Origin of the sequence: Tomitella biformata AHU 1821, assembly GCF_000524475.1 — a bacterium.
Taxonomy (GTDB): domain Bacteria; phylum Actinomycetota; class Actinomycetes; order Mycobacteriales; family Mycobacteriaceae; genus Tomitella; species Tomitella biformata.
In genome coordinates this window covers 57,672-115,342 of record NZ_BAVQ01000027.1, presented here as the reverse complement: position 1 = coordinate 115,342, position 57,671 = coordinate 57,672, and the positions used below count along the sequence as shown (strand labels likewise).

42 protein-coding genes (2 of these 42 cut by a window edge) are annotated in these 57,671 nt (G+C 69.3%); 24 read left to right on the top strand and 18 right to left on the bottom strand.

The features are described from left to right. The 14 genes from TBIF_RS10940 to TBIF_RS10875 form a co-directional block, all read left to right on the top strand. Positions 1-2,751, top strand: partial view of a PD-(D/E)XK nuclease family protein gene (locus TBIF_RS10940; RefSeq protein ID WP_024794842.1) — the 3' portion only. It extends 72 nt beyond the left edge of the window; the window shows 2,751 of its 2,823 coding nt (coding positions 73-2,823); the start codon falls outside the window, past its left edge; its stop codon occupies positions 2,749-2,751. After that, on the top strand, positions 2,748-6,086 hold the full coding sequence (locus TBIF_RS10935) for a UvrD-helicase domain-containing protein (RefSeq protein WP_024794841.1): 3,339 nt from the start codon (positions 2,748-2,750) through the stop codon (positions 6,084-6,086). Before TBIF_RS10940 ends, TBIF_RS10935 begins: the two co-directional genes overlap by 4 nt. A 227-nt stretch (positions 6,087-6,313) precedes the next feature. Further along, complete coding sequence (locus TBIF_RS10930; protein ID WP_024794840.1) at positions 6,314-6,892, top strand: TerD family protein; 579 nt, start codon at positions 6,314-6,316, stop codon at positions 6,890-6,892. Between the two features lie 146 nt (positions 6,893-7,038). Then, on the top strand, positions 7,039-8,157 hold the full coding sequence (locus TBIF_RS10925; RefSeq protein ID WP_024794839.1) for a DUF475 domain-containing protein: 1,119 nt from the start codon (positions 7,039-7,041) through the stop codon (positions 8,155-8,157). 72 nt (positions 8,158-8,229) lie between these two features. Then, positions 8,230-8,805, top strand: a complete 576-nt coding sequence (locus TBIF_RS10920) for a TerD family protein (RefSeq protein WP_024794838.1) — start codon at positions 8,230-8,232, stop codon at positions 8,803-8,805. Positions 8,806-8,842: 37 nt separating this feature from the next. Continuing rightward, positions 8,843-10,078 carry a toxic anion resistance protein gene (locus tag TBIF_RS10915; protein ID WP_024794837.1) on the top strand — a complete coding sequence of 412 codons (1,236 nt, stop codon included), beginning with the start codon at positions 8,843-8,845 and terminating at the stop codon, positions 10,076-10,078. A 33-nt stretch (positions 10,079-10,111) separates the two neighbouring features. Next, positions 10,112-10,576 carry a hypothetical protein gene (locus TBIF_RS10910; protein WP_024794836.1) on the top strand — a complete coding sequence of 155 codons (465 nt, stop codon included), beginning with the start codon at positions 10,112-10,114 and terminating at the stop codon, positions 10,574-10,576. Then, the gene (locus TBIF_RS10905) at positions 10,573-11,139 is read left to right on the top strand and encodes a TerD family protein (protein WP_024794835.1); all 567 of its coding nucleotides are present in this window, start codon (positions 10,573-10,575) and stop codon (positions 11,137-11,139) included. The genes TBIF_RS10910 and TBIF_RS10905 overlap by 4 nt, the downstream gene beginning before the upstream one ends. 10 nt (positions 11,140-11,149) lie before the next feature. Beyond that, positions 11,150-12,307, top strand: coding sequence for a hypothetical protein (locus TBIF_RS10900; protein WP_024794834.1), 1,158 nt, complete (start codon positions 11,150-11,152; stop codon positions 12,305-12,307). Between the two features lie 36 nt (positions 12,308-12,343). Then, entirely contained in the window at positions 12,344-13,501 is a 1,158-nt protein-coding gene (locus TBIF_RS10895; RefSeq protein WP_024794833.1) for an HpcH/HpaI aldolase/citrate lyase family protein, read from the top strand. Continuing rightward, positions 13,498-16,044, top strand: a complete 2,547-nt coding sequence (locus tag TBIF_RS10890) for a phosphoribosyltransferase (RefSeq protein WP_038170726.1) — start codon at positions 13,498-13,500, stop codon at positions 16,042-16,044. Before TBIF_RS10895 ends, TBIF_RS10890 begins: the two co-directional genes overlap by 4 nt. Further along, positions 16,041-16,811, top strand: coding sequence for an HAD family hydrolase (locus TBIF_RS10885; RefSeq protein WP_024794831.1), 771 nt, complete (start codon positions 16,041-16,043; stop codon positions 16,809-16,811). Before TBIF_RS10890 ends, TBIF_RS10885 begins: the two co-directional genes overlap by 4 nt. A gap of 49 nt (positions 16,812-16,860) precedes the next feature. Next, positions 16,861-18,951 (top strand): FUSC family protein, encoded by a 2,091-nt coding sequence (locus TBIF_RS10880; protein ID WP_024794830.1) that lies wholly within the window; start codon positions 16,861-16,863, stop codon positions 18,949-18,951. A gap of 30 nt (positions 18,952-18,981) precedes the next feature. Then, positions 18,982-19,914, top strand: coding sequence for a phosphodiesterase (locus TBIF_RS10875; RefSeq protein WP_024794829.1), 933 nt, complete (start codon positions 18,982-18,984; stop codon positions 19,912-19,914). On the opposite strand, the gene TBIF_RS10870 is transcribed toward TBIF_RS10875, so the two are convergent. Then, on the bottom strand, positions 19,872-21,365 hold the full coding sequence (locus tag TBIF_RS10870) for a stealth family protein (protein WP_200182824.1): 1,494 nt from the start codon (positions 21,363-21,365) through the stop codon (positions 19,872-19,874). The two genes, TBIF_RS10875 and TBIF_RS10870, sit on opposite strands and share 43 nt — an antisense overlap. 186 nt (positions 21,366-21,551) lie before the next feature. After that, positions 21,552-23,303: a pyruvate dehydrogenase gene (locus TBIF_RS10865; RefSeq protein WP_024794827.1), complete on the bottom strand. Its 1,752-nt coding sequence runs from the start codon at positions 23,301-23,303 to the stop codon at positions 21,552-21,554. A gap of 135 nt (positions 23,304-23,438) precedes the next feature. Between TBIF_RS10865 and TBIF_RS10860 the strand changes: the two genes are divergently transcribed. Then, a complete protein-coding gene (locus tag TBIF_RS10860) occupies positions 23,439-25,556 on the top strand; it encodes an FUSC family protein (RefSeq protein WP_158506339.1) in 2,118 nt (705 codons plus the stop codon). A gap of 7 nt (positions 25,557-25,563) precedes the next feature. Here TBIF_RS10860 and TBIF_RS10855 read toward each other — a convergent pair whose 3' ends face one another. The 7 genes from TBIF_RS10855 to TBIF_RS24945 form a co-directional block, all read right to left on the bottom strand. Next, the gene (locus tag TBIF_RS10855) at positions 25,564-26,193 is read right to left on the bottom strand and encodes an MSMEG_1061 family FMN-dependent PPOX-type flavoprotein (protein ID WP_024794825.1); all 630 of its coding nucleotides are present in this window, start codon (positions 26,191-26,193) and stop codon (positions 25,564-25,566) included. Between the two features lie 75 nt (positions 26,194-26,268). Then, entirely contained in the window at positions 26,269-27,087 is an 819-nt protein-coding gene (locus tag TBIF_RS10850; protein WP_024794824.1) for an ABC transporter ATP-binding protein, read from the bottom strand. Beyond that, the gene (locus TBIF_RS10845) at positions 27,084-28,127 is read right to left on the bottom strand and encodes a FecCD family ABC transporter permease (RefSeq protein ID WP_207165692.1); all 1,044 of its coding nucleotides are present in this window, start codon (positions 28,125-28,127) and stop codon (positions 27,084-27,086) included. Before TBIF_RS10845 ends, TBIF_RS10850 begins: the two co-directional genes overlap by 4 nt. A 5-nt stretch (positions 28,128-28,132) precedes the next feature. Further along, positions 28,133-29,110 carry a FecCD family ABC transporter permease gene (locus TBIF_RS10840; RefSeq protein WP_084611661.1) on the bottom strand — a complete coding sequence of 326 codons (978 nt, stop codon included), beginning with the start codon at positions 29,108-29,110 and terminating at the stop codon, positions 28,133-28,135. Positions 29,111-29,175: 65 nt separating this feature from the next. After that, positions 29,176-30,210 carry an iron-siderophore ABC transporter substrate-binding protein gene (locus tag TBIF_RS10835; RefSeq protein ID WP_024794821.1) on the bottom strand — a complete coding sequence of 345 codons (1,035 nt, stop codon included), beginning with the start codon at positions 30,208-30,210 and terminating at the stop codon, positions 29,176-29,178. Between the two features lie 156 nt (positions 30,211-30,366). Next, positions 30,367-31,095, bottom strand: a complete 729-nt coding sequence (locus TBIF_RS10830; RefSeq protein ID WP_024794820.1) for a helix-turn-helix transcriptional regulator — start codon at positions 31,093-31,095, stop codon at positions 30,367-30,369. A gap of 98 nt (positions 31,096-31,193) precedes the next feature. Continuing rightward, positions 31,194-31,535 carry a hypothetical protein gene (locus tag TBIF_RS24945; protein WP_024794819.1) on the bottom strand — a complete coding sequence of 114 codons (342 nt, stop codon included), beginning with the start codon at positions 31,533-31,535 and terminating at the stop codon, positions 31,194-31,196. A 92-nt stretch (positions 31,536-31,627) separates the two neighbouring features. Here TBIF_RS24945 and TBIF_RS10820 point away from each other — a divergent pair, with 92 nt between their 5' ends. Beyond that, positions 31,628-33,808, top strand: a complete 2,181-nt coding sequence (locus tag TBIF_RS10820) for an FUSC family protein (protein WP_024794818.1) — start codon at positions 31,628-31,630, stop codon at positions 33,806-33,808. Here TBIF_RS10820 and TBIF_RS10815 read toward each other — a convergent pair. From TBIF_RS10815 to TBIF_RS10805, 3 genes are read right to left on the bottom strand one after another with little or no spacing between them, the layout of a single operon-like run. Beyond that, positions 33,805-34,572, bottom strand: coding sequence for a DNA-formamidopyrimidine glycosylase family protein (locus TBIF_RS10815; protein WP_024794817.1), 768 nt, complete (start codon positions 34,570-34,572; stop codon positions 33,805-33,807). The two genes, TBIF_RS10820 and TBIF_RS10815, sit on opposite strands and share 4 nt — an antisense overlap. 6 nt (positions 34,573-34,578) lie before the next feature. Continuing rightward, complete coding sequence (locus TBIF_RS10810; protein ID WP_024794816.1) at positions 34,579-39,120, bottom strand: ATP-dependent helicase; 4,542 nt, start codon at positions 39,118-39,120, stop codon at positions 34,579-34,581. Positions 39,121-39,167: 47 nt separating this feature from the next. After that, positions 39,168-39,677, bottom strand: a complete 510-nt coding sequence (locus TBIF_RS10805; RefSeq protein WP_024794815.1) for a hypothetical protein — start codon at positions 39,675-39,677, stop codon at positions 39,168-39,170. A gap of 185 nt (positions 39,678-39,862) precedes the next feature. Here TBIF_RS10805 and aztD point away from each other — a divergent pair, with 185 nt between their 5' ends. Continuing rightward, a complete protein-coding gene (gene aztD / locus TBIF_RS10800; RefSeq protein ID WP_024794814.1) occupies positions 39,863-41,116 on the top strand; it encodes a zinc metallochaperone AztD in 1,254 nt (417 codons plus the stop codon). Positions 41,117-41,135: 19 nt separating this feature from the next. Here aztD and TBIF_RS10795 read toward each other — a convergent pair whose 3' ends face one another. Further along, positions 41,136-41,951, bottom strand: a complete 816-nt coding sequence (locus TBIF_RS10795; protein WP_024794813.1) for an arylamine N-acetyltransferase family protein — start codon at positions 41,949-41,951, stop codon at positions 41,136-41,138. A 59-nt stretch (positions 41,952-42,010) separates the two neighbouring features. Further along, positions 42,011-43,228, bottom strand: coding sequence for an MFS transporter (locus TBIF_RS10790; protein WP_024794812.1), 1,218 nt, complete (start codon positions 43,226-43,228; stop codon positions 42,011-42,013). 226 nt (positions 43,229-43,454) lie between these two features. Between TBIF_RS10790 and TBIF_RS10785 the strand changes: the two genes are divergently transcribed. Continuing rightward, positions 43,455-43,622, top strand: coding sequence for an SDR family NAD(P)-dependent oxidoreductase (locus TBIF_RS10785; protein WP_024794811.1), 168 nt, complete (start codon positions 43,455-43,457; stop codon positions 43,620-43,622). A 14-nt stretch (positions 43,623-43,636) separates the two neighbouring features. Continuing rightward, the gene (locus TBIF_RS10780; RefSeq protein ID WP_038170720.1) at positions 43,637-44,491 is read left to right on the top strand and encodes an aldo/keto reductase; all 855 of its coding nucleotides are present in this window, start codon (positions 43,637-43,639) and stop codon (positions 44,489-44,491) included. Positions 44,492-44,884: 393 nt separating this feature from the next. On the opposite strand, the gene TBIF_RS10775 is transcribed toward TBIF_RS10780, so the two are convergent. Continuing rightward, complete coding sequence (locus TBIF_RS10775; protein WP_024794809.1) at positions 44,885-46,075, bottom strand: globin domain-containing protein; 1,191 nt, start codon at positions 46,073-46,075, stop codon at positions 44,885-44,887. A gap of 191 nt (positions 46,076-46,266) precedes the next feature. Between TBIF_RS10775 and TBIF_RS10770 the strand changes: the two genes are divergently transcribed. After that, positions 46,267-47,334: an ADP-ribosylglycohydrolase family protein gene (locus tag TBIF_RS10770; protein WP_051461480.1), complete on the top strand. Its 1,068-nt coding sequence runs from the start codon at positions 46,267-46,269 to the stop codon at positions 47,332-47,334. A 10-nt stretch (positions 47,335-47,344) separates the two neighbouring features. Here TBIF_RS10770 and TBIF_RS10765 read toward each other — a convergent pair whose 3' ends face one another. Next, positions 47,345-48,058 (bottom strand): hypothetical protein, encoded by a 714-nt coding sequence (locus TBIF_RS10765; protein ID WP_148302236.1) that lies wholly within the window; start codon positions 48,056-48,058, stop codon positions 47,345-47,347. A gap of 441 nt (positions 48,059-48,499) precedes the next feature. Here TBIF_RS10765 and TBIF_RS10755 point away from each other — a divergent pair, with 441 nt between their 5' ends. Both TBIF_RS10755 and TBIF_RS26480 read left to right on the top strand, forming a co-directional pair. Then, entirely contained in the window at positions 48,500-49,948 is a 1,449-nt protein-coding gene (locus tag TBIF_RS10755) for a plasmid pRiA4b ORF-3 family protein (protein WP_024794806.1), read from the top strand. A gap of 278 nt (positions 49,949-50,226) precedes the next feature. After that, positions 50,227-50,349 (top strand): hypothetical protein, encoded by a 123-nt coding sequence (locus tag TBIF_RS26480; RefSeq protein WP_268746910.1) that lies wholly within the window; start codon positions 50,227-50,229, stop codon positions 50,347-50,349. A gap of 147 nt (positions 50,350-50,496) precedes the next feature. Here TBIF_RS26480 and TBIF_RS25865 read toward each other — a convergent pair whose 3' ends face one another. After that, positions 50,497-51,657 (bottom strand): esterase-like activity of phytase family protein, encoded by a 1,161-nt coding sequence (locus TBIF_RS25865; protein WP_162472300.1) that lies wholly within the window; start codon positions 51,655-51,657, stop codon positions 50,497-50,499. Positions 51,658-51,685: 28 nt separating this feature from the next. After that, positions 51,686-52,498, bottom strand: a complete 813-nt coding sequence (locus TBIF_RS23440; protein WP_200182823.1) for a hypothetical protein — start codon at positions 52,496-52,498, stop codon at positions 51,686-51,688. Between the two features lie 405 nt (positions 52,499-52,903). Here TBIF_RS23440 and TBIF_RS10735 point away from each other — a divergent pair, with 405 nt between their 5' ends. Both TBIF_RS10735 and TBIF_RS10730 read left to right on the top strand, forming a co-directional pair. After that, positions 52,904-55,051, top strand: a complete 2,148-nt coding sequence (locus tag TBIF_RS10735; RefSeq protein WP_024794805.1) for a hypothetical protein — start codon at positions 52,904-52,906, stop codon at positions 55,049-55,051. Positions 55,052-55,690: 639 nt separating this feature from the next. Next, positions 55,691-57,671 carry the 5' portion of a DEAD/DEAH box helicase gene (locus TBIF_RS10730; protein ID WP_148302235.1) on the top strand. Its footprint extends 131 nt past the window's final position, so only the first 1,981 of its 2,112 coding nucleotides appear in the window; it begins with the start codon at positions 55,691-55,693; the stop codon falls past the right edge of the window.

The window sequence follows — 57,671 nt, the reverse complement described above, 5'->3', positions numbered from 1 at the left end:
AAGGGTGGGGATCCTCTGCGGTCGGTGACGGTGGTGACGTCGAGCTTCGCGGTATCGCGCGATGCGCTCCGCTATCTCGCGCGCCATGGTGGGGTCGCGAACACCTCGGTGCTGACGACCTCGCAATTGGTTGAGCAGCTCGCCCGGCCCCGGATGTTCCCCCGTGCCGCGCTGCCGTTCCCCATTCTGGTGGGCTCGGTCCGCAGGGTGCTGACGGAGCGGCCGGGGCGGTTCGAGGAGGTCGCGGACCAGCCGATCACGGCGCGTGCTGTGGCGAACGCGTCGCGCTGGCTCGGCTCGCACCCGCCGCGGACGGCCGAGGGCAGTGCGCCGGTGGTGACCGAGGTCCTGCGCATCCACGACGACGCCTCCGCCCGCCATGCCGCGGGGTACTTCCGTCCACACGAGCAGTTCGAGGCGGCCCGTGCGCGGCTGGACACGCTCGGCTCGACCATCGTGTTCCTGCCCTGTGAGCTCGATCCCGCCACCGCAGACTTCCTCGACGAGGTCCGGGCGCGGTCGGTGACTGTCGACCAAGATCCCGCGGACGCAGGCTCCGGCACGATGGTGCTCCATGCCTCCGATGCCGACGACGAGGTGCGCTCGGTGGTGCGACTGGCGCGGGACCGTATCGCGACGGGCGTCCCGGGACACCGGATCGGCGTGTTCTACGGGAGCGAGAGCCCGTACCTGGAGGCGCTGCACCGCCACTTCGCCGCCGCCGGGATCACGGTGAACGGGCCGGATGCGCGCGGCCTCGCAGACGGTGCCGCGGCACGCTCCCTGCTGCGGCTGCTGCGGATGGATCCCGATGCGATCGCGCGCCGCGAGCTACTCGCGATCCTGGCCGAGCGCGCGGTGCGCTGGACCAGCGTGGACGGTGTCCGGCTCTCGGCGCGGCAGGCTGAGATCCTCACCCGCACGCACATCGCGGTGGTGGGCGGGCCGGACTGGGCGCGATTGCGGACCGTGGAACCGGACGATCACCGTCACGAGACTGCCGTGCTGCTCCTGGACCTGGTCGAGAGCCTGCGAGCGGACCTCACGACAGTCGCGGCGGCCCGCACCTGGGGAGCCGCGTCCGCGGCCGTCGCCGACCTCATCGTCAAGTACTTTGTCGCGGAGGGCCGGGCGGCCCCTGACCACGCGGCACTCCTCTTCGTCGCGCAGGATCTTGAGAACCTGGTCGGAGTCGGACCCGAGCCGAGCATCGGCACCGTGCTCGAGGCTGTCGAGATCGGCGTGGAGGCTGGCGCGCGGCGGGTCGGAGAGCCCGGTGTGGGAGTGACTATCGGTCCGATCGCCGAGGGCAGCGGCCGTGACCTCGATATCAGTGTCGTGGTCGGCATGGCGGAGGGCATTGTCCCCGCGGTCCGGCGGGAGGATCCACTGCTGCCAGATTCGGTCACGGGCGTATCGCAGGCTGACCTCCTCGAGTTGCAGCGGAGATCGCTCGCGTTCGCCATCGGTGCGGGCCGTCGCGAGCGGATTCTGACGTTCCCCCGTGGAAGCCTGCGCGGCGGGGCGGAGAAGGTACCCTCTCGCTGGCTGCTCGGGACCCTCGAACGGCTCGCAGACCGGAAGGTCAGCGAGTCGAGATGGCGGGAGGACACCGAGAACAGCGAGGGGATCGTCGTAGTCGAGTCTTTCGACGCGGGCATGCACAATCCGAAGCGGGGGGTCGGTGCCGAGCCCGCCACCGAGGCGGAATGGCTTGTGAGGGCGGGTGCGGCCGCCCGCGGAGAATGTCCCATCATCGCCGGCGCGACCGAGCTGCGGGCAGACCGTCGGTTCGGGCGGTTTACCAGGTTCACCGGCAACGTCGCCTCCGCGGCGGAGTTGATCACCCTCCTGAGCCAGCCGATCGCGCCGACCCGCTTGGAAGAGTGGGTGGCGAGCCCCTACCTGTTCTTCATCCAGCGCGTCCTGGGCGTCTCGCCGCTCGATGACCCCGACGAGGACACCCGCATCGACCCGCTCAGCCGCGGAAACTTAGTCCACAAGATCCTCGAGGACTATGTGGCGGAGGTGATCGATGGCGCGCCGGGGAGCCTCGAGCGGCTCCTCGAGATCGCAGATCAGCAGCTGGCGGCCGCCGCGGAGGATGCGCCGGGCTGGTTGCCGCAGGTGTGGGAGCACGACGCGCGGATTATCCGCGCGGGTGTGGCCGGCTGGCACGCGCACGACGCGGTCGAGCGCGGGCAGGGCTGGAGCCCGATCGGCGTGGAGGCGGCGTTTGGGGCCGACGGCGAGGCGGCGGTGAGCCTTGGCCTGGACTTGGGAAGTATGGGCTTCCTGGGCAAGGTCGACCGTATCGACCGGCATACCGACGGCCGGGTGCGTGTGACCGACTACAAGACCGGCATCACCAAGGACTTCAAGGGCCTCATCGAGTCGCAGCCGACCGCCCAGACGACGAAGTTCCAGCTGCCCGTCTACGGGCTGTTCGGGCAGACCCTGGCAGACGGGAGCCAAGTGCTGGCGCGCTACTGGTTTGTCACCGAGAAGGGCGGGTTCGACTCCGTCGGCTATCCGATCACCGATCTCGTGATCGACACCCTGCGCCGAGACCTCTCCTTTTGCCAGAAGTCGATCGGGTCGGGGGCGTTCCCACCTCGCTCGGGCTCGTACAGCGTGGCCGCGCTCGCCGAGTTGCTCGGCAAGTCGGAGTTGGAGAACACCTGGCGGGCACTGCGAGCAGAGCCCGCGCTGCGTGAGCTCGTCGCGATACATGAGGGAGATGGACTGTGAGCGCTGTGGGGGAGATCCTGGTCGACGCGGTGGCCCGTCGGGTGATCGAGGAGAAGACCGACGCGACCTTGTTCGTCGAGGCGGGGGCGGGCAGCGGAAAGACGCACGCGCTGGTCTCGCGAATCTGCACTCTCGCGTTGCGTGACGGCGTCGAGCTGGACCGGGTCGCGGCGATCACCTTCACGGAGAAGGCGGCGGCGGAGCTGCGCGAGCGGGTCCGCGGACGGCTCGCCGAGCTAGAGCCAGAGGACGATCGGGAGAGCTCGCGTCGGGACTTAGCGCTCAGCCAGATCGACACCGCGGCCATCGGCACTCTGCATGCGTTCGCGGCGCGGATCGTGGGGGAGCATCCGCTAGAGGCCGGGGTGCCGCCGCGAATCTCGGTGGTGGACGCCATGGGCTCGGACCTCGCGTTCGAGCGGCGCTGGCAGGCAATGCGCGGCGCGCTGTTCCCGCGCGTGGACGCGGGCACGGGCACGCCCGGCACCACAGATGTCGGAGCGGTAGATGTCGGAGCGGCGATGACCGTCCTCCTCGACGCGGGAGCCTCCCTGGACCAGGTGCGCGAGGTCGCCCGCGAGCTGGACAAGCACTGGGACCGGCTGCCGGAACCTTCGGCGCTGGCGGCCCTGCAACGCCCCGACCCGCTGCCGCTGCTGATGCGGGTGGACCTGCTGCTGGACAACTTGGCCTCGTGCGGCGACCTGGAGGACAAATTCGCGGCGACCCTTGGCAAGGTCCGGGACTGGCGCGACAAGCTCGCCGCCGCAGACGACCGGGACTGGATGGCGATCGCCCACGGTTGTCCCACGCGTGGAGTCGGCGGCGCCGCGAAGAACTGGGCCGGCGGCAAGGACCAGGTCATGGCACTCAAAGATGAGGTCACCGACATTGGGGCCGCGGCGGCGGAGCTGTGTGATCAGTACGTGGGCCGCGCGCTGCAGATCGTCGTCGGCGCGATCAGCACGGTGGTGCTGGAGCAGGCCGCCCACCGTCGACGCAGCGGCGCCCTCGAGTTCCACGACCTGCTGGTCTACGCACGCAAGGTGCTCGATGTGCCCGGGGTCCAGGAGCAGCTGTACCAGCGCTACCAGCGGATCCTCCTCGACGAGTTCCAGGACACGGACCCACTGCAGCTGGAGATCGCGGCGATCATCACCGCTGGCGAACCGGGCAGGCTGTTCACCGTCGGGGATCCGAAGCAGTCGATCTATCGGTTCCGGCGGGCGGATATCGCCACCTACATGGCAGCGCGCGACAGCCAAGACGAGAACGCGATCATCACGCTGCAGACGAACTTCCGATCCAGCCGGCCGGTGCTGGCCTGGGCGAACGCGGTGTTCGGCAAGCTCATCACGGCGCAGGATCGCACTCAGCCCGAGTACGTTCCCCTTGCGCCCGCCCCGGGCCGGCCCGAGTGGTTGGCCGAGTGGGGGCCCACGCCGTTCGTGTTCGCGAACCCCCCCGCCGAGTACGGCGAGAGCCTCGAGGGCCTCTCCCCGGCTGACGCGGTGCGGGCGGCGGAGGCAGCCGACGTGGCCCGGGTGATCGGGACCGCCATCCAGGAGGGCTGGCGAAAGGAGGTCGGCGGGCACGGGAAGTTCTCCCACGAGCCGCTGCGCCTGAAGGACATGTGCCTGCTGCTCCCCACCCGCACGGCGCTGCCATACCTCGAGGCAGCGCTTGACGCGGCGGGCATCGAGTACCGGGCGGAAGCGTCCTCCCTGGTCTATTCGACACAGGAGATCCACGACCTGCTGCTGACCGCCCGCGCACTGGCGTACTCGGCGGACCGGGCCGCGCTGGTCGGCGCGCTGCGGACCGCCATGTTCGCCTGCGGGGACGACGACCTGCTGCGCTGGCAGTCGGCCGGCGGGCAGTGGCGGGTCTCCGCGGATATACCGGCCGGACTGGCGAACTCGCCGGTCGCGCGCGCGTTCGGCTACCTCAACACGATGGCGGGGCAACTCCCGGAGCTGTCGCCAGCGGCGGTGCTTTCCAGGCTGGTCACAGACCGCCGCGTATTCGAGGTCTCGATGGACACGCCGCGATATCGGGACTCGTGGCGGCGCCTCCGGTTCGTCATCGACCAGGCGCAGGCCTGGTACGAGGCCGGCGGTGGCGACCTGCGCGACTACCTGGACTGGGCCCAGACGCAGCAGGCGGAGGACGCCCGGGTCACCGAGGCGGTCCTGCCTGAGGACGGCGTCGACGCCGTGCGCATCATGACCATGCACGCCTCCAAGGGACTGCAGTTCCCGATGGTTGTGATCGCGGGCATGAGCGGCGGGTTCCGCCCGGCCTCGCGGCCAGTGCTGTGGGACGGGGCCGGGGTCGTCAAGATCAACCTGTCCAAGCACGCGCGGACCGAGGGCTACCGTGAGGCCAATGCGGTCGAGGACGCGCACACCGCGGCGGAGCGCATCCGCCTGCTGTATGTCGCCTGCACCCGGGCTGAGAGCTTTCTCGCGGTGTCGGGCCACCTGCCGACCAATGCCGGCTGGGGCAAAGTGCTCGCAGACGGGCTCGACGCCGTGCCGAACGATCCGCCGCCGCTCTGCTCGGGTCCTGCGCAGCCGCCCGAGCCGCGGGCCATTGCGGGCGCGCCCACGTCCCTCTCCCAATGGCGGGCGGAGTCCGCGCGAGTCGCGGCGCTGTCCGCCCAGCGCTCCACGCTGTCCGCGACGGAGATCGGCCACTCTGGTCCAGAAGCGCACCCAGACACCGCGCCCGGGATCGGTGCGACGGTTCGCCAGGCATATATGGACGGGGGGCTGGTGCCCGCGGCGGGGGGCACGGAAAAGGTCGCGGCCGCGATCGGCGCGACCGAGAGCGGGGCCGAATACGGCACCGCGCTGCACGCGTTCCTCGAGTCCGCGGACCTGACTGCGCCGTCTGACGGGGCCGGCGCGCACGCGGCCGCCATCGCCGCCGAGGTCGCGGACCCGGAGCGGTTCGTCGCGCTCGTCCGCTCTGCGCTGGAATCGGAGCCGGTCCAGGCCGCGGCGGCGCGCGAGCACTGGAAGGAGATGCAACTGGCGGGGATCGCGCGGGGAGCGGCGGGCGCCAGGGGCGCTGGCGACAGCACGGACACCGCCGATGTGCTCGTGGTCGAGGGCATCGCGGACCTGATCTACCGCGCGGACGATGGCAGCCTTGTGATCGTGGACTACAAGACTGACGTGGGGGTCTCGGCGGCGACGCTCGAGGCGTACTGGACCCAACTCGCCGTCTACGCGGACTTGCTGGATCAGACGGCGAGAGAGAACGTCAGCGCGCTGGTGCTGGTGTTCCTTCGCGAGGGCCGGGCGCAGGTGCTGGAGCGGCGATGGTGAGCGGGGACGGGGAAATGGTGCGCATGAACACGGCCTTCGCGGCGGGCATCGCACAGTGCGGCTAAAGTTGCTAAGAGTCTGATTTCGCACGGGCAGTGCCATTGTTGAATCAGCAGCGCGAGCAGTCGGAGTTGTCATGGGCATAATGCGCGGCAGCACAGCGCCATTGGCCGGTGCACAACGAGGTCGACCAAAAACGTCAATCAACATCAAGCTGGAGGAAATTAATGAGCGTCAGTCTCACCAAGGGCGGAAATGTATCGTTGACCAAGTCCACGCCGGGACTCACCGCGGTGGATCTGGGTCTGGGTTGGGATGCACGCACAACCAGCGGGGCAGACTTCGATCTCGATGCCAGCGCGCTGATGGTGAACGCGTCGGGCAAGGTCGTCAGCGACAGCCACTTCGTCTTCTTCAACAACCTCACCAGCCCGGACGGCTCCGTCCACCACACCGGTGACGAGCTGACGGGATCGGCAGAGGGCGATGACGAGACGATCCAGGTTGATCTGCGCTCGGTGCCGGCCGAGGTCGACAAGGTCGTCATCGTGGTGTCGATCTACGAGGCCGTCGAGCGCGGGCAGTCCTTCGGGCAGGTCCGCAACGCCTACATCCGGGTGGTCAACCAGGCCGACCACAAGGAGATCTCCCGCTTCGACCTGACCGAGGACTCGTCCAACGAGACGGCGATGATCTTCGGCGAGCTGTACCGCCACGGCGCAGACTGGAAGTTCCGCGCCGTGGCGCAGGGCTATGACAATGGGCTTGCGGGCATCGCGCGCGACTTCGGCGTCAACGTCGGCTAGCCGACACGGCAGATGGGGCCGGCTAGCCGACGTGGCGGCCGGCCCCGCTCCGACCGCGGACAGCGCAGCTCCCTTGCGGTAGCGCTTCACCACTGAGCACACAGCACCTCATTTCCGAGTGTGCAGTTCCAGAGAGGAACTCTCTTTTGTTATTCAGGGCCTTCGGCTGGTCGATCGGCATCACGATCCTCGGGCTGATCGCCGGCTTCGTTTACGGCGGCCCGTCGGCCCTCGCGATCGTCGCAATCCTGATCGTGCTCGAAGTGTCGTTGTCCTTCGACAACGCGGTCGTGAATGCGACGGTGCTCGAGCGGATGAGCCCGTTCTGGCAAAAGATCTTCCTCACCATCGGTATCGCGATCGCAGTGTTCGGCATGCGCCTGGTGTTCCCGCTTGTCATCGTCAGCGTCACCGCCCAGTTGAACCCGATCGAGGCCATCCAGCTGGCGATGGAGAAGGGCGACCCGACAGTGCCCGGCACCTATGGCTACCTGATCCACGACGCGCACCCCGCCATCGCGGCCTTCGGCGGCATGTTCCTGTTCATGCTGTTCCTCGACTTCATCTTCGAGCACCGTGAGATCACTTGGCTGAGCTGGATCGAGCGTCCGCTCGGGAGGATCGGCAAGCTCGACCGGCTCGCGATCATCGTGTCCTTGACACTGCTGTGCATCACCGCGTTCACCTTCGCGCCCGAGGGCAAGACCAGCACCGTGATGCTCTCCGGTGTCCTCGGCCTGATCACATATGCGGTGGTCAATGGACTTGGCGAGCTGTTCAACATCGACGATACGGTTGGTGACGACGGTGCCGTGGAGGGCAAGGACGGCAAGAGCGGTGCCGGCGCGGTGACCCTGGCCGTCGGCAAGGCCGGCTTCTTCCTGTTCGTCTACCTCGAGGTGCTGGACGCGTCCTTCAGCTTCGACGGCGTCGTCGGCGCGTTCGCGATCACCTCGGACCCGATTATCATCGCTATCGGCCTGGGCGTCGGCACCATGTTCATCCGCTCGGTCACCGTCTACCTCGTCCACAAGGGTGCCCTGAAGGATTACGCGTACCTCGAACACGGCGCGATGTGGGCTGTCGGCGCGCTGGCCGTGCTGATGCTGCTGACCATTAAGTTCGAGGTGTCCGAGGTAATCATCGGCCTGGTCGGCGTCACCTTGATCGTGGCGGCGTTCCTGACCTCCGTCGTGCGCAATCGGCGAGACGGCGGCGATGACGCGGACCTCGCCGAGCAGCCGGACGAGGCCATAGCGAAATGATCGCGGCGCGCTAGGCGCCCGCAATACACATCCAAGTAGAATTCGACACGTCTGACACAAAGGGGATTCGACATGAGCGTGAATTTGAGCAAGGGCCAGAAGGTTTCGCTGACCAAGAAGAGCGGCGGCACCCTGACGCAGGTGCGGATGGGCCTGGGCTGGGACGCGGTGAAGAGGAAGGGCCTGTTCGGCGGCCTGAAGTCGCAGTCGATCGACCTCGACGCATCTGCGCTGCTGTTTGACGCGCAGGGCAACCTGGTCGACCAGGTCTGGTGGAAGCAGCTGCAGAGCAAGGACGGCACCGTCCTGCACACCGGCGACAACCAGACCGGCGCGGGCGATGGCGATGACGAGTCCATCCGCGTGGACCTGGGCAGCGTGCACGCACAGGTCGACAACATTGTGTTCGTGGTCAACTCGTTCACCGGGCAGAACTTCACGCAGATCGAGAACGCCTACTGCCGCCTGATCGACGAGGCGACCGAGACTGAGATCGCCCGCTACACGCTGAGCGGCTCGGGCCAGCACACGGCCCAGATCATGGCGCGGGTGGTGCGCGACGGGGCCGGCTGGTCGATGGTCGCGCTCGGCAACCCCGCCTCCGGCCGCACCTTCCACGAACTGCTGCCCGCGATCCCGCGCGCATAGCGGATCCGGCACCCCCAGCGACTAGGAGCTCCACAGCATGTCCGATCTGAACCTCGACTCACCGACCCCAACTGGTCCCGCCGCGGGCGGAGCAGCCGGCGGCCTCGTCTTGACCCCGCCGGCCCCGGTCGTCGTGGTGAGCAAGGAGTCGGCGGCCGGCGCGATCCCACTCGATCAGGGAAAGCAGGGCGAGTTGGCGACGAAGGCCACCGCCTTCGCCAATGACCTGGTGGCGATGGACGTCCGCTCGCCGGAGTTCGCCACCAAGGTGAATTCGATCAACGCGATGGGCAACAAGGAGATGCGGGCCTCGGCGTCGGTCTCCAGCCGGATCCTGGAGCGCCCCGCCGCCAGCGTGCGCGCGGGCAAGGGCAGTGCGGGCGGCGACGCGCAGACGCGGGTGGCCAACACGCTGACCGACCTGCGGTTCACCGTCACGGAGCTCGATCCGGGCCGGGCGGACCTGTCCGGAGCCAAGCGGCTCCTCAGGTTCCTGCCCGGCGGGGACAAGCTGCAGCGCTACTTCGCGCGGTACCAGTCGGCGCAGACTCAGCTCAACGCGATCATCAAGGCGCTCGACTCCGGCCAGGACGAGCTGCGCAAGGACAATGCGGCCATCGAGATGGAGAAGGCGAACCTGTGGGACACCATGGGCAAGCTGACCGAGTACAACGAACTGGCCGGCGCGCTCGACACGGCGATCGAGAATAAGGTCGCCGAGCTCGCGGCCGTCGGGGACAGCGAGACCTCCGACGCCCTGCGCTCGGATGCCTTGTTCGCGGTGCGTCAGCGCCGCCAGGACCTGATGACGCAGATGGCGGTGTCGGTACAGGGCTACATGGCGCTGGACCTGGTGCGCAAGAACAACCTGGAGCTGATCCGGGGTGTGGACCGCGCGCAGACCACCACCGTGACGGCGCTGCGGACGGCCGTCATCGTCGCGCAGGCGTTGGCTCGGCAGAAGCTGGTCCTGGACCAGATCACGGCGCTGAACACCACGACGTCGAACCTGATCGAGTCGACCTCGGCGCAGCTGCGGATCCAGGGCGCGGAGATCAACCAGCAGGCCGCGTCGTCGACCATCGACATCCAGAAGCTGCAGACGGCGTTCGACAACGTCTTCGCCGCCATGGATGCCGTCGACACTTTCCGCGGCCAGGCCGTCGAGTCGATGGCGCAGACGGTGACCGCTCTGGAGGGGCAGATCGAGCGCGCCCAGCCGTATCTCGAGCGGACCCGCAGGGGAGAGGGCACTTCGCAGGGCAATGGGTAGTGGTCGATAGTGATCTCCTGGTTCAGGCGGAATATGGGCGAGGCGCAGGCCTCGGCCGAGCCACAGGTGGACGAGGACTCCCCGGAGGCGCTGATCCGCGCGCTCGGGGAGCTCGTCGATTTCATCAACCGCAGTTCCGGCGGACTGCCCGTCGAGACCACGGTGTTGGCACGTCAGGTGACTGATGTGCTGTGGACGATCATCCAGTCCTCGGAGGACCGGGCATTGGATGTGCATGCCGTGATCACGGTGCGTGCGATCACGGAGGACTATCTGCCGACGACACTGCGTGCATACCTGGCGCTCGACCCCGCGCTGACCGAGGTGGCGGGCCGGACAGGCAAGACACCGCGCGATTTAGCCGCCGACCAGGTGGCGGCGCTGTGGGAGTCGGCGGCCAGCGTGCTGCAAGCTACCGCCGAGCAAGATGTCTCGGCGCTGATGGTGCAAGGGAAATTTTTGGAGACGAAGTTCGCCCGCTCGGATTTGGAACTATGAGCAAGCGCATGCGGCGCGGCTCGAACGTCGCGGTCACGCAGGAGATTCCCGGTCTCACCGGGGTGGTCGCCGGGGTGCGTTGGGACGCCGGGGCTGGCTCCGCGCTCGGTGAGGACCTGGTTCTCGCCACGATCTTGTGCGACTCGGCCGGCCGGGTGCTCTCGCCGGAGCACTTTGTGTTCTTCAACCAGCTGGCCTCGCCGGAGCTCTCGGCCCGGCAATTGACGGAGGCGCTGGGCGGGGACCAGGAGCAGGTGGAGATCGATTTCGGGCGGGTGCCGCCAGAGGTTCAGCGCATCGTGTTGATGCTGTACCTCAACGAGCTGCCCAACCGCCGCCGCTCGCTGGGACAGTTGCGCGGCTGCGAGGTGCGGCTGCTGAACCTCGCCGACAACTCCGAACTGGTGCGCTCGGAGGACTTCGCGCCCCTGCTGGGCGAGGAGACCGGGCTCGCTCTCGGCGAGGTCTATCGCCACGGTGGGGAATGGAAGTTCAAGGTCCTGGGCCAGGCGTATGCCGCGGGGATCCGCGACATCGCCGCGGACTACGGGCTGCCCCTGTGAGGCGGCTGCGATGAGCGTGCCCGACCCTCTGCGCGCCCGGCCCCGCACGGACTTGCCGTTCCTGCGCCGCCGCGCCCAACCCTCGGCGCCGGCCGCTGGCGTGCCGGGGACGATCTCGGACCAGGAGGCGCTGACGCTGTTCATCGCCGGCAAGATCACCCGCAGACTCGGCGTGGTCGCGCCCGTCGCACTGGCGACCCCCGCTCCGACTCCGCGCATCGATATGAGCCGTCCATCGCGGGGCGGGTCTCGTCCGACTCCACCCCCGACGGGTGCGCGGCCGCAGATCGACATGAGCCGGCCCGATCGGTCGCGGCGTCAGCCGGCAGCCGCATCGGGCCTGGATCTCGGCGCGGCCCCGCCGACGCGCACCACGACGGCGAGCTCGCTGGACCTGGACCCGCCAGTGCGGCCCGCCGCCCCATCGTCGGACCTAGACCTGACTCCGACCGCCGCCGCGCCGCGCCCGCCGGCACCGCTCCCCACCCCGGGCACCGTCTCGTTGGACCTCGACCTCGACCTGGACCTCTCGCCGGGCCCGTCGCCGACGAGTCCGGGCCTGCCTGCGCCCGCCGCGCCCAGGCCGGGGCCGCCGCCGGTGCGTGCCGAGTCCGGCCGCAGAGTGATCCTGACCTATGCCGAGCCGATCGTGACGCTCACGCGGATCCAGAGCGGGATCGGCTCCCTCGAGATGGAGGGGGCGTGGACCCAGAACGACGGCGGACCGGTGCGATTGGGCTGCGCCTACGAGCTGCGCTCCGGGGCCTCGTCGACGGTGCAGCTCACCGGTGGCCGGGGCACGGCCCCACCGGGCTCGCGACGGCCCGTCATCGTCGCGCGGGGCGGGGAGTTCGAGGGCTTCGGGCTGGACCTGCGCCAGTGCGGCGAGCTGGCGCGGCTGATCGTCTATGCCTACTCGGAGTCCGGCGCGCCGGTGGACTGGACTGGGACGTTCATCACGCGAACCTACGGAAACGCCAGGATAGAGATGCCGCTGGCACAAGTGGGGCCGAGCAGTCTGGCGGTGCTCACCTCGATGTATAACATTGGCGGACAGCTGGTCATGAGGGCCGAGCTGGAGCCGATGTCGGGTTCTGTCCGCGACGCTTGCCAAGCCTTCGGCTTCGACAAGATCACCTGGTTGGACGAGCGCACGTCGATCGATTGAGCCACCACCGCCTATCTCATCACGACGGGGGACCACATGCGCCACTATGGCTATTTGACCCAGGAAGAGCGCACCCGGCTGTTCTTCCTGGAACCGGAGGAGATCGGCCTCGGCGCTGAGACGGACCTGTTGGCCGCGGCTCTAGGCGCGACGCTCTACAGCCCCGGCATCCGCGAGAATCTCGCCGAGGATCTCGCCCGGCTGGCACAGCAGGGCGTCGCCAGCGCCGTCGTGTGCCTGGAGGATGCGGTCGCCGACAGCGATCTTGCCGCGGCCGAGCGCAACACCGTCGAGCAGCTGCGCCAGTGCGCGCGCGGCGGGGCGGAGCTGCCCCTGGTGTTCGTGCGGGTCCGCTCGCCGCACCAGATCCCGATGATCATGGCCGGGCTGGGCGTCGATGCGGGCGTGCTGGCCGGATTCGTGCTGCCGAAGTTCACCGCGGACTCCGGCATCGCCTTCCTCGAGGCCGTCGCCGCGGCCGAGGAGGGGCTGGGCCGGCGCCTGCTCGCGATGCCCGTGCTCGAGACGCCGGAGGTCATGTCCGTGGAGCGCCGCGTCGAGGAGCTGCTGGGGATCCGCGCGCTGCTCGACAAGTACCGGGCGAACATCCTCGCCGTGCGGATCGGCGCGACGGACCTGTCCGCGATCTACGGCCTGCGCCGCTCCCGGGAGCTCACCGTCTACGACGTGCGCGTGGTCGCTGACGCCATCGCCGACATCGTTAATGTGCTGGGCCGGGCGGACTCCGGCTACGTGGTGACCGGCGCGGTGTGGGAGTACTTCACCGGCGCCGAGCGGCTGTTCAAGCCGCTGCTGCGGCGCAGCCCGTTCGCGGAGCTCGACGAGCGCCCCCTGCGGGCCGAGCTGCTCGCGGCGGACCTGGACGGACTGCTGCGCGAGGTCGCCCTGGACAAAGCCAACGGGCTGATCGGCAAGACGGTGATCCACCCGTCGCACGTCGGCGCCGTGCACGCACTCAGCGTGGTCACCCATGAGGAGTACAGCGACGCGATGGACATCGTCGGCGCGCTGAACGACGGCGGCGTCGCCGCCTCGAGCTACGGGAACAAGATGAACGAGGGCAAGCCGCACACCGCGTGGGCGATGGGCATCACGCGCCGGGCGCGCGCGTTCGGCGTCGCGAACGAGGACACCAGTTTCGTGGACCTGCTGGCCGCCGGGCTGCAGCGATGAGCGCGGTGTGGGGCGGGGCCTGGGTGGCGGAGCGGCTCGATGCGGAGCTGGTGACCGCGGAGGGCTCGCCGCTGCCGCTCCAGTCAATGCTCGGCATGGCGCTGCGGCGCAACCCCCGCCGCGCGCAACTGCTGGTCTCGACGGTCCTCGGCAAGCACGTGCCGACGGACCCGCGGACCGTGTACGCGTCGGGCCTGCTGCTGGGCGCTTTCGCGCTCGACGCCCTGCTGGGGGAGCAGACGCAGATCGACCCAGACCTGCTCAACCGGGCGATCGCGGGCGATAGCGCCGCGGTCGAGGACCTGCTCACCGCGTGCGGGCGGCACCGGCGCGAGCGCGCGGGCCAAGCCCCGGACGACGCGATAGTGATCGGCTACGCGGAGACCGCCACCGGGCTGGGCCACGCCGTCGCCGACGCGTGCGGGCTGGACTACGTGCACTCGACGCGGCGGCACTCGACGACCGTGCCCCCGGCGGGCGGCTTTGAGGAGGAGCACAGCCACGCGACCGGGCACCTGCTGCTGCCGGCGGACCCCGGCCTACTGACGCGGCCGGGACCGGTGGTCTTCGTCGACGACGAGCTGTCGACAGGCACGACCGTGCTCAACACCATCGAGGTGCTGCACCGGATCGAGCCCCGCGAGCGCTACCTCGTGGCGGCACTGGTGGACCTGCGCTCGGCCGCCGATCACGAGCGGATGGCGGCGCTGGCGAGCCGATTGGGCGCGCGCATCGAGGTGGTCGCGTTGGCCCGCGGCGAGTTGCGGATCGCGGGCGATGCCATCGACCGCGCGCGGCCGCTGCTCGACCTCGAGCGTGATCGACCGGGGGATCCCGCGACCGCCAGCGTCTCCGCTGTCGCCGCGGCCTGGCCCGCGGGCACCCGTGACGGCGGCCGGCACGGCTTCACCGCCGCTGACCGGGCTCGAATCCGTCCGGCCGCCTCGGCGACCGCCACGCAGATCGCGGCCCGGATCCCGGAGCGGACCGTGGGCGCCCGGGTGCTGGTGCTGGGACATGAGGAGCTGATGCACGCGCCGCTGCTGATCGCGCTGGCGCTCGGCCAGGCCCGCCCGGAGCTCGCTGTGCGCTACTCGACCACAACGCGCTCCCCGGTCCTCGCGATCGACGACCCCGCGTACGCCATCCGCACCGCGTTGCGGTTCCCCAGCCACGACGACCCGGATGACGGGCCCGGCCCGCGGTTCGCCTACAACGTCGCGCCCGGCGCGGGCCAGCAGCCGTTCACCGACATCGTGCTGGTGCTCGACGACGCGGCCGCCACCGCCGACCTGCGCGCTCCCGGCGGTCTCCTGGAGAGCCTCCGCGGGGTGTGCGACGCGGTGCAGGTCATCACGGTGCCCAGCCACCGGCCCGCGGGCCAGGCGCCGGGACCGCGGGCGCTGCACGGACCAGAGTTCGGCAGCTACCTCCGCGAGGACGTGTCCTGGCTGCTCACGGACCTGTCCGAGATCACTCTCGAAGCGCCCACGGAGGACCGCGAGGAGGCGATCCAGTCCGGCGCCGCGCACTACGCGGAGTCGCTGCCGATCGAGTACCAGCCCACCGCCGAGTACCGCCAGCTCTACGACGAGGCCCTCGAGGCGTCCGCGACCCGCATCGCCCACGCGGTGGGCGTGCTGACCGAGTTGGTCCTCGACGCGCGCGGGCGGGATGCGGTGCTGGTCTCGCTGGCCCGGGCGGGCACCCCGATCGGCGTGCTCATGCGCCGCTGGGCGCGGCTGGCCCACGGCCTGGACCTGCCGCACTACGCGGTGAGTATCGTGCGCGGACGAGGAATCGACGAGACCGCGCTGGCACACATCGCCGGCCGTCACGACCCCGCCGCCGTGATGTTCGTCGACGGGTGGACCGGGAAGGGCGCGATCTCCCGGGAGCTCGCTGACGCGGTCGCGGCCGCGAACACGGCCCTTGGCTCGGCCTTCTCCCCGGACCTCGCGGTGCTGGCGGACCCCGGCGGCTGCGTCGGGTTCTTCGGCACCCGCGCGGACTTCCTCATCCCATCGGCCTGTCTGAACTCCACGGTCTCGGGGCTCGTCTCGCGCACCGTCCTCAACGACCGGCTGCTGGCGCCGGGCCAGTTCCACGGCGCGAAGTTCTACCGGGACCTCGCCGACGCGGACGTCTCGCAGGCCTTCCTCGACGCCATCGCCGCGCGGTTCCCGGCAGTGGCCGCCGACGTGACCCGTGACTGGCCGGCCCTGCGCGATTCGGACCGGACGCCCACCTGGGCGGGGTGGGCGGCGACCGAGGCCATCAGCGCCGAGTACGGGATCGACAACGTCAACCTGGTCAAGCCCGGGGTGGGGGAGACGACGCGGGTGCTGCTGCGGCGGGTGCCGTGGCGGGTGCTCGTGCGGCGTGACGCCGAGGCCGAGCTCGGCCACATCCGGCTGCTCGCGGCCCAGCGCGGCGTCCCCATCGAGGTGGTCGACGACTTGCCCTACAGCTGTGTGGGCCTGATCCACCCGAAGTTCACCCGCGCCGCGATCGGCGCAGACGGTTTGGCGGCCAAAAGATGAGCGTGCTGTTGGCGAGCGACCTCGACCAGACCCTGATCTACTCCGAGCGCTCCGCGCGGGCGGACACCGCGGACCTGGTGTGTGTCGAGCACTACCAGGGCAACCCGCAGTCCTTCATGTCCGCCGCGGCCGTCGCCGCGCTTACCGCCGCGGACCTGGTCCCGGTCACCACCCGCACCGTGGAGCAGTTGCGCCGCGTCCGGCTGCCCGTGCGGGGCGGCGGGTTCGCGATCGCCGCGAACGGCGGGGTGATCCTGCAGGGCGGTGTGCCCGACGAGAGCTGGACCGCGCAGGTCGCGGGCCGACTCGCGGCGGTGTCCCCGCTCGCGGAGGTGCTCGCCTGGGTGCGGGCCGCGTGCGCGCCGGAGTGGACCAGCTCGGTGCGGGCCGCCGAGGGGATGTTCTGCTACGCGGTGGTCGACCTCGCGCTGCTGCCAGCGGCGTTCGAGGCGGAGGCCGCGGAGTGGGCGTCGGCCCGCGGCTGGAACGTCTCCCGCCAGGGCCGCAAGATCTACTGGGTGCCGAACCCGCTGACGAAGGGCGCGGCGGTGCGGGAGATCGCGCGCAGGCTCGGGTCCGACCAGATCATGGCCGCCGGGGACTCGCTGCTGGACAAGGACCTGCTCGAGATCGCCGATCGGGGGATCCAGCCCCGGCACGGCGGGCTGTTCGACTCGGGCTGGCGCGCCGACCATGTGGTGGTCACCGGCGGCGTCGGCGTCGCCGCCGGCCACGAGATCGCGGAGTGGTTCGCCGCTGCCGTCTAGCGGGGAGTCGAGTGTGCGGACCCGGTAGCGGTGCCTCACACTCTTAGCTGTGTTGAGCCTCGCGCGCGGACTGCGCCTCGTCACCCAGTTTGTGGCAGCCACCGATCCCGGTCGGCTGCGGCTGCGCGGCGCGGCGACGACGACGTTGTCGGCCGCCCTGGCGATGGCCGTCCTCCTCACTGCGACCCGCATGCTGGGGCAGCCGGTGACGATCGCGATACTGGGCACCATCGTCGCCCTGCAGGCCGCGGCGATGGTCAAGGACCGCACACAGCGAGACCGCGTGATCACGACGCTCCTCGTACCGCTGCCAGCCATCGGGGCGGTCACCGCCGCGACACTCCTGCAGGGCGCCGGGTACTGGGCCGAGATCGGTTTCATCGCGGTGCTGTTCGGGGCCGTGTGGGTGCGCCGCTACGGCAAGCGGGGGACGGCGCTCGGGATGGTCGCGTTCATCGCGTACTTCTTCACCCTGTTCTTGGCGGCCACACCGCATCAGATCCCGGTGCTCGGCGGGGCGATCGTGCTCGGTGTGGCCATGACGCTGCTGGTCCGGACGCTGATTCTGCCGGAGCGGCCACGGCTGGAGATCCGCCGGCTGGCGGCGGCGCTGCGGGCGTCCTCGGTGCAGGTGCTGGCCGCCGCGTCGACGCGGGAGGGCCGGGACGTCGCGCGGTTGCGACGGCGGTTGGACCGGCTGGGCGCGACGGCGATGATGATCGAGGATTGGCTGGACCGGCATGCCGCCTCGCTCCACGTGAGCGTGACCAGCGAGGCGCTCTCGCTGCGGGTGTTCGACGCGCAGATCGCCACCGAGCAGCTCGCCAGCGCGCTGTGGGCGCTGGACCCGGAGACGCCGTGGCCCCGCACTCTCGGCCAGGCCACGACGGCGCTGAGCTCGTGCCTGCAGGATCGGTGCACGCCGGATCAGCTGCGGGCGGCGCGCCTGCTCGCCGCGGAGGCCGCGGAGAAGGCGGACCCGTCCACGGCCGCGGGCATCGCGACGATGGTCGCGCAGCGGGCGGTCACCGCGCACATCGCCATCCACCGCGTCACGACCAAGGCGATGGAGACGCCGGAGCCGCTGCGAGAGCCGATCGCCACAGCCGGCGAGGCTGCCGAGGAGCCGGCGGGGAAACTCGTGGACCGGTGGGCTCCGAGCACTAAGGCCGCCATCCAGGTGGCCGTCGCGACGAGCGTCGCGACGGTGGTGGGAGAGCTCATCTCGCCAGACCGCTGGTATTGGGCGGTGATGGCGGCGTTCGTGGTGTTCACCGGCGCGTCGACCCGTGGCGAGATCCTCAGCCGCGCCGGCCAGCGGATCGTCGGCACCATTGCGGGGGTGCTGGCGGGAGTTCTGATCGCGGCGCTGGTGGGGCACAACCCGCCGGTCCAGTTGGTGCTGATCCTGGTGTGCGTGTTCTTCGCTTACTATCTGGCGCCCGTCGCGTATGGGCTGCTGACGTTCTTCCTCACCATGCTCCTCGCGACGCTCTACGGGCTGCTCGGGGTGTTCAGCGTGGAGGTCCTGGAGATCCGGGTGGAGGAGACGGCCGCGGGCGCGCTGATCGGCATCGCGAGCTCCTACCTGATCTTGTCGACGAAGACCCGGGAGGCGCTGACGAAGCATGCCCTCGAATACGTCGACGAGTTGGCAGAGCTGATCGACACGAGCGTGGCGGCGGTGCTCTCCCCGGGACACTCGGCCCCGATGATCGAGCGGGCCCGCGCGCTCGATCAGATCTTGCTCGACCTGGTCGACGCCGCTAAGCCCCTCGAGTTGGGGCCGACCACCCGGAGCCGCCACGGGGCGCGCCGGCTGGTGCGGTTGGCTCAGGCCAGCAGCAGATCGGCGCACGCGCTGGCCCGCGCGGGACTGCTCGCGGCCCGCGCCGACCCGGACACCGCGCCATCCGAGCAGACGGCCGCGGCACTGCGCGACGCCGTGGACCATGTGCAGGGCAATGTGGCGCTGGCCAGGCTCCACCTTGCCGGAGAGAAGGTGCCGAAGCCGGAGAAGGCCACGGAGACCACGGTCTTGGACGTGATGCTCACCGCGACGAAGACGCCGGGTCCCCGACGTGCGGCGCTGCGGGCACTGAGCCGGCTCAACCGGACGGTCCTTGAGCTGATCAGCTGACCTGGAACCGGCATGGCTACGGTGGAGCCCATGAGCCCGACGCGCATAGCCGAGCACGGCCGCCCGACGCATTGCCTAGTCCATCTGAGCGACACCCATCTCGTGGCCGACGGCCTCCTGTACGGCCAACTCGACGCCGACGACCGGCTGCGGCAGATCTTCGCCGAGCTCACGGCGTCGAGGATTCGGCCCGACGCGCTGGTCTTCACCGGCGACCTGGCGGACCAGGGCGAGCCCGAGGCCTACGCGCGGCTGCGGGCGATGGTGGATCCGGTCGCCGCCGAACTCGGCGCGCAGGTGCTGTGGGCGATGGGCAACCACGATGACCGCGCGCACTTTCGCAGTTCCCTGCTGGGCGAAGAGCCGAGCACGGGACCCGTCGACCGCGCGCACACTATCGACGGCCTCCGCGTGCTCACCCTCGACACATCGGTGCCCGGCCACCACCACGGCGAGCTGGACGACGGGCAACTGGACTGGCTGGCCGCGCAACTCGCGACCGCGGCCCCGCACGGCACGATCCTGGCGATGCACCACCCGCCCGTCCCCTGCGTGCAGGACCTCGCGGTGCTCGTGGAGTTGCGCGCGCAGGAGCGGCTGGCGCAGGTGCTGCGGGGCAGCGACGTGCGGGCGATCCTGGCCGGACACCTGCACTTCTCGACGACGGCGATGTTCGCGGGCATCCCGGTCTCGGTCGCCGCCGCCACCTGCTACACGCAGGACCTGAACGCGCCCGACGGCTCGCAGCGCGGACGCGACGGGGCGCAGGGGCTCAACCTGGTGCACGTGTACCAGGATACGATCGTGCATTCGGCGGTGCCGATCGGCGCGTATGAGAGCGTCGGCGAATTGGTGTCTGCGGCGGCGACCGCGCGTCGGCTCGCCGCCGCCGGCATCCGCATCCCCGGGCCGGACATGAGTCAGGCTCCGAGGATCTCCCAGGGCGCGGGGATGGGGAAGTAGTCGCCGAGGAAACGTGTCATGGACTTGGCCCGGTCCTGCGGTTCAACGTCGCCGGCGGCGTTGTCGTTGAGGCAGAAGAAGTCCGACGCGCGATCGGCCAGCAGCGAGTCCATCTCCCGCAGGCCGGACTTGATGGTGGTGTCGATGTAGCGCGCGCGTGCCGAGTTCTGCACCACCGCCCGCCCGCTCATCAGCGCGTAATAGTGGTAGAGCGAGTTGGTCACGGAGATGTTGTCGCTGGCGCGGAACGTGCTGGCCGCGGTGGCTGCGAACTCTTCGGGGAACTCCCGCTCCATATCGGCCATCACGGACTTGCGCAGCGGCGTCGCGGCGTGCGCGAGGTGGCGGGTGGTGAGCGAGCCGAAACGGTCCTGCAGTAGCCGCCGGTTCACCCGGGCCGAGTTCTCGAAGCCACTGCGCTGATCGTCGTTGAGCCCGAGCCCGATGCGGGTGTCATCCTCGATGAACATGCTGACCCCGCCGGGGGAGAAGAACATGTCCGGGCCGACGGGGCGGCCGAAGAACATGTCGTCGTTCGAGTACAGGAAGTGCTCGGCGAGCCCGGGAATGTGGTGCAGCTGGCATTCAACGGCCTGGGAGTTGTGGGTGGGCAGCACGGACGGGTCCGCGAAGAACTCCTCGCTGCGCACGAAGGTCACCCGCGGATCGTCGGCCAGCCAGGAGGGTTGGGCGGAGTCGGTGGCCACGAAGATGCGGCGGATCCACGGCGCGTACATGTGCACCGAGCGCAGCGCGTAGCGGAGCTCGTCGACCTGCCGGAACCGTGCGGACGAGTCATCGCCCGCGCCCACCACGTGCCCCGCCATGCGCTTGGCCCGCTGCTGCTGCCAGTCCCGGTCCGAGCCATCGACCCAGGAGAAGACCAGGTCGATATCGAACTGGATGTCGGAGGCGTGGTACGCGAACATGTTCTCGATCGTTGGCCACTCCATGCCGAAGCGCTCAACGGTGCCGCGCACGGCCTCGCTCGCCCGGATCCTGCGGCGGGTCAGCGAGTTCTCGATGGGCAGCACGATTGTGTCGCCCTCGAAGGACCACAACTCGATCTGCACCCCGGTGCTCGCCCCGTAGCTCAGGCCGCTGCTCGGCTCCACCCGAGGCCGGAACAGCCGGAAGATGCGGGCGTCGGCGCTCAAGGACAGGGCGCCGTCCGCGATGAGGATTGCACGCCGCTGCTGGTCATCGACAGTTTTGGAGTAGAACGGATGGCGCGCGCAGGCCTCTGCGAGGGCGGCGGCGAGCGCCTGCCGGTCCGCCTGGTCGACGGCGATCACCGGCCGCTGGTCGTTGCCGCGGACCAGGAGGTAGTCGATCCGCGCGTCGTCGAGGGTGGCACGGATAAACAGCAGGTCCTCGATCATGGCCTCGTGCGGGGTGGTCGCCGTGATGGCCATGGCGAACCGGCCTCGGAATCTCACCACCCCCGGCATCTCGCGCAGGCGCGAGCGCGAGGCCGGCGACGCGTGCTTGACGGCGTCGCGGGTCTTCTGCTCCGCGGGTAGGAAATAGACATCTTGGGGAGCGGAAGATTGTGTGATGGGGATCCTCTCGGGCGTGAAAAATTCTGGACTCGCCCGATTATAGCCTGTGACCTGGGAGAATATGATTCGGCTATGCTACGGACGGGGGATATTCCGCAGATTCGTGCGCGCCAGCTTCACGGCCTCGCCGATCCCGCCGCCGAGCACCGTCTTGCTCATCGCCAGGGCGAAGCCCTTGAGCTGTTCCCCGGTGACAGTCGGCGGTATAGACAGCGCGCGCGGGTCGGTGATGAGGTGGACCAGGGCGGGCCCGTCGACAGCGAAGGCGGCATCCAACGCGGCCCGGATGTCGGCGGGGCGCTCGACACGCTGGGAGTGGATGCCCGCGGCGGCGGCGATCGCGGCATAGTCCACGGGCGCGACGTCCACGCCGAAGTCCGGTAGTCCGTCCACGAGCATCTCGGCTTTGACCATGCCCAATGTGCTGTTGTCGAACAGGACGACCTTGACCGGGATCTTGTACATCGCGACGGTGAGGATCTCGGAGAGCAGCATCGCGAAGCCGCCATCGCCGGAGACGGAGATGACCTGCCGGCCCGGGTAGGCGAGCTGCGCGCCCATCGCATGGGGCAGCGCGTTGGCCATGGAGCCGTGGATGGCGGAGCTGAGGAACCGTCGCTCGCTGGTCGCGTCTAGATAGCGAGCGGTCCACACGTTGCACATGCCGGTGTCGGTGGTGAACACGGCATCCTCGGCGGCGACCTGGTTGAGCACCGACGCGGCGTACTCCGGGTGGATGGGCACGAACTTCTCGACGTCGTGCGTGTACGCGCCGATGGAGCGGTTCATCATCTTCTCGTGCTTGGCCAGCCACTTGTCGACGTACGCGCGGTCGCTCTTGCGCTCGATCAGCGGCAGCAGCGCGGTCAGGGTGGCGGCGACATCGCCGTGCACGGGGATCTCCACGGCGGTGCGGCGGCCGATCCTCGTGGGGTCGAGGTCGATCTGCGCGGTGCGCACGTCCTTCGGCAGGAACTGGGCGTACGGGAAGTCGGTGCCGAGCATGAGCAGCAGGTCCGCGTCGTGCATCCCGGCGTGCGCGGCGCCGTAGCCGAGGAGGCCGGTCATGCCGACCTCGTAGGGGTTGTTGTGCTGGATGAAGTCTTTGCCGCGCAGCGTGTGGCCGATGGGCGCGCCGATCAGCTCCGCGAGGGCGATCACCTCGTCGTGCGCGTCGCGGACGCCGTAGCCGGCGAAGATCGCGACCTTCTCGGCGGTGTTGATCGCGGCGGCCAGCGTGCGCAGGGTCGCCGCCGTGGGCACGGTCACCGACGGCGCGGGAATCGACAGCGGCAGCATCGGGCCCGACGCGGCCGCCATCGCGACATCGCCGGGCAGGGTCACGACGGCCACGCCGGAGCCGGTGATGGCGGCCTGCATCGCAGAACGGAACACCCCGGGCGCCTGCGCGGCATTCGAGACCAACTCGGTGTAGAGCGAGCACTCGACGAACAGCCGATCCGGATGCGTCTCTTGGAAGTAGCCCTGGCCGATCTCGGTGCTGGGGATGTGCGAGGCGATCGCCAGGACCCGGGCACCGGCGCGGTGCGCGTCGTAGAGCCCGTTGATCAGGTGCAGGTTGCCGGGCCCGCAGGAGCCGGCGCACACCGCGAGCTCGCCGGTCAGCTGCGCGTCGGCGGAGGCGGCGAACGCGGCGGCCTCCTCGTGGCGCACATGGATCCAGTCGATGCCGCCCTTGGCCGCGCCGCCGGTGCGCCGGACCGCGTCGACCACCGGGTTGAGGCTGTCGCCGACGATGCCGTAGATCCGCCGGACCCCGGCGTCGACGAGAGCGGTGATGAGCTGGTCGGCGACGGTCGTGGCCATGGGCGTCTCCTTATGTGGTGAACGGTTGCTGATGACGATAGGCGAACACCAGGGGCCCGTCGGTAGGCGCGCATTCCGGCACCAGAGGCGACGGTGCCCGTATGTGGGTGTGGCGCATGGGTCACAATCATGGGCGTGTCCGATTCTCTTACACTTCCCGGCCGGCTGTTGGGGCGTCTCGACGTCTCCGACCCCGGCCGGCTGCGCCTGCGCAACGCGTGGTCGGTGGCCCTGTCGGTGATGATCGCCATCGTCACGATGTCCGTCGTGTCCAAGGCCCTGCACCAATCGATGGCGCTAGTCACCGTCAGCGGTTTCATGGCCATGATGTCCGCGGGGATGGTCAAGGACAAGTTGCTGCATGAGCGGGAGGCCACCACCGCGCTGGTGTTCCTACCCGCAGTCGGCGCGGTCGTGGTGGCGGCGCTGGCGAACAAGCACTGGCTCGTCGAGGACCTCTTCTTCGTGTTGGCGGTGTTCGCCGCCGTGTGGGTGCGCCGATACGGCCCACGCGGCACCGCCTGCGGGATGATGGGCTTTTTCGCGTACTTCTTCAGCCTGCTCAGCCATGGCAAAATCGATGGGCTGCCTACGATGATCCTGGCTCTCGCGATAGGCATCGGCTCGTCGTTGCTGGTGCGCATAGTTTTGGTCCGGGAACGGCCGCGATTGCAGATGCGCCGGCTGAGGCCGGCGCTGCGCGCCGCGTCGCTCCGCGTGCTCGACACGGCCTGCCGCGATGACCGGGCCGCCACTGACCGGTTGCACACCCGGCTCGACGAGCTCGGGGAGACCGCGATGGCCATCGAGGACTGGCAGAGCCGGTTCGTCACCGCACGCCACGTGGACGTCTCGGCCGCGGATCTCTCGGTACGGGTCTTCGACGCGCAGATCGGTATTGAGCAGACGGCCAGCGCGCTGTGGGCGCTCGATCCCCGGGAGCCGTGGCCCGAGCCGCTGCGGCGGGCCGTCACGGCGCTGCAGGGCATTCTGCGGCATCCGGGCACCGAGGAACAGCTGCGAGAGGCGGTTGCCACGACGAGGGCCGCGACTGCGCTGCCGGGGGCGACCGGCGTTGCGGGCGTGGCGATCTGGCACGCGACCACCGCCCAGGCGATGCTGCAGCGCGTGCGAATCCTGTCCGGCAAGCCGGCCCCGCTCCCGCAGTCGAAGTCCGCGAGCCCCGCGGCTCCCGCCGCGAAGGACACGCAGGACACGCAGGGCCGGTGGGATTGGCGGGCGTGGAACCCCGCGACGCGGGCCGCGATCCAGTGTTCTGTGGCCGCGGCCCTCGCCACGGTGTTGGGCGAGCTGATCTCGGCGGACCGGTGGTACTGGGCGGTGCTGACATCGTTCATGGTGTTCTACGGCACCACCACGCGCGGCGAGATCCTCAGCCGCGCGTGGCGCCGTGTGCTGGGCACGGTGGTCGGGGTGGTCGTGGGCCTCGCTGTGGTGTTCGCCGTGGGGCACCACCCGCCGGTCCAGCTAGCGATGATCGTCGTGTGCGTGTTCCTGATGTTTTACCTGGGCCCACTGTCGTACGCGTACCTGACCTTCTTCGTCACAATGCTGCTGGCCTCGCTGTATGAGCTGCTGGGGGTGCTCAACCTGAAGCTGCTGGAGTGGCGGGTGGAGGAGACCCTCGCCGGCGCGGCGGTGGGCATCGCGTGCGCCTACTTCATCATGTCGACGCGCTCGAACCCGCTGCTGGTCGCCCGGATCACGGGCTACCTCGGGCACCTGGACGCGTTGGTCGACAGGTGTGTGGCTTCGGTGCTCGCGCCCGGCGGCGATCATGAGCTGCTGCCCGCGGCGCGCGAGCTGGACACCGCGCTGGAGGGCGTCATCACCGCGGCGAAACCTTTGGAGTCCGTGGGCAACCTGCACCACCGCAACGACGCTCGGCGGTGGCGCCGCGAGCTGCAGATGAACAGCCGATCCGCCCACGCGCTGGCCCGGGCGGGCATGGTCGCCCAGGAGTCGGGACCGGACACCGCGCCGACGGACGACTCGGCGGCGGCGTTCCGGCGCGCCGCAGACCATGTCCGAGAGAACGTCACCGCGGTGTCGGGCCAGTTCGGCGGCACCGGAGTCGACGGCCCGGAACTGGCCACCGAGCACGCGGTGATGAACGTGCTGCTGACGTTGCCGCGCGGTGCGGACGGCGCGCCGACAGATGACGGGGCGATGCCCGCCGCAGTGCAGGGGCTGTCCCGGGTGAATCGGACGCTGCCGACGTACGCCCGCTGATTCAGGCTCAGTACAGGAATTCTCGGTATTCCTCGGTGCGCGCGGGCTTGCCGTCGTCGGGGCCGGGGAGGCCGAGCTGCTCGTGGAGCATGTCGAGCAGCGGCGGGACGTCGCCGTGGTCGACCCAGCTCTCGGGCTCCCACAGCTTGGCGCGCAGCATCGCGCGGGCGCAGTGGGTGAACACCTCCTCGATCTGCACGATCATCGCCAGCTGCGCTGGTTTCCCCTTCAGCGACAGCTCCCCGCACAGCTCCGGGTCCGTGGTGAGGGTGGCGGTCCCGTTCACCCGCACCACCTCTTCCAGGCCGGGGACGATGAACAGGATCCCGACGTGCGGGTTGGCAAGAATGTTGCGGTAGGTGTCACCCCTGCGGTTACCGGGCCGGTCCGGCAGGATCAGCGTCTTGTCGTCGGGCATCTGGACGACGCTGGTCAAGTCCCCGCGGGGGGAGGAGTCGCAATTGCCGTCGGCGTCGGCGGTGGCGAGGACGAAGAACCGGGCTTGCCGGATGAACTCGCGGACCAGAGGCGTGGTCGTGGCCGTGCACTTCTCGATGATGCCCGGGTACGGGGGGCCGCCAAGCGCGGCCTCCAACTCTCCGAGTGTGGTGATGTGGTGGGTTCCCAGCGCGGTCATGGTGCTCTCCATTATTTCTCTCCGGTTCACAGGCAGTGTCGAATCATTAATTGGGGCGACGGTCCAAGTGGATGGTTAGCACCGGACGGCGTCAGCAGCGATGTGGTGCCGCCCCAGGGGTAGCACTAGCGGTTTGCCGGAGACGGGGTCGGGAATGATCTGACTGTCGAGGCCGAATACCGCGCGCACATTCTCGCTGGTGAGAACCTCGGCGGAGTTCCCGGCAGCGTAGACGCGGCCGTTCGCGATAGCGACGAGGTAATCGGCGTACCGCGCGGCGAGATTGAGATCGTGCAACACCATGATGATCGTGGTGTTGCGGGTCCGGTTGAGGTCGGTGAGCAGGTCGAGCACCTCGATCTGGTGGCTCACATCCAGGAACGTGGTGGGCTCGTCGAGCAGCAGCAGGTCGGTCTGCTGGGCGAGCGCCATCGCTATCCACACGCGCTGGCGCTGCCCGCCGGACAGCTCGTCCACGGCGCGGTCGGCGAGGTCGGTCGTGTCGGTGGCGGCGAGGGCGTCCGCAACAGCGGCGTCGTCGGCGCGGCTCCACCGGGAGAGCACCCGCTGATGCGGGTGCCGGCCGCGGCCGACGAGGTCGGCGACGACGATCCCCTCGGGTGCGATTGGCGACTGCGGGAGCAGGCCCAGCGTGCGGGCGAGCTGTTTCGCGGGCAGGCGGTGCACGTCCTTGCCGTCGAGCAGGACGTGGCCGCTGCGCGGGGAGAGCAGGCGCGACATCGACCGCAGCAGGGTCGACTTGCCGCACGCGTTGGCCCCCACGATGGTCGTGATCTGGCCTGGCGGCACGACGAGGTCGAGCGACTCGACGACAGTGCGGCCCCCATAGCCGAGCTCGAGGTTCTCGGCGGTCAAAGTGTGGGATGCGCTCACAGCGATCCTCCGGTGCGGTTGGAGCGGATGATGAGGTAGACGAGATACGGGGCGCCGAGCGCGCCGGTGACCACGCCCACCGGGTACCGGGTGCCGAACGCGTACTGGCCGCAGAAGTCGGCGACGAGCACGAGCAGGGCCCCGACGAGGGCAGACGGGATCACGAGCGAGGTTCCCGGACCGATGACGCGGGCGGCGATGGGCCCGGAGAGGAACGCGACGAAGGCGATGGGACCGGCAGCCGCAGTCGCGAAGGCGATGAGCCCGACGGCCGCGACGATCGACACGATGCGGGTGCGCTCCACTCGGACGCCGAGCGCCTGGGCGGCGTCGTCACCGAGCTGGACCATGGAGAGGTTCCGCGTCTGGCTGAGGAGCACGGGACCGAGCACGGCCAACGCCACGACCACGGGCACCGTCGCCGTCCAAGTGGCGCCGTTGATGCTGCCGGTGAGCCAGCGCATGGCCTCCTGGAGATCCCACGCGGCAGCGGTGCTCAGCAGGTAGGCGGTGACGCTGTCGAGCATGGCGGCAATGCCGATGCCGATGAGGATCAGGCGGATGCCCGCGACGCCGTCCCGGTAGGACAACACGTAGATCAGCATCGCGACGACGAGGCCGGCCGCGATGGCGATGACGGACACCTGGGCGCCGCCGAGTGAGAGCACGATGATCGCGAAGGCGGCGACGGCACTCGCGCCGGAGCTGATCCCAATGATGTCGGGGCTGGCCAGGGGGTTGCGCAGCATCGTCTGGAAGGTCACGCCGCCCAGACCGAAGCACATGCCGGCGACCACGGCGAGGACCGCTCGGGGGAGCCGAAGCCTGCCGACGGTGAAGGAGGCCCCGGACACCTGCTGCCCCAGGATGACGCGGGCGATGTCGGACGGGGGGTAGAACGTCTTGCCGACCATGAGCGTGACGGCGAACGCGCCGATCGTCAGCACTGTGAGCGCTGCGATGACCGTGCGACGGCGTCTGCCGCGCCAGATGCGGCTGGCCGCGACGGTGTCGGCGTCGGATTGAGGGGACATCAGCATGGCGGTCACAGGGCGCGGATTTTCTGTCGTCGGACGATGTAGATGAAGAATGGCGCGCCAATGAGCGCGGTGATGATGCCCACGTCGATCTCGCTTGGCCGCGCGATGATCCGGCCGACGATGTCCGCGGCGGTCAATAAGGCCGCGCCCGTGAGCGCGGAGAGCGGCAGCAGCCACCGGTTGTCGATGCCGATCAGCAGCCGGCACAGGTGCGGCACGACGAGCCCGACGAAGCCGATGGGACCCGCGATCGCCGTCGCGGCGCCGCAGAGCAGCACCGCGCCGAGGGAGGAGACTCCGCGCACGAGGGCGACGCGCTCGCCGAGGCCGGCCGCGACGTCGTCGCCCAGGGCCAGGGAGTTGAGGCTGCGGGCCGATAGCAGGCAGATGGCGAACCCGACGACGAGGAAGGGCAGCGCCTGGCGGATGACATCGAAGCTCGCGCCGCCGACACCGCCGATCTGCCACGAGCGGACGTTCCCCGCGATGTCGTTGCGCGGGAGTGTGATCGCCATGATGAACGAGGCGAATGCCGCCGACGTCGCGGCCCCCGCGAGAGCGAGCTTGAGGGGGGTGGCGCCGTCGCGGCCGAGCGAGCCGACGATGTAGACGAACACCGCGGCAGCGCCGGCGCCGAGGATCGAGACCCAGATCATGGCGGTCTGCGTCCAGAGCCCGAACCAGGCCATTCCGATGACCACGGCGAGGGAGGCACCCATGTTCACGCCCAGGATGCCGGGGTCCGCCAGCGGGTTCCGGGTGACCGCCTGCATGACCGCGCCGGCGAGGCCGAGGGCGGCGCCGACGAGCAGTGCGAGCGCAGTGCGGGGGATGCGCTTGGCGATTGCCCCCTGACCGATGTTCTCGGTGGATCCGCCGAGCGCGGCGACGATATCGGACCAGTCGACGTCGCGCGAGCCGATGGCGACGGACACGACCATGAGTGCCACCAGCGTGCCCACGACGGCGAGCAGCCACAGCATGTTGCGCGACGTCGGGCGCCGCGCAACGCGGTCGCCCGACGCCACCACGACTTTGGTCAGCGCCACTACGACTTTCCGGCCGCGGCCTCGGCCAGCAGGTCGACGTAGTCGCTGAGCACCCAGGAGATGGCGAGCGGCGTCGGGTTCGCGGCGGTGCCCATCGGGCCCGACCCGTCGAGGAAGACGATCGCGCCGTTCGCGACGGCGGGCATCTGGGAGAGCAGCGGGTCCGCCTTGAGCTCGTCGACCAGCGACTGGTCGCCATAGGTGACGATGATCTCGACATCGTCGAAGACGTCCACCCGCTCGGCGCTCACCTTCTTCGAGTAATCGTCGCCGGTCGAGGCGTCGGCGACGCTCTTCGGGGTGGACAGCCCCAAGTCCGCGAAGAACGCGGCGCGGGTGTCGTTCGCCGTGTAGAAGCTGACCTGGCTCAGATCCGCGGTGTCCACGTGGGTCAGGAACATCGTCGACTTGCCGGCCAGATCCGGGTGTGCCGCAACCTGGTCCGCGATCTCCTGCTCGATGCTCGCGATGAGCTCCTGGCCCTCGTCGGCCATTCCGAGGCCCATGCTGTTGTACGTGATGGAGTCGCGCCATGTCGTCGCCCAGGGCGCCTCCGGGTACGCGACGACGGGGGCGATCGCGCTCAGGGTGTCGTAGTCCTCCTGCGTCAGCCCGGAGTAGGCGGCGAGGATGACATCGGGATTGGTGTCCGAGACAGCCTCGAAGTCGATGCCGTCGGTCTCATCGAACAGCACCGGGGTCTCACCGCCGAGCTCCGCCAGCTTCTCCTCGACCCACGGCAGGATGCCGTTCCCGTCGTCGTCGCCGAACGTGGCGGCCGCCATGCCGACCGGTACGACTCCGAGTGCGAGAGGCACCTCCTGATTGGCCCACGCGACGGTGGCGACCCGAGTGGGCTTGGCCTCGATGGTGGTCGTGCCCAAGGCGTGTTCGATGGTGGCGGGGAAGGCGCTGGATCCGCTCTCCGCGGTGCTGCCATTGGTGGTCTCTGCCGCGCTGGAGCTGCAGGCGGTCATGCCCAGTGCCACTGCGACCGCTGCCGCGGCCACGGTCATGAAGCGTGTGGAACGCATGGAATAGATCTCCCTCAGTTGAGTTGCGGACCTCATTCCCCATGCGGAATCCAGGACGCTTAGGTGAGGGTTGCCTAACCGTATACTCGTGTCCAGCTAGACGCAATCGCGTGTTTGGGACATCAAAGTAGCGATCCGGTCAACTGTGAGGGGTCCTCAGAAATCCCGGAACATTCCGGGCGTGGATCCTGTCGCGCGCCGGAATGCGGCGCCGAACGCGCTCGCCGACCGGTACCCGACGTGCTCGGCCACCTCGTGCAGTTCGAGGCCATGCCCGAGGAGGACCATGGCGCGTTGCACCCGCACCGTTGCCACCCAGCGGCCGAAACTCAGCCCCGTCTCGGCCTGGAACACGCGCGTGATGGTCCGCGGGCTCACGCCCAGCTGGGCCGCCCAGGCCGACAGCGTCCGCGAGTCTCTGGGGTCATTGCCTAGCGCCTCGACGATGGGACGCAGAAGGGGCGCATCCGGAACGTGAACGAGCAGCTCGTGACGCGAGGGTGCGAGCAGGTCGATCACCATGGACTCCGTCAACGAGCGGGAGCGCTCGGTGAGCGACTGCTCTGCCAGGCGCTCGAGCAGGAGGCGCAGGAGCGGCGTGATCTCGATCGCCACCGGGCTCGTGGACAGCGCGGGCGCGGAGGCAATGCCAAACTGCGCGGCCCGGTACCAGGTGCCCGCGGATGCGCTCCCGGAATGCAGCAGGCCGGCGGGCATCCATAGGCCGCTGGTGGAGGTGATCGTCCACGTGCGAGATTCGACGGTGACCCTCGATGAGCCGCTTTCGTTCCACAGCAACTCGTGGGTCGGGTGCGAGTGCTCCTCCCACCAGGTGTCACGTGCGACGAGCTCGTCCATCCCGGCGATCACGAACGGCACTTCCACGGCTCCGGCTGCGTAGACGGGCAGTGTTCTGTTCTCCTCGGCGTCCAGCGTGTGCTCCTTGGCTAGCGGAATGGTCGTGACACTGGCAACGTCGGGCCTTAGTCGAGCGGGGCGAGCATCTGGCCGGGGCCCAGGCGCCGCTGCAGGGCGTCGACGATCTTTGCCACGTTCCGGCGGTGCGCGCCGAAGTCGATGACCTGCGTCGGGAGCATCGACTTGCTGGTGATGGTCAGCGCCGAGCCCTGTTGGCCAGTGCTGACCTGCAGGAAGATGTCCTCGCCGAACGTCTTCCAGGATATTGCGGTCCGGCCGGTGACGGTGGGGACGTTGGCGATGACGGAGGCGGGGGCACAGATCTCGATGAGGGTGTCGTAGCTCGCGCGGTGCAGCTGATCCGGCGGGTAGGGGAACGAGATCGACGCCGTGTTGGAGGAAGCCATTGGGAGATCGTAGAGCCGTGGGGGAAACCTGGCAGTGCGGGATCAACCCCGAGGCCAACTAAGCCCGGCGCATTTGGGACACAATGACGGGCGTGGCCAATCCTCGGGAACTCCCGCGTCGTCTGCATTGGTGGCTGTCGATATCCGATCCCGGCCGGGTCCGGGTGCGCGACGCGTGGGCGGCCGCGCTGTCGGTGTGCCTGGCCATCGTCGCCATGGCACTGACCTCGATTGTGTTGGAGCAGAAGCTGGACACGATCACGGTCAGCGGGTTCATGGCCATGCAGGGCGCGTTGATGGTCAAGGACCGCACGCTGCGGGAACGGGAGATCACCACCGCACTTCTCCTGGCGCCGGCGATTGCCGGCGTGTCGGTCGCCGCCGTCCTGAACGCGCACTGGCTGGCCGAGGACGTCGGCTTGGTCCTCGCAGTGTTTGTGGCGGTGTGGGTGCGGCGCTTCGGGCCCCGCGGCACCGCGTTGGGGATGGTCGGATTCTTCGGCTACTTCTTCGGCCTCCTCACGCACGCCACCGTCGACGCGCTGCCGATGTTGATCTTGGCGATCGCGGTGGGGGTCGCCTCGTCGCTGCTGGTGCGGGTCGCGATCATCCGCGAGCGTCCACGGCTGCAATTGCAACGGTTGTCCTCGTCTCTGCGGGTGGCCTCGCGCGCCGTGCTCGACGCGGCCCTGGCCGCCGACCGGTCCTCGCCGCGGCGGCTGCATGCGCAATTGGACAGGCTGGGCGAGACCGCGATGGCGGTGGATGACTGGCAGGACCGCTTCCGCACGGCCCGGCATGTGGATGTGTCGGCGGGCGAGCTGTCAGCACGGGTATTCGAGGCGCAGATCTCGATGGAACAAGCTGCGAGCGCGCTCTGGGAACAAGATCCCAGCTTCCCCCCGCCCGCGCCGCTGCGGGATTCCGTGGCGGCGCTGCGGGCGGTGCTGGCGCGATCGGTGTCCGCGGACCAGGTGGCATCGGCGCGGGCCAGCGTCGACGCGGCTCGAGACGATGCGGATGGGACCGGGCCGGCCGGGGTTGCGGTGACCGCGGTGCGCCACGCGGTGCACGCGCAGGCCGCGATCCACGCCATCAGACCGCTGCCGGCCTCTGCCCACTGGCCAGTCGGCCGCGAATCGGCGGCGGGGAAGGGCATGGCGGGTCGGGGCATGGCGGGCCAGGGCGCCGCGGCCGATAACGGACCCACGCGCTGGTGGCATGCGCGGCAGTGGGATCCCGCCACCCGGGCCGCGATCCAGGCTGCGATCGCGGCGGCGATCGCCACGGTCCTTGGTGATCTGATCTCGGCGGACCGCTGGTACTGGGCCGTGCTCAGCTCGTTCATGATCTTCTACAGCACGACCACGCGCGGGGGGATCCTCACGAAAGCCTGGCGCCGGGTGTTCGGCACCATCTTGGGCGTCGCCGGGGCCTTGCTCGTCGTCGTGCTCATCGGCCACCATCCCGTGGTCCAGCTCGCGCTGCTCGTGGTGTGCGTGTTCCTCGCCCTGTACTTTGGCCCGCTGTCCTACACCCTGCTCACGTTCTTCAGCACCATCCTGCTGGCGACGGCGTATGAGCTGCTCGGCGTGCTCAACCTGAAGATCCTGGAATGGCGCGTGGAGGAGACCATTGCCGGCGCCGCCGTGGGGATCGCGGCGTCCTACTTTGTGCTGTCCACCCGGTCGCATCCGGTGTTGCTGGGGACCATCAGGGCATATCTTGGTGTGCTGGACACACTCATCGCGCGCTGCGCCGACGCGGTGCTCCGGCCTGGCCACGAGGAGGAGCTGCTGCTGATCTCGCGGGAGCTCGACGGGGCGCTCGCTGAGGTGGTCGAGGCGGCTGAGCCGCTGCGGGTGGTGGGCAGCCCGCAGCACCGACGGGACGCCCGGAAGTGGGAGCGGCAGCTCAAACTCAACAGCCGCTCCGCACACGAGCTGGCGCGGGCCGGGGTCCTCGCGCAGGACGAGGACGAGTCCAGCGGACCCTCGCGGGCGACTGCCGACGCGTTCCGCCGCGCCGCCGAGCACGTGCGGCAGAACGTGGCCGTGGCGGTGGGCCAGATCGACGGTGAGCGGGTGTCCGAGCCGGACCTCGAGACCGAGACCGTGGTGATGAACGTGCTGGAAACGCTGCCGCCGCACGAGGATGCGGAGGGCACGCTCCGTGGCGCCGTGCGCGGCTTGTCACGCGTCAACCGCACGCTGCCCGACTTCGAGCGAGGTGCGGGCGTGGGCCGCCGGCCCAGCCTGGTGCGGGTGGATTAGCGCCGCTGGCAGCGGGGGCACCAGAAGATCCCCCGGGCAGGCTCGCCCAGCGCGCCTTCCGCGATCACCGCGCCGCACCGCAGGCAGGCCCGGCCGCCGCGGCCGTACACCCACAGCGGGCGGCGCAGGTCCCCGGTCGTCACGCGTACGACGCGGTCCTTGTTGAAGGTGAGCAGCCGATGCGCCAGCGCCGCCCACCGCGCCGGATCGCCGGCGCGCGCCACGGGCGTCTCGGGCCGGACGCCCCGCAGGAAGCACAGCTCGCTGCGGTAGATGTTGCCGACGCCCGCCAGGACCGACTGGTCCAGCAGCGCCTCGCCGATGGCCCGATCCCCATCCCGAGCGAGATTGGCCGCGGCCAGGTCCGAATCCCAGTCCGGGCCCAATAAATCAGGGCCGAGATGCCCGACGGCGCCGTGCTCCGCCCGTCGCTCGATCACCTCCAGGATGCCGAGGTCAAAGCCCACCGCCTGCGCGCCGGCCACGCCCAGCACGGCCCGGGCTGCGAACGCGGGCCGCCGCCACCGCTGCCCGGGCCGGTAGACGTGCCACGCGCCCTCCATCTTGAGATGGCTGTGGATGGTGGCATCGCCGACGCGAATCAGCAGGTGCTTGCCGCGCGGGATCACCTCGTCGACCACGTGGCCGCTCAGGTCGACGGTGGCATAGCGGGGCACCCGGATATCGCAGCGCGTCAACACCTTCCCCGCCAGGGCGGCGTGCAGCGCGGCGGCGGTCCGATAGACGGTGTCACCCTCGGGCATCCGCGGTCAGCCCCGCAGCCGATACCCGCGGGGCGTCGCGGCGAATCCCGCCTCGACCAGCAGCGGGGTGAGCGCATTGCCGTGCACGCTGGCGCCGTCGACCTTCTCGATGGTGAGCTTGTCGACGCCGCCCCCGCGCACGATGTCCGCGAGCGCCCGGCAGGCCGCCCCCAACATCTCGGCGTCCGCGGTGAACGTGAGGACCGTGCGTCCGCCGCGCTCGACGAACAGCGCGAGCGCGCCGTCGGTCAGCGCGACGAGGGCGCCCGCCTTGCGGCCAGGACGGTGGCCGGGAACGGTGCCGTCGGGCCAGGGCAGCGCCGCGCCATAGGGGTTCGCGGGGTCGGTCGCGGCGAGCACCAGCGGCGGCGCGGGGGCATGCCCGCCCTCGATGGACTCGCCATAGGACCGCAGTCGGTCGACCACGGCCGGGGTTGAGAACTGCGCGCCGCCGAGGCCCTCGACGAAGTAGCCGCGCCGGCACCGGCCGGACTCCTCGAATCGGCTGAGCACCTTGTACATCAGGGCGAAGCCACCGGGCACGGACTCGCTCATTACCGATCCGCGGGTCAGCACGCCGTAGCGCTCGAGCAGTTGCTCCGCGGTGGCGTGCGCGCGCAGTGTCGCATCGGGCTCGATCTCTGGCAGCAGCGACCAACGCCCGCTCACCATCGGCGGGCCCGCGCGGGAGGGCATCGCGACGCGGGGGATCCGGCCGCCGGACATGCGGCCACCGGTCAGTCTGTTTCGGGGCGAGCGTCGCGGCGCGCGATGCGCGGGCGCGCGCCGGGAGGTGTCGCCGATCAGCGAGCGCAGCGGCGCGAGGGTGTCGCCGGTGGCCAGCCCCGCCCACACCAGATCCCACAACGCGGCGGACATCTCGTCGTCGGGGGCGGGGACGAGGTCGGTGAGCTGGCGGAAGAAGTAGGCCCCGCCACCGCCGAGCGCGTCGAGGATCTTCAGATGCGTTGGCCCCGGCTCGAATTCGGCCGGCGGGGCGAGAGTGAGGGGCGCGGAGTCCGCCAGGTGCAGCGCCACCCAGCCGTCCTTGGCCGCGATCTGGCCGGCCCCGGACCAGCGCACCTCGCCGGTGGCGGTCAGCTCGTCGAGCATCGCGGGGGAGTAGTCGCGCACCCGCTGGGCGAGGATCAGCGGCTCCAGCGCGCTCGCGGGGACGGGCGCGCCGGCGAGCTGCTCGATGACGGCGGCCACCCCGTCGATGCCCCGCAGCGCACCGCCCACGTGCTGCCAGCTTGGCAGGAACCGGCCGAGCGCCGCCGTGCTCACCGGCTCCACGTCCTGGCGGGCAGCCGCGAGGGAGCGCTGCCGGAGCCGGCGCAGCACCGAGTTCTCGCACCACTCGGGACCGGCTGCGTCGGGGCGGAATTCGCCTGCGGTGACGCGTCTTTCCTCCGCGAGCCGCTCTAGCGCGTGCTGGGCGACGGCCGGGCCGAGGCCGAACCTGTGCGCGGCCTCGGCGGTGGTGAAGGGGCCGTGGGTGCGGGCGAAGCGGGCGATGAGGTCGCCGAGGGGGTCGTGGACCGGCTCGAGGAACGCGCCGGGCACGCCCAGAGGCAGCGGCACCCCGAGTGCGTCGCGCAGGCGGGCGGCGTCCTCGATTGCGACCCACCACGACGCGTCCGCGAATTGCACCGGCAGCGCCCGGCGCGATGTGGCGAGCTCGGCCAGCCACGGCGTGGGATCTGCCGTGCTCCGTTCCGCGACCTCCGCGGCGGTGAGCGGCCCGAGCAGCCGCAGCAGGTCGGCGACGCCCTCCGCGTCGCGGGCGCGGCGCTCGGGCAGTAGGCGTTGGAGCTCTAGCGCGGCCTGCTCGATCACCTGGGCGTCGAGCAGGTCCCGGAGCTCCACGCGGCCAAGCAGCTGCGCCAGCAGCGTCGTGTCCAGGGACAAGGCGGCGGCGCGGCGTTCGGCTAGCGGACTGTCGCCCTCATAGAGGAAGGCGCCGACGTAGTTGAACAGCAGCGCGGTCGCGAACGGGGACGCGGCGGGGGTCTCCACCTCGACCATGCGGATCTCGCGTTTGGCGATGTGCCCCAGCAGCTCTCGCAGCGCGGGCAGGTCGTAGACGTCCTGGAGGCATTCGCGGACGGTCTCCAAGATAATGGGGAAGGTGGGGTAGCGCCGGGCCACGTCGAGCAGCTGGGCCGAGCGCTGGCGCTGCTGCCACAGTGGCGAGCGCTTGCCGGGGTCCCGACGCGGCAGCAGGAGGGCCCGGGCGGAGCACTCGCGGAAGCGCGACGCGAACAGTGCCGAGCCGCCGACCTCGGTGGTGACGATCTCATCGATCTCGTCGGCGTCGAACGCGAAGATCTCCGCGCCGGGCGGGACGTCGTCGGTGTCGGGGAGGCGCACGATGATGCCGTCATCGGACGCGGTGGGTTGACCGTCGAGGCCGTACCGCTCGCGCAGCCGCGCCCCCACCGCCAGGGCCCAGGGAGCGTGCACCCGCTGCCCGTAGGGGGAGTGCAGCACGACGCGCCAATCGCCGAGCTCGTCCCGGAAACGCTCGATCACCATCGTCTTGTCCGTGGGCAACTGGCCGGTGGCGGCCTGCTGCTCGGCCAGCAACGCGAGGAGGTTGGTGGTGGCGTTGTCGTCGAGTCCGCCTGCCGCGCAGCGTGCTTGGGCCGCGTCGGGCGTGGCGTGGCCGAGCTCGCGGATGAATCCCCCGAGTGCCTGGCCGAGCTCGGCAGGCCGGCCGAGGCCGTCGCCGTGCCAGAAGGGGAGACGTCCGGGTTGCCCGTAGGCGGGGGTGACAAGCACGCGGTCGAACGTGATCTCCTGGACGCGCCAGCTGGTGGCGCCGAGTGCGAACACGTCGCCCACGCGGGACTCGTAGACCATCTCCTCGTCCAGTTCGCCTACGCGCGTGTTCTTCTCGCCCATCATGTAGACGGCGAACATGCCCCGGTCCGGGATGGTGCCGCCGGAGGTGACGGCCAGGCGCTGTGCGCCGGGGCGCCCGGTGAGCGTGCCGGCGTCGCGATCCCACACCACCCGCGGGCGCAGTTCGGCGAACTCGTCGGAGGGGTAGCGGCCGGCGAGCAGGTCCAGCGTCGCCTCGTACGCGCTGCGCGGCAGGGATTGGAAGGAGCCGCTGCGGCGGACCGCGTCGTACCACTGTTCGACATCGATCGGCTCGAGCGCGGCGGCGGCCACCGTCTGCTGGGCGAGCACGTCCAGGGGGTTGGCGGGGACCCGCATCGACTCGATCTGGCCGGCCACCATGCGCTCCACGGTGACCGCGCAGTGGATCAAATCGGTGCGGTGCTTGGGGAACAGGACACCGCGCGAGACCTCGCCGACCTGGTGGCCGGCGCGCCCGACGCGCTGCAGGCCGCTCGCCACCGATGGCGGCGCCTCGACCTGGATGACGAGGTCGACATCGCCCATGTCGATGCCCAGCTCCAGGGAGGACGTGGCGACGACGCAGCGGAGGCGGCCGGATTTCAGGTCGTCCTCAATCAGCGCGCGCTGGTCCTTGCTGACCGAGCCGTGGTGGGCGCGCGCGAGGAGTTGGCCCTCGTCGACGCCGTAGGCGACCTCCGTGGGCGGGCCGATCTGCGTGGGCGGCTTGCCATCGCGCTCGATGGTGTCCCCGAGCCGCTCGGCGTGGATCTCGTTGAGCCGGGCCGTGAGCCGCTCGGTGAGCCGCCGGGAGTTCGCGAACACGATGGTGGAGCGGTGCGCGGTGATCAGGTCGACGATCTGCTCCTCGACGTGCGGCCAGATCGAGCCCTGCTCCGGGGCGACGTCCGGGTCCGCGCTGGTGGTCGCCAGGTTGGTCATGTCCGGGACCGGCACGCGCACCGTCAGGTCCCAGGACTTCGCGGACGGCGGTGCGACGATGCGGATGGGCGCAGTGCCGGCGAGGAAGCGGCCGATCTCCTTGTGCGGGCGGACCGTCGCGGACAGGCCGATCCGCTGCGCGGGCGTGGCCAATAGCAGGTCGAGACGCTCGAGCGAGAGGGCCAGGTGCGCGCCGCGCTTGGTGTCCGCGACGGCGTGGACCTCGTCGATGATCACCGTCTCGACGCCGGCGAGGGTCTCGCGGGCCGCGGAGGTGAGCATCAGGAACAGCGACTCGGGCGTGGTGATGAGGATGTCGGGCGGGGTCTTGACGAGCGCGCGGCGCTCGGACTGCGGGGTGTCGCCGGAGCGGATGCCGACGGTGGTCTCGGCGGCCTCGACGCCGAGACGGCGGGCGGCCTGCGCGATGCCGACCAGCGGTGAGCGCAGGTTCCGCTCGACGTCCACGGCCAGGGCTTTGAGCGGGGAAATATACAGGACCCGCGTCTGCGGCTTGTCCGGCCGGGCCTGGGTGGCGAGCGTGTCGAGCGCCCACAGGAACGCGGAGAGCGTCTTGCCCGAGCCGGTCGGGGCGACCACGAGCGTGTGGGCGCCGGACGAGATCGCCTCCCACGCGCCGAGTTGCGCCGGTGTGGGCGCGCTGAACGCGCCCGTGAACCACGCGCGGGTGGGCTCGGAGAAGCGGTCGAGGCTCGAGGGCTCGGAGGCGGCGGTCACGGGTTCTATCGTGCACTGCGCGCCGCCATCGCGCACCGAGACCGCGGTCAGTGGGTCAGCGCGACCTTCACGATGACGATCACGGCGGCGAGCAGCGCGATGGCGACCGCCGCGGTCATGGTCGTCGCGGTCGGCCGGCGGCCCTGCAGTCGCTCGACCACCAGCACGATCAGCCCGATGCGGACCAGGATGACCGCCTCCGCGAGCAGTTGGACGTTGCGCGGCTCGGTCCAGTGGAGGCCGGCGGTGGCCAGGATCGCGCAGGGGAGCACCGCCGATGTGATGATCGGCATCGCGTCGGGGAGCAACGCCAGCCGCTCGGAGCGGGTCAGAGACCTGTGCGCGTGGACGTTCTGCACAAGCGCGTGTGAGAAGACGTGCGCGCAGTACGTCGACAGGGCGGTGCCCGCGACGATGGCGATGCCCCAGTAGGTGCGGGAGGTGGTGATCGGCACCAGTGCCGCCAACACCAGGATGTTGCCGTACACGTAGGCGCTGATCCGGTTCGCCGCGTTCTCCGGAGCCAGGGGCTTGCCGCGCCGTGTCGTCAACGACATGTGGAGCCTCCTGGTGACTTGTCCGCGTCTGCGCGGCCTAAGTGCAGATTAGCCAACATGGCCGGGGCGGGAGTGGGTTCGGTCCGCGTCGACGCCGGGATGGCGAGTTAGGCCGCCGCGGTGACATGCGCAGATGCACATTAATGACTTTGACAATCATTGTCAGTAAGTGTGATTGTTGCGACATGGCAATCAACCAGACATTCAGATCCCCTTCGATTCGCGCCGGCGCGCTGGCCGCGGTGCTCGGACTCACCGCGGTGCTCGGCGCGGCGTGCGCCACGGCCGACCCCGATCCTGCCCTCGAGACTCCCGCGCCTGAGCCGGCCGCGGCCGTGGAGGCGGCGGGCGCCACGCCGCGACTGGCCGTCTCCTATGACGGCGGGGTCCTGGTACTGGATGCCAGCACCTTGGAGCCGCTCTACGATGCCGACGTCGAGGGGTTCACCCGGCTCAGCCCGGCCGGCGACGGACGGCACGTCCTGGTCTCGGCCGGCGACCGATTCGCGACCCTCGACCTCGGCGCGTGGAGCGAGGCCCACGGCAGCCACTCCCACCACTACACTGCTGAACCGCGCCTCACCGGCGCTGACTTTCCCGCCAAGAAGCCTGGCCATGTCGTCCCGAACGGGGGGAGAACGGCGCTGTTCGACGACGGGGACGGGCTAGTCCGCATCTTCGACCCCCGAGATCTGGCCGACGGACTGCCGGCGATGACCAGCCACCCCTCGGCGGAGGCGCACCACGGGGTCGCGGTGCCGCTGGCGGACGGTGGCCTGATCACGACGATCGGCGACGCGACCTCGCGCTCGGGCATCACGGTGCTCGACGGCGAGGGCCGGGAACTCACGCGCAACGAGGCATGCCCCGGGCTGCACGGCGAGGCGGTGGCCCAGGATGCCGTCGTCTTCGGCTGCGAGGACGGCGTGCTCGTCTACCGCGACGGGGCCATCACCCAGATCCCCAGCCCCGACGCGTACGGCCGGATCGGCAACCAGGCCGGCTCCGCGGTGTCGGACGTCGTGCTCGGCGACTACAAGGTGGACAAGAGTGGGGAGTTGGAGCGTCCAGAGCGCGTGATGCTCGTCGACACGGCGACGATGGCACTGCGGCCGGTGGACCTGGGCACGAGCTACTCGTTCCGCTCCCTCGGCCGTGGCCCGGCCGGCGAGGCCCTCGTGCTCGGCACGGATGGCGCGCTGCACGTGATCGATCCGGCGACCGGTGAGGTCATCGACAAGATCGCCGTCGTGGCCCCCTGGACGGAGTCCGAGGTGTGGCAGGAGCCGCGGCCCACTCTGTTCGTCGAGGGCGCCACCGCCTATGTCACGGAGCCGTCGACTCAGTCGATCCATGCCGTCGACCTCGAGACAGGCGCGGTGACCGCGACACGTGCCCTCCCGCAGACCCCGAACGAGCTCACCGGCATCGCGGGGTAGCTGGCTTCCGCGACGGCGTTTAGTCGAGTCGGTCGAGGGCCTCGCGCAGTCCGGGCAGCGGGCCGGTGTCGAGGAGGAAATCCTCCTCGAGGCTGCGCAACGCTTCCGTGGGGGTCAGGGTGCGCCGCTCGGTCTCACCGCCGAGGTGGTGGATGGTCAGCCGCCGATCAATGAGCGCGTAGCGGCGATCGGCGGTGGCGCGCGCGGCCATCAGGTGGGTGCGGAAGGGGCTCGTCGGCGAGGTGGCCAGGAACCAGTTGGCCATCTCGAAGTCGATGGGGTGCTGGGGTATCAGGTCGAAGCGATACGTGGCGCGCCATTCTCCGCCGACGAGCGTCTGCTGGACGAAAGCGCCATCACCCAGCGCGATGATGCGGAACGGCTCGAGCGGGGTCTGCTGCGTCGGCCCCGGTTCGAGGGCGAGCGAGCCGTTCAGGACCATGCCGCCGAATCCGACGTCCACGATGCGCGGCAGGCCCTCGGCCTCGACCAGCAACAGCATGTGGCTGCGACGGGTGATGGCGTCGGCCGGTCCGCCCCACAACACTCGGGCGGCGAGCGCGGTCACGGTGAAGCCCAGTTGGGTGAGCACCGCCCGTAGCAGCAGGTTCTGCTCGAAGCACCAACCCCCGCGGCGGCCGTCCACCAGCTTGGCCCCCAGCGCGGATGGGTCCAACTCGGGGACCGCGCCGAGGAATGCGTCGAGGTTCTCGAAGGGGATCGACTCGGCGTGGTGCGCCACGATCGAGTCCAGGGTCGCGCGCGTCGGCTCGCGGCGGCCGTCGTACCCGATCCGCCGCAGATACGCCTCGAGGTCCAGCGAGAGTTCCGGCATGGTGACACTGTAGTTCGGGCGACGCCGGACCTCGGGTGACGCGTCAGGCCGCCACTGCGTCAGACCACCACCGTGTCGCGGCGGTGCGCCGCGCGGCGGTCCCGGACGACAAGCGCGCCGAGCGGCAGGAAGTAGAGCGCCGCGACCGTCGCGCCCACGACGACCGGGCCGGTCGCGCCGAGGGCGGACCCGAGGGAGAATCCGGCGATCCCCGAGCCGACGGCGGTGCCGACATTGAACGCCGACGTGCTGAGCGCGGAGGCCAGCGTGGGGGCCTGCTTGGCGTAGCCGACGGCCTTGCCGATGAGGATCGGGTTCGTCGACATGCCGAACAGGCCCAGCAGGAACACGAGCACCACGGTGGCCACCAGCGCGTGGGAGAACAGGGCCAGGCCCACGAGCACGAGGAAGGTCGCGGCCGCGGCGGTGAACAGCACGCCGTACGGGCGAAGGGCGCCGATCCTCCCGCCGAGGTTGGAGCCGATGAGCGCGCCGACGCCGTAAACGAGCAGCACCAGCGGGACCGAGGAGGCGGCCACGCCGGTGTTCTCCGTCAGCAGCGGCGAGATGAAGCTGTAGGCGGCCAGCGAGGAGCCGCACACGATGGCGGCCGCCGCGAACACCAGCCAGATGCGGACATCGCGCAGGCTGGCGATCTCGGCCCGCAGGGACGGCAGCGGCGCGTCGCTCGGATCGACGGGCACCTGTCCGAGGATCGCGAACACGCCCAGCAGCGCGAGGACCGCGAGGGCCCAGAACGGTCCGCGCCACCCGACGGCCTGCCCAGCGAACGCGCCCAGCGGAACGCCGATGACGTTGGCGAGCATCCCGCCGCCGAGCACGATGCCCAGGGCCCTAGAGCTCAAGGCCGGCCCCGCAGTCTTCGCGGCGACCACCGCGGCGACGGCCCAGAACGCGCCGGTGGCCAGTGCGGTGACGAACCGCATGCCGAGGATGAGGGGGAAGCTCGACGCCAGCGCGACGACCGCGTGGCCGATGGCGAACACGATCAGCGAGAGGGCGAGCGTGAGTCGGCGCTGGAGTTTCAGGGTCGCGATCGCCATCAGGGGCGTGCCGACGATCATCCCGACCGCGAACACGGTGATCATCAGCCCCGCGTCCGAGACGCCCACGCCGAGGTCGGCGGCGATCTCCGGGAGGATCCCGGCGACGATGAACTCGGTGGTGCCCATGAGGAACACCCCGGCGGCGAGGACGTAGATCACGAACGGCAGCCGCGCGGTCGTGGGGACGGGTCGAGTGGATTCTGCGGACACGGTTTCTTCAAGCATGACGAGGCGCACGGTCTTTCGGATGGGAGACGGATGCGGGCCTCGGCTGGGAACGCGGCGAAACCCTGGACTCATGTCATCACGTCCTTCGCGGATGAGGGAGTCCCGGCTGATTGGGGTACTCAGAGGGACTCTCGCCCGCGGCGTCGACGGTCTACCGTGGAAAACCTGCACACCGTCCAGTGGGCCGGAAACACTCGGAAGGACCACCATGACCACCGTCGCTGTCATCGGAGCCGGGGCCGGACTGGGCCTGGCCACCGCCCGCCGCTTCGGCCGCGAGGGGTTCTCCGTCGCGCTGATCTCCCGCACCCGGGAGAACGTCGACAGACTCGCCGCCGACCTCAGTCTCATCGACTGGCACAGCAAGTTGAACTAGCAGAGGAGCACCGCATGATCCTGAACGAGACCTACACGCTGTCCAACGATGTGACCATCCCCAAGCTGGGCCTGGGCACTTGGTTCATCGAAGACGGCAAAGCAGCGCAGGCGGTTCGCGACGCCGTCGCGATCGGCTACCGCAACATCGACACCGCCCAGGCCTACGACAACGAGCACGGCGTCGGAGCGGGCGTCCGCACCAGCGGCGTGGCCCGCGACGAGCTGTTCGTGTCCACCAAGCTGGCCGCCGAGATCAAGGACTACGACACCGCGGTCGCCGCGATCGACGGCTCGCTCAAGACGCTGGGGCTTGGGCACATCGACTTGATGCTGATCCACAGCCCGCAGCCCTGGGACGACTTCCGCGGCGGCGACTACGCCGAGGGGAACCGCCAGGCGTGGCGTGCCCTCGAGGAGGCCCACAAGGCGGGCAAGATCCGCGCGATTGGCGTCTCCAACTTCCAGCAGCAGGACCTCGAGAACATCCTCTCTTCCTGCACGGTCGCGCCGCACGTGAACCAATTGCTCGTCCACGCGGGCAATACCCCGGCCGAGCTCATCGCCTATTGCGAGAGCAAGGACATCCTCGTGGAGGCCTATTCACCTATCGCGCACGGGGCGATCCTGAAGAACCAGTACGTCCAGGCGATCGCCGAGAAGTACGGAGCGACCGTTCCGCAGCTGTGCATTCGCTACACCCTGGAGTTGGGTGCCGTGTCGCTGCCGAAGACCGCGAACCCCGAGCACATGCGGTCCAACGCCGAGGTCGACTTCGTCATCTCCGACGAGGACATGGACGCGTTGCGCGACCTGCCCGCCCAGGACTACGGCGAGCACCGTGAATTCCCGGTCTACAGCGGCAAATAGCGGGTCGATTGTTAGCCTAAATAATATGTTCTTGGTAGATCGTCCAAGACTTCTTGTGCAATGCCGCGCGTGGCCTTATGGTTACCACCGACCACGCGGAACTGCGGTGCTATCGGGGGAGCCGATGCCGGGCAACGTTCAAACTCATCTCGCGTGGCGCTGACGAAAGGGAATTTCCATGGGATCAATATCGCTGGGTTCTATTGTCGACCTGATTCTGCCCGCACTGCTCAAGTCGATTACGCCGGATAGCGTCATGGAGGCTCTTGACGCGGGTTCGGCAGCGAGCGCCGACTAGGAATTTTTTAGCACTTCGGGGGATCGACGACAATTGTCGTCGATCCCCCGAAGTGCTTGCGTCAGCAGATCGCCCCCCCCGAAGGCGTCGGCGGCCTATCGCGCGCCGGCCCAGCTGTCCGGTCCGAACACCTCGTAGTGGATCGACGCGGCCGGGATCTCGCGGGCCAGCAGGGTCTCGCGGACCGAGAGCATGAACGGCATCGGCCCGCACAGGTAGACCTGGGTGCCGTCGGCGATCTCGAGGGCAGACAGGTCCGCCCTCCCGCTGTTGACGTTGTCGACACCGGTGTTCGCCCCGAGGTCCTCGTACCAGCGGTGCATCGCCGCGGCGGGGAGGCGCTGGACCAGCTCGGTCAGCTCCGCCCGGTGCGCGTGCTGCGCGGGGGAGCGGTCGGCGTGCACCACGGAGATCGCGCGGGCATCGGCGGTGTCGGCGAGGTGGTTGAGCATGCCGATCATCGGGGTGCAGCCGATGCCTGCGGAGACCAGCAGCAGCGGCGCGGCGCCCTCCTCGAGGACCAGGTCGCCGGCGGGGTGTGAGACGGAGATCTCGTCACCCTCGAACACGTTGCGGTACAGGTGGTTCGACATTTCGCCGCCAACCACTGACTTAACGCTGATCTGCCAATCGCTGGCGGTGGGCGCGCCGACGAGGCTGTACTGGCGGATCTGCCTGGCCCCGTCGGCCATCGGAATCTGCACCGAGATGTATTGCCCCGGCAGGTAGTCCGGCAGTGGGGAACCGTCCGGGGAGGCCAGGATGAACGAGACCGTATCCGCCGACTGCAGCACTCGGCGAGCTACCGTCACAGTCCGCCACACATCGCCCGGAGCCAGCCCCGCCTCCGCGTAGAGGCCCTCCTCCATGCGGATCAGGGTGTTGGCCATCAGCCAGTAGACCTCATCCCAGGCGGCGGCGACCTCGGCTGTGACGGCCTCGCCGAGCACTTCCACGATCGCCGCGAACAGGTGCTCGTGGACAATCTTGTACTGGTCCGGGGTGATGCCGAGCGATACGTGCTTGTGTGCGATGCGGGACATGATCATGTCCGTCCGGCCTGCGTCGGGGCCCACCTGCAGAGCGGCGAACGCGGCGATCGAGCCCGCGAGGGCCTTCTGCTGCTCGCCCTGGCTCTGGTTGCCGCGGTTGAACAGGTCCCGCTCGAGTTCGGGGTGTGCGGCGAACATCTTGGGGTAGAAGACGGACGCGATCTCCTCGATGGCCGCGCCGACGGCGGGGAGGGTTGCGCGGATGATTTCGGTGGTGGCGGGGGAGAGGGTCATAGCAGTGAATCTATTAAATGAATGGAGGAAAGTCAGTAGAATGTGACGGATGCTACTACGGTGAGTAGTAGCATCCTGGCCTGCTGGCTTGCCGCGACGGTTGGGGGCGTAATGTCTTGTGGCTGGGGCTATTTCGCGTAATCGAATTCACGGCACATCGGGCTGCGGCTCGGGGAGAGACGGGTGCGGCGATGAACAGCGGAATCAATGGCGCGACAGATCGGCGAGGGGATCAGGCGCGCTATGAGAATTCGTTGATCGGACTCGCGGCGGGCGACGCCTGGGGCTATCAGGTGGAGTTCGAGTCCTATGCGAGCATGCGGGTGCGTCCGGTGCCTCGGCCCGCCGGCCAGTGGGTGATCTCTGATGACACCCAGATGACCCTCGCCGTGGATGCGGCGCTCAACGGGTGTTCGGACCTGGGTGACCTGGCCGCAGTGACCCAGGCGCTGACCGCCAGCTTCGTCAGCTGGCGGCGGGACCCGGACAATAATCGGGCACCAGGGAACGCCTGCATGGACTCGGTGCGGAACCTGGCCAGCGGTGCCCTGTGGCACGAGCAGGCTGGGGCCGTCGAGTCCGCGGGCTGCGGCGCCGTGATGCGATTGACGCCGACTGCGTTTGCCTCGCGGCAACACTGGCTGGGGCTGACGGCACTGCAGGCGGTGTTGACCCATAAGCACCCGATGGCTGTGGCCGCGGCGTTGATCTTGGCCGATGCCACCCGCCACGCGGGTGAGCGTGCCGGGCGGTTCCTCGAACGGGCGCTGGCGGCGGCCGCCGATCTCGCAGCGGGGCGGAGCGCGTGGAGCCGCGATCCGTACCTGATCGAGGTCCTCGCCCCAGTGACCGACGACGTCGCCTCCTACCTGGCGGGCGGCACCGAGTACCTACTGCATGATTGCCTCCGCAATGCCGCGGCAAAGCTCGAGCGCGTGCGCGGACTCGACCCCGCGGAGTTCGGCGACCCCTGCGCCGAGGTGGGCGAGGGGTGGGAGGCGGCAAGCGCCGTCGCACTGGCGCTGCTGGTCGCCGACCTGGCGACCGGTGCCGGAGCGCCCCTCGATGGGGCCGGCGCGTTGGGGTGGGCGGCGACCAGCAATGGCGACTCCGACTCGATCGCCTGCATGGCTGGCGCGGTGATCGGCGCCGCCCACGCCACCGCCGACTATTGGGCAAGCCAGGGCGTGCGGCCAGATTTCGAGCCGAGATACGCCCGGGGGATCACGGCTGCCGTGCGCCGTTGGGCACCGCGCTAGGAACGGCCGATCAGGCGGCCGGGCGGCGCCGATGGTCGGCACGGAATTTGGCCATGATCTCCTCCAACTGTTTCTCGAATACGAGAAACCGCGGCGGGCGGCGGCCCTTCTGGGTGGCGGCGAGCTTGCGGTGGGTACTGATCACGTACTCCCGCCATAGCTCCACGATGTCCTCCACCCGGGCGACGACGGCACCGATGTCCGCGATCAGCGCGCCCGTGACCTGCACCGGATCGGGGTCATCGCACCATCCGATGGCGGCTTCGAGGTAGTCGGTGAGCCACTGCTCGAGCTCATCGATCTCATCGAGGCAGGACTGGGTGCGGACGTTGATCGCCCGGATCCCCTTGCGGACGCCGTTGCGAGGCACCACCGGCCAGCGGGCAGCGTCGAGCGGGGCGGGCGGATCGCTCACGCACGGGAAGAACTCATCGAGGACGTCGAGGTCCGGTTGCCAACTGTGGGCCACCGCCAAGCTCAGATACGCGAAGGCCGCGTCCGTCGCCAGGTCCCAGGCGTGCGCACGCAGCAGCGCGACCCAGGTTGCGGTGAGGTCCGCGTCGTAGTTATCCATCGCCTCGGAGATGTTCTGCAGGTGCCGCGTCAACTCAGAGCCCGCGCCGCTGATTTTATCGGCCATCCTGTGGGCTTCCGTGTTCCATGATGGTCCGTTGGCGAACGGGTCTGCTGTCGAGTGTCCGGTCTTGAAGTCGAAGTAGCGCATGATGCCTCCCTGCTCGAGTGCGAACAGGTTAGCGAGGGGCTGTGACAATTTCCGTCGCTGCGATCGTCAGGACCGGGCTCTGCGTGCGCCACACCGTGGGGGAATTGGTATCCCAGAAAATGGATACCGGCATTGTTTGCGCAGCGGGAAGGTGAATTATGGGTAAATTGTGGGTAAATGTTTGGTCGTCAGTCCAAGACGGCTTGAAGCCTGCGGAAACCCGACGAGACTTGGTCTGCCAGTTTCCACCCATCCTATTCACCCGCGAGGTATATCCAAAGGGCACGCAATGGGCTCCCTGATCACCTTTCTGCTCGACGCCATCATCGATCAGTTCAGTGGTGGCAGCGCGATGGATTTCCTGAGCTCGCAGGTCTAGCTAGATCTAGCGCCGGGCTCGTTCCCCCCTCGTGACCATGGCTGTCGGCATACGCTGAGCGGGTGGCGAATTTCGAGCGGGGCCGGCGAGCGCACCTCTCCCTGGTCCCACCCCTGGCCGACGACGGGGGCGCACCCCCGGAGCGGACGGGCGAGGCGCGGCGACGGCGGCCGCGCAGGCCAGACATCGTCACCTACACGCTGCGGATCGGGCTCGAGGATGTCGAGCCGGAGATCTGGCGGCGATTCACGGTGTCGTCGGACATCATGCTCGACGCGCTGCACCCGGTTCTGCAGACCGTCATGGGCTGGAACGATAGCCAACTGCACTGCTTCATCAGCGCCAGCGCGAAGTACTCGGACGATGCGCTGCGGTTCGACCAGCGCCCCCGTTTCGACGCGCCGGATGGGTCCGGCGCCTATGCCTACGAGGACTCCGTGCGGCTCGACGAGGTGCTCGCCGACGAGGGCGACCTGCTGTTCTACGAGTACAACTTCAGCGACAGTTGGCAGCACACCATCCTCTTGGAGGGGATCGGCGGGCCGGCCGAGGTGAGTGCGTCAGTCTGTCTGGACGGCGCGCGAAATTGTCCGCCCGAGCATTCCGGTGGGGCCTACGGGTACGCCCAACTGCTCGAGGCGTTGGCCCCCGCGGCGCAGCTCGCGCAGCGGCGTCGGCCGGACTGGCCCATTCCGCAGCTGGACCCCGAGAGGTTCAAGGCCAAGGAGATCACCCGCCAGCTACGACGGCAGACTCGGCAGCGCGCGCACCATCCGGGACCTGCGACGTTGGCGGCGGCGCTGTTGCGGCTGATCCCGGAACTGGCTGCGCCCGAGCTGTACTCGCTACTCGGCCGCGTCCACTTTCGTGAGGAGTCCGAGCACGGCATGACGACCGCGGACAACGAGCTGGCCACCGCCGGGCTGCGCTGGCTGCTGGCCCGCATCGGCGACGACGGCCGCGCGCTGACTCCCGCCGGATATCTGCGGCCGGCGGATGTTGTTATTGCCCGTGCGGAGCTGGGCTGGGATGGCGACCCAAAGCGGGTGAGCAAGCGTGAGTCCGACTGCCGCGAGCTGCTGGACCTGCGGAAGGCCGCCGAATTCTTGGGGCTCACCCGGACGGCGGGCGGACGCCTGCTGCGCACGGAGTTGGGCGACGCGCTGCGGACCGACCCGGCCGGGTTGCTCGCGCACATCGCCGCGGCGCTGCCGGCAGGGGCAGCGGAGCTCGAGCGGGACGCGGGACTGCTCTTCCTGCTGCTGATGGCGTGCGGGCCGAGCGCGGACACGTGGGAGCAGGCCATGGCGGAGGCGATGACGGCGATGGGCTGGCGCACCGATGGCCGTCCCGTCGATCCACAGGACGTGTTCGCGATGGCGGGCCCCACGGTGCTCGTCGCGAGGGGCCTCGGGGCGTTCGGTGTGCGGCCGGGGCCGGAGAACGGGTTATGGGGACCGCGCTGGGGCCGCGAGCTCGCGAGGACGGTGTTGCTGCGTCCGCGGGGCTGAGCTGGCGCATATCCGCGACTCCAGGACAGCATCTGGGCGAGGTGCTGCGGCACCTGACGACGACGGTCAAGAAGGCCCAACGCGTAACTTAGGGTGCCCTTATATCGACCCTGGGGTGGCTTAGTCAAGGCAGTGCAATGTAAGCCACAATTCCTTGTGCTGAATTCGCGTCGACATTAGTATTACAAGGGACTTCGCGGAGAGCATGCGGGTCCGTTCACGGGACTCGTTAAATGTTCAACAAACCGCCGCGGGGCACTCGAAACAAAGGATCAATCATGGGATCGTTGTCTTCCGTCGCAGAACTCCTCGTCAAGTCCCTGATCGATCAGATCAGCGCCGAGAGCATTGGCGAGCTGCTCGCCACCGGTAGCAAGGAAGACACCACGCCGGCGGGATAATCACGCCGCAGTGAACCTCGCGCGGTAACGCGGCGCGACGTCGACGCCTCGGAGAATTGGCAGCAGGGACTGTCAATTCTTCGAGGCGTCGGACGTTGCGCGCCCGTTGGGTGCGCGGCGCAGGTGGCTCGTTTGTGGCGAGTTCCCTCAGCGGACCGCGAGGATATGGAACATGGTGTGTGCCCCGCCCTCGGGGTTGAAGTTGTCGTCGGCGACGAGGACGAGGGTGCGGGTGCCGTCCGCGAGCGTCGGGCCCCACGTGATGCCCTCGACGTTGTCGGGATTCGCGCCCGTGTCGGCGAAGTCGAACAGCAGCTTCTTGGGCATCGGGGTCTGGACGCCGTCGAGGGCGGCCTGTCCGTTGACGGATGTGGCGCCGGCGGTGGTGGTCCAGTACACCTGCGCCTCGAAGCCCTCGCCGGGCACCGAGCCGCGCTCGATCACCAGGTACTCGTCATCGTCGATCGCCAGGATCTCGGTGGCGCCCCGGTCGGCCTTGATCATGAAGCCGGTGGGGCTGAGGACATCCGGGTAGATGCCGCTGATGGGGTCGACGGCGTAGACGAACTCGTCGACCACCTCGCCGCTGTCGGCGTCGAACACCAGTACCCGGGAGTCCGTGCCGCTGGCCGGGGTGGCGACGGCGCCGTCCTGCAACAGCGAGCTCTCCGTCAGGGCAAGGACCGTGGACCCGTCCGCGGAGAACGTCAGCCCCTCGAACGCCTGGTTGTTGCGGATGCCGGCGGACTGCTCGCCGCCGGGGCCGGCGACGGGGAGATAGTAGTCCGGCAGTGCGAAGTCGCGCAGCATGTTGCCCTCTGAATCGGCGGCTCGGACGAACGGGGCGATGAACTTCGAGGCGTCGCCCTCGCTGGTATAGACGATGTCGGCGGAGCCGGGGCTGGTGGAGCCGGGTACGTGGCGGATCGACTCGGGGTCGACGCCCTTCACCGGATATGGCTGGCCATCGACATCCGTCAGCAGAGTCATCGCCGTGAACTCCGGCGCAGACAACGTGAATGCGCCGGTGGAGTCCAGATCGAGGTTGAGCGTGTACGCGCGGGCGGGGCCCTTCTCGGCGCGGTCGTCGCTGACCGCGAGGTAGCTGCCGGTGGCGGGGTCGTAGTCGATGCCGGAGAGCCCGCCGAGGGGCACACCGAACGGCGAGAGACCGTCGGGCACCTGTATTGTCGACAGGTGGGTGATCTCCAGTCCGTCGGTCTGGGGCTCCGCATCCGCGGCTGAGCAGGCGGTGAGCAGGAGCATGAGAGGCGCAGCGAAAAGTGCGCAGCGAGTTCGTCGTTGCATGCCGCCGACGCTATGGGGCCAACATGAATCAGTTACCACGCGAAAGTGACTGCGGGGCAACCGCAATGAGTACCTTCGGGGCGGCTGGAACGACTGTCCCGAGCGGATCTCCATCCTGCGGGCGTGCCAGCGGTTGACGAGCCAGCACTCGATCAGCTCGGGCCGCGCCTGCAACGTCTGCGACCAGGACTCCAACAACTCCAGGTATCGGTTGTACCGACGGCGGGTGCAACCGCCCCAGCACGGGGAGCTCCATCCAGCCGCAGTGCACAAGGGAGGAGAGCCCGTGTTGGTCGATCAGCTGTGCTCGGCCGCTATCGAGCTCCACCTCGGCAGCCCACATGAACGTCGCGAGCAACCCGAGCCCCACGTCCGGGGTCTCCGGGAACCCGGACCAGCCCTTTGTTTTGTCATACGGCAGGGACTTGCTCTTGATGCAGCCGTCGAGCACCGAGCGGATCCGGTCCAGGGGGAACTCGTCCTTGCGGAGGTCGTAGCTCTCCGTGCGGGGGAACCGGCGGGCGGCGTGGCGCCGGCGATGGCCGCCCTGCCAGGCGGCGCACAGGTACAGCAGCCCCAGCGTCCTGTCCTCGCCCTCGATGAGCGGGCTGCCAGGATAGAGATCGCCCCGGAGCACCATGGACTTGCCGACGGACACCTCCCGGCCGTCGCTATCGCGGCCGCGCAGCCGGATGTCGAGATGCTGGACCCGCAGCTTCAGGTTCCACCAGTCGAGGTCGACGTCGGCGGCGTCGTCCAGCACTTGCAGCTCATACGGCTGGTTCCGGCACCATTGCGCGCATTCCTCGGGCGGCTGGAGATAGTTGTCCAGTAGGTTCATGCCGCGATGATGACACGGGGCTGTGACACATTCTGTTGACAATGCGGAGTCCATGCCCGCCGAATCGCCACGGCGCGGCCCCTAATTGCACGGACGTTCCATTGTTGACGTGGGGGTACACGTGGGCCATGGGGGGCGATGGACGGGCACAGGGAGACTTGGTATCGGGGCGGTCTCTGAGCCGGAACTGCGTGGGCCTCAGTATAGAAAGTATTTCTTGTCTGCGAGCACGGTTTAGCGTGACGATTGTTCAGCGTGAGGTCCGGGTCTCTGCGATGACATTTTTCTCCTGATTCATGCGGGCCGGGAATATTGCGGGAGCGCCGGCGAATGGAACATTTGTAACCATTTTCGCGGAAGGGTCGATGTAGGCGGTAGAGCACATCGGGCTAAAGGAGCAGTCGCATGATCGAGACGCAGCAGTTGCGGGAGGCACGCCGACGGCGTGAGAAACAGGCGCGGCCGTCCGGCCGGTCGTGGCGGGGACGCAACGGGCTGATCGCGGTCGCCGCGACGGCGGCCCTCGGCGCAGGACTGCTGAGCGGCGGAGCCCCGGCCTATGCGGCGGACAGCCCGTTCGCCGGCCTCGGGCTCGAGGACATCACCGGGCTGCTCGAGAACGAGATGATCAAGGATTTCGTCGAGATCTGCGATAGCCCAGACGGTTCGGCGCCGGCGCCGACGGACGACGGCGAGGTCTACGCCGTTGTCGACTGCAGCCAGTCGACCGGCACCGGCATCGCGGTGGTGCTTCCCGGCTCGCTCGAGGTGGGCGCCGCGGCCGAGGGCATCAAGGTCGACCTGGGCAAGGACATCCTCGGGTTCAAAATGGGCGAGCGCAACCTCATCGAAATTGTGAGTGCCGTTGCGATCGACCCCTTCAACATTCCAATCCTGAATTTCAAGATGAACCCCGGCAAGCTTGGCCGGTATAGCAGCTACGAGCAGGTCCAGACGGACGCGAGCCTTCCGTACGTGGAGGCCACCCGCTATGTCAACGGCGACTGCACGAAGAGTTTATTTGGTATCTGCTACAAATGGGAACAGGTTCCCGTGACCTATGACGGAAACCTCGCTAAGCGCACCGAGGCGCTGAAGGTCGCCGAGTACCTCACGGGCCAGAAGTACGACTACACCAAGCCCATGGACCTGCCCGGCAAGTCCGAGCCGGTCGGCAGCTCCACCGTCGTCGGCCCCGGCATGCAGCTCGCGCTGTCGATGACCGGCGGCACCGCACGCGCCGAGACGGGACATGAGTTCGGCATCGCCACGGCCGGCGCCGGCGAGGGCCGGACCTCCAGCTCCTACGCCTACCTCGGCATGGCGAACGCCCTGAACCTCGACACCGACAAGATCGAGCTCACCTGGTTCGGCAAGGTCCTGGACTTCACCAACCTGGAGAACTCCGGCCTGCTGGGCCTCGCGGGCGATGAGGCCGAGGACATGATCGGCACCATCGAGGGCCTCGAGATCCCCGCGCTCAAGGAGGTCAGCTGCTTCGGCGTCCTCGCGCAGGCGACGGCCGAGGGCCTGGGCTCCTGCAGCAACATCCTCGGCACGTTCGACAGCTACGAGGACCTCCGCGCCCCGAAGGTGGGGGAGAGCCGCCAGACGCAGTACGGCCTCACCGACGTCACCTCGCTAGTGCTCGGCAACAACGCCCTGCTCAAGCAGCTGAACGGCACCTCCGAGGAGACGCCGTTCATGGACACGCTCATGGAAAACCTCACCTCCGAGGAGGGCCGCCTGAAGTTCGCGAAGGACTTCGTGCGCTACACCCAGGACGTGAAGACCGAGGCCGCCATGACTCCCGAGCTCGACGAGGACGGCAACGCGGTCCTCGACGACGATGGCAACCCGGTGCTGGTGCCGCAGCTCGATGAGGACGGCAACCCGGTCACCACGACCATCACCGCGGCGTACCTGACCAGCGACTACGGCTTCGTCGACCCCATCACCATCGAGTGGATGGGCCAGCGCATAGTGCTGTTCCCGGCGGCGACCGTCAACGGCGAGGAGCGCCCGAACTACCTGTCCGCACCGCAGATCGAGAAGATCGTCGCGGACGCGGACAGCGGTGAGATGTCGAAGATCAGCATGGTGCCCAAGGTCAGCCTGGTGCAGTGGGCGAACCCCTTCGGACTCGGCACCCTGACCCTGGACAAGCCGCTGAACCCGGTCCACACGCTGCGCAGTTACTTCAGCACCGTCACCATCGTCGACGACGTCAAGGGCGTCGGCGGCCTGGTCGAGGGCCTGACGGGCTCCGGCTCGACGGATGACGAGGAGGACACGGAGCAGGCGGTCGAAGAGACTCTCAAGGGCGATTCGAGCCAGACTTCCCAGCGGCTCGCCGTCGTCGAGCGGGCCGGCGGCGATACCGCGGCCGACGATGCGGGCACAAGCGCGACGGGCGATGCCGGTGTGAGCAGCACCCCGACGTCCACCCCGACCGCGACGTCGAGCGACACCGCGACATCCACCCCGACGGACACTCCCAGTGGCACGCCGACCGGCACCCAGTCGGATGCGGGGGAGGGCCCGGCCGCATAGCCAGTTCCTCACATAGCGCGCCGAGACGGGCGTGGGCCGGGCGAGTAGTTCGCGTGTCCCACGCCCGTTGCCAATTCGTAGTTGGTAGTCCTGCACGTCGCCTACGTTCCGCGGGCACACGTTGCCCGTACGGCCGGGAATCTAGGGAGTGGGGACCGGGTTTCGCCCGCTCGTGCGGTCACGGATGGTTCTCGTTCGCTGCCACCTGGGCAAACGGCCCATTGGCGTGGTCGGGATTTCCACCAGCGGGCACTCGACCTGCGATTGTTGTGGAGGAATGGCCGGATTCCCCCCGTTGGTGAAGGCTGATCGGTGGCCACTACTCCCGCGACCTGGGCTTTTCTTGGGGTACTCGATTTGCGGCTCGTCCACCGGGGGATTTCCGGTGTCTGATGCTCCAGATTGAGGTGATACGGGCGTTGTCTGCCCGCCCAACGTAGGCCCGCGGCAGGACTATTCGCAGAGTCGCTCGCCGAGCGGACGACGGCAAGCAACAACCTCGATCTATGCCGTCGGCTGGCACGATGACTGGAACGTCGAGCTCTACGGGAAGCGATGGGTGTGAGACTCCGCTCGTGTAGTGCTGGTGCAACTGGCAGTGTGGGCCGGCGAATGATGGGGCAGGGGAGGATGTCGGTTGTGGACGAGACGGTGAGATCGCTGGAGGCGTTGATCGCGCTGGGCCAGCACGTGCTCGACGCCCCGCATGCGGCACGCGCAGAGGTCGCCGGCGCGGTGGCCCGGCACATCGAGGCGAAGGTCGACGCGGCGATGCGGGCGATCCCCGTCTCCGCGCTCAGGGGCGCGCTCCCGAAGGGCACCCGGATGGGGGAGTTGGAGCGCTCGGCGTTCCGCACCGCAGCGGACCTCGCGCGGGCGACGCCGGCGATGATCGCCGCCGTGCCAGGCATCGGCCCGCAGTCCGCGCTGGCGATCCATCAGGAGGCGGCGGCCCAGCATGACCGCCTGCGCGGCGAGACCCGGCTGCGCCTGGACGCCGACCGCAAGCCCGGCGAGGACACGGAGATCCTGCGGGGGCTGCTGACGCTGCGCGCGCTGGAGTCGGCGGTCTTGCCGGTGCGGGAACCGCTGGCACGCCTGCACCTGCGAGCTGACCCGCTGCGCGCGGACGCGGCGCGGGCCGGGCGGCGGCTCTCGATGCTGTTCTCCGGCAAGGCCAAGCGGGAGCGCGCCAAGGCCGCCGTCGCGCGGGTCCACGCCATCATGGCGGACCAGGACGTCCACGCCCTGCAGGCCCAACTGCTCGCGGTGCTGGAGGGCCCGCCGCAGTTCCCGGCCCCGTGGGCGGAGTACGAGCACGACGCCGCCGCGATCAACGCGTTGCTCAGCCAGTTCACGGAGGTCGGCGACGAGGCGCAGTCCGCGCACGGGTTCATCACCGCGGAGCTGGTCGAGGACGCAGCCAAGATCACGCTGGACCGCACGCATCTGCGCTCGTTCCTGCGCGGCTACCAGGCGTTCGGCGCGCAATACCTGCTCACCCGGGGCAAGGCGATCCTCGGCGACGAGATGGGCCTGGGCAAGACGGTGCAGGCACTCGCCGTCGCCGCGCACCTGACCGCCAAGGGCTCCGGCCACACGCTGGTGGTGTGCCCGGCCAGCGTGATCAGCAACTGGGTCAATGAGACCGGTAAGCACACCGATCTGCGGCCGTGGCAGATCCACGGGCCTGAGCGCGATGCGCTGCTGGCCGAATGGGGTCGCCGCGGGGGCGTCGCGATCACCACCTTCGATACCCTCAAGGCGCTGCGGGTGCCGGTGGACCCGGACCTGTTGGTGGTCGACGAGGCGCACTTCGTGAAGAACCCCGCCACCCAGCGGGCGCAAGCCGTGCGCGCGGTCCTCGCCCGGTCCGGCCGTGCGGTGCTGATGAGCGGCACACCCATGGAGAACCGTGTCGAGGAGTTCAAAAACCTGGTCGGCTATGTGCAGCCGTCGATCGCCAGCCGAATCCATGTGCGCGACGGGCTGGGCGGGGCTCGAGCCTTCCGCAAGGTGGTGGCCCCCGCCTATCTGCGCCGCAACCAGGAGGACGTGCTCACCGAGTTGCCGGACCTGATCGAGGTGGAGGACTGGGTGCTGTTCGCCGGGGCAGACAAGGCCGCGTATCGCTCGGCGGTGCGAGACGGGAACTTCATGGCCATGCGCCAGGCCGCCTACGCGTCGGCCGGCTCGGCGAAGTTGGAGCGCATCGTCGAGATCGTGGCGGAGGCGCGGGCAGGCGATGCGAAGGTGCTGGCCTTCTCCTACTTTCGTGGCGTGCTGGAGTCGATCCGCGGCACCCTCCCCGGCACCGTCTACGGGCCGATCACCGGCGCGACGCCCGTGGCGGAGCGGCAGCGGCTGGTCGATGCGTTCGCCGCGCACCCCGGCCCCGCGAGCCTGCTGGCGCAGATCGAGGCGGGCGGCGTCGGGCTCAATATCCAGGCCGCGTCGGTGGTGATCTTGGCGGAGCCGCAGTGGAAGCCGAGCACCGAGTCACAGGCCATCGCCCGCGCACACCGCATGGGTCAGGTGCGCACCGTGCAGGTGCACCGGGTGCTGGCCAAGGACAGCGTCGACGAGCTGATGCGGGAGACCCTGGCGCGCAAGTCCGGGC

What these genes read in the sequence shown, in the direction of transcription:
- TBIF_RS26480 (WP_268746910.1), top strand. Translation starts at nt 50,227, where the DNA reads ATGGGATCGTTGTCTTCCGTCGCAGAACTCCTCGTCAAGTCCCTGATC.
- TBIF_RS10840 (WP_084611661.1), bottom strand. Translation starts at nt 29,110, where the DNA reads ATGCTGTGGCTGCTCGCCGTCGTGGGCACGCTGGTGGCACTCATGGTC.
- TBIF_RS10765 (WP_148302236.1), bottom strand. Translation starts at nt 48,058, where the DNA reads ATGCGCTACTTCGACTTCAAGACCGGACACTCGACAGCAGACCCGTTC.
- TBIF_RS10785 (WP_024794811.1), top strand. Translation starts at nt 43,455, where the DNA reads ATGACCACCGTCGCTGTCATCGGAGCCGGGGCCGGACTGGGCCTGGCC.
- aztD (WP_024794814.1), top strand. Translation starts at nt 39,863, where the DNA reads ATGGCAATCAACCAGACATTCAGATCCCCTTCGATTCGCGCCGGCGCG.
- TBIF_RS10900 (WP_024794834.1), top strand. Translation starts at nt 11,150, where the DNA reads ATGAGCGTGCCCGACCCTCTGCGCGCCCGGCCCCGCACGGACTTGCCG.
- TBIF_RS10735 (WP_024794805.1), top strand. Translation starts at nt 52,904, where the DNA reads ATGATCGAGACGCAGCAGTTGCGGGAGGCACGCCGACGGCGTGAGAAA.
- TBIF_RS10815 (WP_024794817.1), bottom strand. Translation starts at nt 34,572, where the DNA reads ATGCCCGAGGGTGACACCGTCTATCGGACCGCCGCCGCGCTGCACGCC.
- TBIF_RS10865 (WP_024794827.1), bottom strand. Translation starts at nt 23,303, where the DNA reads ATGGCCACGACCGTCGCCGACCAGCTCATCACCGCTCTCGTCGACGCC.
- TBIF_RS23440 (WP_200182823.1), bottom strand. Translation starts at nt 52,498, where the DNA reads ATGAACCTACTGGACAACTATCTCCAGCCGCCCGAGGAATGCGCGCAA.
- TBIF_RS10845 (WP_207165692.1), bottom strand. Translation starts at nt 28,127, where the DNA reads ATGCTGATGTCCCCTCAATCCGACGCCGACACCGTCGCGGCCAGCCGC.
- TBIF_RS25865 (WP_162472300.1), bottom strand. Translation starts at nt 51,657, where the DNA reads ATGCAACGACGAACTCGCTGCGCACTTTTCGCTGCGCCTCTCATGCTC.
- TBIF_RS24945 (WP_024794819.1), bottom strand. Translation starts at nt 31,535, where the DNA reads ATGGCTTCCTCCAACACGGCGTCGATCTCGTTCCCCTACCCGCCGGAT.
- TBIF_RS10835 (WP_024794821.1), bottom strand. Translation starts at nt 30,210, where the DNA reads ATGCGTTCCACACGCTTCATGACCGTGGCCGCGGCAGCGGTCGCAGTG.
- TBIF_RS10920 (WP_024794838.1), top strand. Translation starts at nt 8,230, where the DNA reads ATGAGCGTGAATTTGAGCAAGGGCCAGAAGGTTTCGCTGACCAAGAAG.
- TBIF_RS10855 (WP_024794825.1), bottom strand. Translation starts at nt 26,193, where the DNA reads ATGACCGCGCTGGGAACCCACCACATCACCACACTCGGAGAGTTGGAG.
- TBIF_RS10775 (WP_024794809.1), bottom strand. Translation starts at nt 46,075, where the DNA reads ATGACCCTCTCCCCCGCCACCACCGAAATCATCCGCGCAACCCTCCCC.
- TBIF_RS10895 (WP_024794833.1), top strand. Translation starts at nt 12,344, where the DNA reads ATGCGCCACTATGGCTATTTGACCCAGGAAGAGCGCACCCGGCTGTTC.
- TBIF_RS10905 (WP_024794835.1), top strand. Translation starts at nt 10,573, where the DNA reads ATGAGCAAGCGCATGCGGCGCGGCTCGAACGTCGCGGTCACGCAGGAG.
- TBIF_RS10885 (WP_024794831.1), top strand. Translation starts at nt 16,041, where the DNA reads ATGAGCGTGCTGTTGGCGAGCGACCTCGACCAGACCCTGATCTACTCC.
- TBIF_RS10805 (WP_024794815.1), bottom strand. Translation starts at nt 39,677, where the DNA reads ATGTCGTTGACGACACGGCGCGGCAAGCCCCTGGCTCCGGAGAACGCG.
- TBIF_RS10870 (WP_200182824.1), bottom strand. Translation starts at nt 21,365, where the DNA reads ATGCCGGGGGTGGTGAGATTCCGAGGCCGGTTCGCCATGGCCATCACG.
- TBIF_RS10795 (WP_024794813.1), bottom strand. Translation starts at nt 41,951, where the DNA reads ATGCCGGAACTCTCGCTGGACCTCGAGGCGTATCTGCGGCGGATCGGG.
- TBIF_RS10910 (WP_024794836.1), top strand. Translation starts at nt 10,112, where the DNA reads ATGGGCGAGGCGCAGGCCTCGGCCGAGCCACAGGTGGACGAGGACTCC.
- TBIF_RS10930 (WP_024794840.1), top strand. Translation starts at nt 6,314, where the DNA reads ATGAGCGTCAGTCTCACCAAGGGCGGAAATGTATCGTTGACCAAGTCC.
- TBIF_RS10890 (WP_038170726.1), top strand. Translation starts at nt 13,498, where the DNA reads ATGAGCGCGGTGTGGGGCGGGGCCTGGGTGGCGGAGCGGCTCGATGCG.
- TBIF_RS10780 (WP_038170720.1), top strand. Translation starts at nt 43,637, where the DNA reads ATGATCCTGAACGAGACCTACACGCTGTCCAACGATGTGACCATCCCC.
- TBIF_RS10770 (WP_051461480.1), top strand. Translation starts at nt 46,267, where the DNA reads ATGAACAGCGGAATCAATGGCGCGACAGATCGGCGAGGGGATCAGGCG.
- TBIF_RS10875 (WP_024794829.1), top strand. Translation starts at nt 18,982, where the DNA reads ATGAGCCCGACGCGCATAGCCGAGCACGGCCGCCCGACGCATTGCCTA.
- TBIF_RS10915 (WP_024794837.1), top strand. Translation starts at nt 8,843, where the DNA reads ATGTCCGATCTGAACCTCGACTCACCGACCCCAACTGGTCCCGCCGCG.